Source organism: Rhizobium sophorae (assembly GCF_013087515.1).
GTDB lineage: Bacteria > Pseudomonadota > Alphaproteobacteria > Rhizobiales > Rhizobiaceae > Rhizobium > Rhizobium sophorae.
In genome coordinates, this window is the sequence record NZ_JABFCN010000015.1 from 1 (window position 1) to 56,997 (window position 56,997).

The 56,997-nt window shown below is 61.8% G+C and carries 50 protein-coding genes and 1 pseudogene (1 of these 51 only partly in view); 23 read left to right on the forward strand and 28 right to left on the reverse strand.

The genetic code is table 11. The features are described 5' to 3' along the window. Positions 1–87 precede the first annotated feature (87 nt). Positions 88–1,131, reverse strand: a complete 1,044-nt coding sequence (locus G9X64_RS09180) for an NAD(P)-dependent alcohol dehydrogenase (protein ID WP_171376445.1) — start codon at positions 1,129–1,131, stop codon at positions 88–90. Between the two features lie 490 nt (positions 1,132–1,621). Between G9X64_RS09180 and G9X64_RS09185 the strand changes: the two genes are divergently transcribed. The 7 genes from G9X64_RS09185 to G9X64_RS09215 all read left to right on the forward strand — a co-directional run bounded on the left by G9X64_RS09185 (position 1,622) and on the right by G9X64_RS09215 (position 10,454). Continuing rightward, a complete protein-coding gene (locus G9X64_RS09185) occupies positions 1,622–1,711 on the forward strand; it encodes a K(+)-transporting ATPase subunit F (RefSeq protein WP_003547774.1) in 90 nt (29 codons plus the stop codon). 69 nt (positions 1,712–1,780) lie between these two features. After that, the gene (gene kdpA, locus G9X64_RS09190) at positions 1,781–3,484 is read left to right on the forward strand and encodes a potassium-transporting ATPase subunit KdpA (RefSeq protein ID WP_171376446.1); all 1,704 of its coding nucleotides are present in this window, start codon (positions 1,781–1,783) and stop codon (positions 3,482–3,484) included. Positions 3,485–3,694: 210 nt separating this feature from the next. Beyond that, complete coding sequence (kdpB, locus tag G9X64_RS09195; protein WP_168315067.1) at positions 3,695–5,755, forward strand: potassium-transporting ATPase subunit KdpB; 2,061 nt, start codon at positions 3,695–3,697, stop codon at positions 5,753–5,755. A gap of 24 nt (positions 5,756–5,779) precedes the next feature. Then, positions 5,780–6,349 (forward strand): potassium-transporting ATPase subunit KdpC, encoded by a 570-nt coding sequence (gene kdpC, locus G9X64_RS09200; protein WP_171376447.1) that lies wholly within the window; start codon positions 5,780–5,782, stop codon positions 6,347–6,349. Between the two features lie 194 nt (positions 6,350–6,543). Then, positions 6,544–9,252 (forward strand): DUF4118 domain-containing protein, encoded by a 2,709-nt coding sequence (locus G9X64_RS09205; RefSeq protein WP_171376448.1) that lies wholly within the window; start codon positions 6,544–6,546, stop codon positions 9,250–9,252. Then, complete coding sequence (locus tag G9X64_RS09210) at positions 9,249–9,941, forward strand: response regulator transcription factor (protein ID WP_171376449.1); 693 nt, start codon at positions 9,249–9,251, stop codon at positions 9,939–9,941. Before G9X64_RS09205 ends, G9X64_RS09210 begins: the two co-directional genes overlap by 4 nt. A 57-nt stretch (positions 9,942–9,998) precedes the next feature. Continuing rightward, positions 9,999–10,454 (forward strand): PTS sugar transporter subunit IIA, encoded by a 456-nt coding sequence (locus tag G9X64_RS09215; protein ID WP_168312183.1) that lies wholly within the window; start codon positions 9,999–10,001, stop codon positions 10,452–10,454. Between the two features lie 172 nt (positions 10,455–10,626). Here G9X64_RS09215 and G9X64_RS09220 read toward each other — a convergent pair whose 3' ends face one another. Further along, positions 10,627–11,643, reverse strand: a complete 1,017-nt coding sequence (locus G9X64_RS09220; protein WP_171376450.1) for a porin — start codon at positions 11,641–11,643, stop codon at positions 10,627–10,629. Between the two features lie 360 nt (positions 11,644–12,003). Between G9X64_RS09220 and G9X64_RS09225 the strand changes: the two genes are divergently transcribed. From G9X64_RS09225 to G9X64_RS09245, 5 genes are all read left to right on the forward strand, one after another. Further along, positions 12,004–13,026: a sulfate ABC transporter substrate-binding protein gene (locus tag G9X64_RS09225; RefSeq protein WP_171376451.1), complete on the forward strand. Its 1,023-nt coding sequence runs from the start codon at positions 12,004–12,006 to the stop codon at positions 13,024–13,026. A gap of 8 nt (positions 13,027–13,034) precedes the next feature. After that, the gene (cysT, locus tag G9X64_RS09230; RefSeq protein ID WP_171376452.1) at positions 13,035–13,892 is read left to right on the forward strand and encodes a sulfate ABC transporter permease subunit CysT; all 858 of its coding nucleotides are present in this window, start codon (positions 13,035–13,037) and stop codon (positions 13,890–13,892) included. Continuing rightward, a complete protein-coding gene (gene cysW / locus G9X64_RS09235) occupies positions 13,882–14,754 on the forward strand; it encodes a sulfate ABC transporter permease subunit CysW (protein WP_171376453.1) in 873 nt (290 codons plus the stop codon). The genes cysT and cysW overlap by 11 nt, the downstream gene beginning before the upstream one ends. A gap of 10 nt (positions 14,755–14,764) precedes the next feature. Beyond that, on the forward strand, positions 14,765–15,805 hold the full coding sequence (locus tag G9X64_RS09240; RefSeq protein ID WP_168312178.1) for a sulfate/molybdate ABC transporter ATP-binding protein: 1,041 nt from the start codon (positions 14,765–14,767) through the stop codon (positions 15,803–15,805). 264 nt (positions 15,806–16,069) lie between these two features. Then, a complete protein-coding gene (locus G9X64_RS09245; protein ID WP_168312177.1) occupies positions 16,070–16,906 on the forward strand; it encodes a cell wall hydrolase in 837 nt (278 codons plus the stop codon). Positions 16,907–16,943: 37 nt separating this feature from the next. Here G9X64_RS09245 and pepT read toward each other — a convergent pair whose 3' ends face one another. The 8 genes from pepT to G9X64_RS09285 all read right to left on the reverse strand — a co-directional run bounded on the left by pepT (position 16,944) and on the right by G9X64_RS09285 (position 25,220). Next, positions 16,944–18,176 (reverse strand): peptidase T, encoded by a 1,233-nt coding sequence (gene pepT / locus G9X64_RS09250; protein ID WP_168312176.1) that lies wholly within the window; start codon positions 18,174–18,176, stop codon positions 16,944–16,946. A 104-nt stretch (positions 18,177–18,280) separates the two neighbouring features. Next, on the reverse strand, positions 18,281–19,033 hold the full coding sequence (locus G9X64_RS09255) for a metallophosphoesterase (protein WP_171376454.1): 753 nt from the start codon (positions 19,031–19,033) through the stop codon (positions 18,281–18,283). 70 nt (positions 19,034–19,103) lie between these two features. Then, complete coding sequence (locus G9X64_RS09260) at positions 19,104–20,162, reverse strand: ABC transporter ATP-binding protein (RefSeq protein ID WP_171376455.1); 1,059 nt, start codon at positions 20,160–20,162, stop codon at positions 19,104–19,106. 4 nt (positions 20,163–20,166) lie between these two features. Beyond that, positions 20,167–20,997: a carbohydrate ABC transporter permease gene (locus tag G9X64_RS09265; RefSeq protein ID WP_168312679.1), complete on the reverse strand. Its 831-nt coding sequence runs from the start codon at positions 20,995–20,997 to the stop codon at positions 20,167–20,169. Positions 20,998–21,001: 4 nt separating this feature from the next. Beyond that, positions 21,002–21,937: a carbohydrate ABC transporter permease gene (locus G9X64_RS09270; protein WP_168312680.1), complete on the reverse strand. Its 936-nt coding sequence runs from the start codon at positions 21,935–21,937 to the stop codon at positions 21,002–21,004. A gap of 96 nt (positions 21,938–22,033) precedes the next feature. Continuing rightward, positions 22,034–23,293: an ABC transporter substrate-binding protein gene (locus G9X64_RS09275; protein ID WP_168312681.1), complete on the reverse strand. Its 1,260-nt coding sequence runs from the start codon at positions 23,291–23,293 to the stop codon at positions 22,034–22,036. Positions 23,294–23,328: 35 nt separating this feature from the next. Further along, positions 23,329–24,501, reverse strand: a complete 1,173-nt coding sequence (locus G9X64_RS09280) for a PLP-dependent transferase (RefSeq protein WP_171376456.1) — start codon at positions 24,499–24,501, stop codon at positions 23,329–23,331. Then, the gene (locus tag G9X64_RS09285) at positions 24,498–25,220 is read right to left on the reverse strand and encodes a FadR/GntR family transcriptional regulator (protein ID WP_171376457.1); all 723 of its coding nucleotides are present in this window, start codon (positions 25,218–25,220) and stop codon (positions 24,498–24,500) included. Before G9X64_RS09285 ends, G9X64_RS09280 begins: the two co-directional genes overlap by 4 nt. Before the next feature lie 305 nt (positions 25,221–25,525). Between G9X64_RS09285 and G9X64_RS09290 the strand changes: the two genes are divergently transcribed. Further along, positions 25,526–25,804 carry a hypothetical protein gene (locus G9X64_RS09290; RefSeq protein WP_168315061.1) on the forward strand — a complete coding sequence of 93 codons (279 nt, stop codon included), beginning with the start codon at positions 25,526–25,528 and terminating at the stop codon, positions 25,802–25,804. A 579-nt stretch (positions 25,805–26,383) separates the two neighbouring features. Continuing rightward, entirely contained in the window at positions 26,384–27,799 is a 1,416-nt protein-coding gene (locus G9X64_RS09295) for a carboxylesterase/lipase family protein (protein ID WP_246270936.1), read from the forward strand. A 75-nt stretch (positions 27,800–27,874) separates the two neighbouring features. On the opposite strand, the gene G9X64_RS09300 is transcribed toward G9X64_RS09295, so the two are convergent. Further along, complete coding sequence (locus G9X64_RS09300; protein ID WP_171376458.1) at positions 27,875–28,705, reverse strand: SDR family oxidoreductase; 831 nt, start codon at positions 28,703–28,705, stop codon at positions 27,875–27,877. A 110-nt stretch (positions 28,706–28,815) separates the two neighbouring features. Between G9X64_RS09300 and G9X64_RS09305 the strand changes: the two genes are divergently transcribed. After that, positions 28,816–29,721, forward strand: a complete 906-nt coding sequence (locus G9X64_RS09305) for a LysR family transcriptional regulator (RefSeq protein WP_171376459.1) — start codon at positions 28,816–28,818, stop codon at positions 29,719–29,721. A 36-nt stretch (positions 29,722–29,757) separates the two neighbouring features. Here G9X64_RS09305 and G9X64_RS09310 read toward each other — a convergent pair whose 3' ends face one another. From G9X64_RS09310 to G9X64_RS09320, 3 genes are all read right to left on the reverse strand, one after another. Then, positions 29,758–30,648, reverse strand: coding sequence for a LysR substrate-binding domain-containing protein (locus G9X64_RS09310; protein ID WP_171376460.1), 891 nt, complete (start codon positions 30,646–30,648; stop codon positions 29,758–29,760). Positions 30,649–30,858: 210 nt separating this feature from the next. Beyond that, positions 30,859–31,674 carry an endonuclease/exonuclease/phosphatase family protein gene (locus tag G9X64_RS09315; protein ID WP_171376461.1) on the reverse strand — a complete coding sequence of 272 codons (816 nt, stop codon included), beginning with the start codon at positions 31,672–31,674 and terminating at the stop codon, positions 30,859–30,861. Between the two features lie 93 nt (positions 31,675–31,767). Further along, complete coding sequence (locus tag G9X64_RS09320; RefSeq protein WP_171376481.1) at positions 31,768–33,231, reverse strand: phospholipase D-like domain-containing protein; 1,464 nt, start codon at positions 33,229–33,231, stop codon at positions 31,768–31,770. 189 nt (positions 33,232–33,420) lie between these two features. Here G9X64_RS09320 and G9X64_RS09325 point away from each other — a divergent pair. From G9X64_RS09325 to G9X64_RS09340, 4 genes and pseudogenes are all read left to right on the forward strand, one after another. Then, positions 33,421–33,928, forward strand: a pseudogene (locus G9X64_RS09325) (uracil-DNA glycosylase family protein). A gap of 142 nt (positions 33,929–34,070) precedes the next feature. Beyond that, positions 34,071–34,325 (forward strand): DUF2934 domain-containing protein, encoded by a 255-nt coding sequence (locus tag G9X64_RS09330; RefSeq protein WP_168312691.1) that lies wholly within the window; start codon positions 34,071–34,073, stop codon positions 34,323–34,325. Between the two features lie 314 nt (positions 34,326–34,639). Beyond that, positions 34,640–34,813 carry a hypothetical protein gene (locus tag G9X64_RS09335; protein ID WP_164986495.1) on the forward strand — a complete coding sequence of 58 codons (174 nt, stop codon included), beginning with the start codon at positions 34,640–34,642 and terminating at the stop codon, positions 34,811–34,813. Between the two features lie 169 nt (positions 34,814–34,982). Continuing rightward, positions 34,983–37,700 (forward strand): response regulator, encoded by a 2,718-nt coding sequence (locus G9X64_RS09340; protein WP_171376462.1) that lies wholly within the window; start codon positions 34,983–34,985, stop codon positions 37,698–37,700. Between the two features lie 30 nt (positions 37,701–37,730). Here the strand turns inward: G9X64_RS09340 and G9X64_RS09345 are convergent, their stop codons facing one another. Further along, the gene (locus G9X64_RS09345) at positions 37,731–38,090 is read right to left on the reverse strand and encodes a hypothetical protein (protein WP_171376463.1); all 360 of its coding nucleotides are present in this window, start codon (positions 38,088–38,090) and stop codon (positions 37,731–37,733) included. A gap of 152 nt (positions 38,091–38,242) precedes the next feature. On the opposite strand from G9X64_RS09345, the gene G9X64_RS09350 reads away from it, so the two are divergent. The 3 genes from G9X64_RS09350 to G9X64_RS09360 are packed head-to-tail and all read left to right on the forward strand — an operon-like array spanning position 38,243 to position 39,638. After that, positions 38,243–38,557, forward strand: coding sequence for a plasmid stabilization protein (locus tag G9X64_RS09350; RefSeq protein WP_171376464.1), 315 nt, complete (start codon positions 38,243–38,245; stop codon positions 38,555–38,557). A 52-nt stretch (positions 38,558–38,609) separates the two neighbouring features. Then, the gene (locus G9X64_RS09355; protein WP_171376465.1) at positions 38,610–38,900 is read left to right on the forward strand and encodes a DUF3175 domain-containing protein; all 291 of its coding nucleotides are present in this window, start codon (positions 38,610–38,612) and stop codon (positions 38,898–38,900) included. Between the two features lie 6 nt (positions 38,901–38,906). Next, positions 38,907–39,638 (forward strand): glutathione S-transferase, encoded by a 732-nt coding sequence (locus G9X64_RS09360; protein ID WP_171376466.1) that lies wholly within the window; start codon positions 38,907–38,909, stop codon positions 39,636–39,638. Between the two features lie 85 nt (positions 39,639–39,723). On the opposite strand, the gene ligD is transcribed toward G9X64_RS09360, so the two are convergent. The 12 genes from ligD to G9X64_RS09420 all read right to left on the reverse strand — a co-directional run bounded on the left by ligD (position 39,724) and on the right by G9X64_RS09420 (position 55,392). Then, positions 39,724–40,602, reverse strand: a complete 879-nt coding sequence (gene ligD, locus G9X64_RS09365; protein WP_171376467.1) for a non-homologous end-joining DNA ligase — start codon at positions 40,600–40,602, stop codon at positions 39,724–39,726. Continuing rightward, positions 40,599–41,606, reverse strand: a complete 1,008-nt coding sequence (locus tag G9X64_RS09370) for a DNA topoisomerase IB (RefSeq protein WP_168312698.1) — start codon at positions 41,604–41,606, stop codon at positions 40,599–40,601. Before G9X64_RS09370 ends, ligD begins: the two co-directional genes overlap by 4 nt. Before the next feature lie 15 nt (positions 41,607–41,621). Continuing rightward, positions 41,622–43,778: a glycogen debranching protein GlgX gene (glgX, locus tag G9X64_RS09375; protein WP_168315050.1), complete on the reverse strand. Its 2,157-nt coding sequence runs from the start codon at positions 43,776–43,778 to the stop codon at positions 41,622–41,624. Positions 43,779–43,873: 95 nt separating this feature from the next. Beyond that, the gene (locus tag G9X64_RS09380; RefSeq protein WP_018448491.1) at positions 43,874–44,668 is read right to left on the reverse strand and encodes an SDR family NAD(P)-dependent oxidoreductase; all 795 of its coding nucleotides are present in this window, start codon (positions 44,666–44,668) and stop codon (positions 43,874–43,876) included. Positions 44,669–44,783: 115 nt separating this feature from the next. Then, entirely contained in the window at positions 44,784–45,374 is a 591-nt protein-coding gene (locus G9X64_RS09385; protein WP_171376468.1) for a DUF4760 domain-containing protein, read from the reverse strand. Beyond that, positions 45,371–45,811 carry a hypothetical protein gene (locus G9X64_RS09390; protein WP_168315047.1) on the reverse strand — a complete coding sequence of 147 codons (441 nt, stop codon included), beginning with the start codon at positions 45,809–45,811 and terminating at the stop codon, positions 45,371–45,373. Before G9X64_RS09390 ends, G9X64_RS09385 begins: the two co-directional genes overlap by 4 nt. Continuing rightward, the gene (locus tag G9X64_RS09395) at positions 45,798–50,462 is read right to left on the reverse strand and encodes a caspase family protein (RefSeq protein ID WP_171376469.1); all 4,665 of its coding nucleotides are present in this window, start codon (positions 50,460–50,462) and stop codon (positions 45,798–45,800) included. The genes G9X64_RS09390 and G9X64_RS09395 overlap by 14 nt, the downstream gene beginning before the upstream one ends. Positions 50,463–50,874: 412 nt before the next feature. Beyond that, a complete protein-coding gene (locus G9X64_RS09400; protein WP_171376470.1) occupies positions 50,875–52,089 on the reverse strand; it encodes an MFS transporter in 1,215 nt (404 codons plus the stop codon). Positions 52,090–52,223: 134 nt separating this feature from the next. Next, a complete protein-coding gene (locus G9X64_RS09405) occupies positions 52,224–52,706 on the reverse strand; it encodes a GNAT family N-acetyltransferase (RefSeq protein WP_168315044.1) in 483 nt (160 codons plus the stop codon). Between the two features lie 76 nt (positions 52,707–52,782). Continuing rightward, positions 52,783–53,988: a 3-oxoadipyl-CoA thiolase gene (gene pcaF / locus G9X64_RS09410; protein ID WP_171376471.1), complete on the reverse strand. Its 1,206-nt coding sequence runs from the start codon at positions 53,986–53,988 to the stop codon at positions 52,783–52,785. Positions 53,989–53,998: 10 nt separating this feature from the next. Beyond that, entirely contained in the window at positions 53,999–54,688 is a 690-nt protein-coding gene (locus G9X64_RS09415; RefSeq protein ID WP_171376472.1) for a CoA transferase subunit B, read from the reverse strand. Further along, positions 54,685–55,392 carry a 3-oxoacid CoA-transferase subunit A gene (locus tag G9X64_RS09420; RefSeq protein WP_168312709.1) on the reverse strand — a complete coding sequence of 236 codons (708 nt, stop codon included), beginning with the start codon at positions 55,390–55,392 and terminating at the stop codon, positions 54,685–54,687. The genes G9X64_RS09415 and G9X64_RS09420 overlap by 4 nt, the downstream gene beginning before the upstream one ends. Positions 55,393–55,552: 160 nt before the next feature. Here G9X64_RS09420 and G9X64_RS09425 point away from each other — a divergent pair, with 160 nt between their 5' ends. Next, positions 55,553–56,311: an IclR family transcriptional regulator gene (locus G9X64_RS09425; protein ID WP_171376473.1), complete on the forward strand. Its 759-nt coding sequence runs from the start codon at positions 55,553–55,555 to the stop codon at positions 56,309–56,311. Between the two features lie 103 nt (positions 56,312–56,414). On the opposite strand, the gene G9X64_RS09430 is transcribed toward G9X64_RS09425, so the two are convergent. Then, on the reverse strand, positions 56,415–56,997 hold the end of the coding sequence (locus tag G9X64_RS09430; protein WP_171376474.1) for an acid phosphatase. Its footprint extends 962 nt past the window's final position; 583 of the gene's 1,545 nt are visible here — the last part of the coding sequence; the start codon falls outside the window, past its right edge — the gene reads right to left on this strand; the stop codon is at positions 56,415–56,417.

Genomic DNA, 56,997 nt, shown 5'->3' on the forward strand with positions numbered 1-56,997 from the left:
ATGCTGGCCTCCACTCCAGCCAGCATCTTGAATCACAAAACAGCCAAAAACGGAATCCCTTCCGATTCAACTAAATCCGGATACGCTCTAGTCCATCACGATCTGCAGCTTCACGTCGCTCGGCCGGGCCTCGACGGCGCGATCAAACGCCTTGATCGAATCCTCGAACTTAAAGGTATCGGAAATCAGTGGCTTCAGATCGACGCGACCCGAACCGAGCAGCGCGATCGAGCGCTCATACTGGTGCGCGTAGCGGAACACCGTCTCGATGCGGATTTCCTTGGTGGATGCCGTCGAGACATCGAAACCGATCGGGTTGACCGGCAGGCCGACGACAACGATGACGCCACCCGGGCGCGGCAGCGCCATGATCGTCTCCCAGGCCTTCGGCGAGCCGGAGCATTCGAAGACGACATCGGCGCCCCAGCCGTCGGTCAGCCGGGCAACCTCTTCGGCCAGGTTCTTCTCGCGGATATTGACCGGAATGACCCCCTGGTATTGCGCGGCGATATCGAGCTTCGGCTGGGCGAGATCAGCGACGATGGCGCGGGCGCAGCCGCCGGCGAGGGCCGCGATCGCCACCATCGTGCCGATCGGCCCGGCGCCGAGGACGACGGCAGTGTCGCCCGGCGTAATCTTCGCCTTGGTGGCCGCCTGCATACCAACGGCGAAAGGCTCGACCATGGCGCCTTCGGCGAAACTGACATTGTCAGGCAGCTTGAAGGTGTAGTTGGCGGGATGCACGACCTCGGGCGTCAGCACGCCGTGGATCGGCGGGGTCGCCCAGAAGGTGACGGCCGGGTCGATATTGTACATGCCGAGCCGGCTTGCCTTGGAATTCGGATCGGGAATGCCGGGCTCCATGCAGACCCGGTCGCCGACCTTGAGATGCGTGACGCCGGCGCCGACCTCGACCACCGTACCCGCCGCCTCATGGCCGAGCACCATCGGCGCGTTGACGACGAAGGGGCCGATCTTGCCGTGGGTGTAATAATGCACATCCGAACCGCAGACGCCGACGGTGTGGATCATGATCTTCACCTCGCCGGGGCCGGTTTCGAGCGGCAGATCGATATCGCGGAGCGCAAGCTCATGCTGGCGCTCGAGGACAAGCGCACGGACTTTGGTCATCGTCGGTTTCCTTCCCTAATGGCTTGCCCATGACTCCGTCGGGCAGCGTCGAAGCCGACTATAAGGCCCCAAGCCTTCCCAATTCAACCAGATTGCGAAGGCTATTGCTCAACAAATGAAAAAATGCTCACTCGCATTTGCCGAGGCTCCTTACCGGCAGCGGCTCGTCCGCAAACTGCGCCAGCCGGTCCGATGGCGAGCGGCCTTGGAAAGGCACTTATAAGATTTTTATATAGATGGCCTGTCGTCCGTCTCGAACCTTTATGCGCTTCGGCTCCATATTGATGGCCGAGAGATCGAAAAGATCATCTCCACGCCAGAAAGCATGAAAGGCGGCCTCCCAGCGCCCTTTGTCTTGTCTGACTCCAAGAAGAACAACAGGAGTCACGATCATGATGGATATCATTCTACTTGGCACGGCAATCATATTCTTTGCGCTGTGCTTTGCCTACACCCGAGCCTGTGACAGGCTTTGACAGGAGAAACGACGATGACCCTCGATTATGTGTTGAGCGGTGCCGTGACCGTGTTTCTCACCGTTTACCTCACCTACGCTCTCCTTCGCCCAGAACGCTTTTGAAGAGAACTGGCGCTTCTGAGGTCGCCCCTGCGCGACCGAGAAGCAGCCAGGTATTGAAAGTTACCCCAAATGACCCTCAACGGATGGCTTCAGGTCCTGCTTTACTGCGGGATCGTCCTCGTGCTCGTCAAACCGCTCGGCGGTTACATGACGCGTGTCTACAATGACGAGCGCACATTCCTCTCCCCGGTCCTCGTTCCGATCGAACGGGGGCTTTACCGTATTGCGGGCACCAGCGAGCGCGAGGAGCAGCATTGGACCTCCTATGCCTTTGCGATGCTGATGTTCAACCTGCTCGGCGTCCTCGTCCTTTACGCGCTGCTGCGCCTGCAGGACATCCTGCCCTATAATCCGGCCGGCATGGCCGCCGTCCCGCCGGAGCTTTCGTTCAACACCGCCGTCAGCTTTACGACAAACACCAACTGGCAAAATTACGGCGGCGAAAGCACCATGTCGTATCTGACCCAGATGGCCGGCTTCACCGTGCAGAACTTCCTGTCGGCCGCGACCGGCATGGCGATCGCTGTCGCCTTCATCCGTGCTTTCGCACGGGCGTCGGGCAAGGCGATCGGCAATTTCTGGGTCGATATGATCCGCGGCACGTTCTACATCCTGCTGCCGATCTGCATCGTGCTGACCATCGTCTACGTCTATCTCGGCGTGCCGCAGACGCTTGGGCCCTATGTCAATGCGACCACGCTCGAAGGCGCGCAGCAGACGATTGCCGTCGGACCTGTTGCATCGCAGCTTGCGATCAAGATGCTCGGCACCAATGGCGGCGGCTTCTTCAACGCCAATTCGGCCCATCCGTTCGAAAATCCCGATGCGATCTCCAACCTCATCCAGATGGTCTCGATCTTCGCGATCGGTGCGGCCCTCACCAACGTTTTCGGCCGCATGGTCGGCAACCAGCGCCAGGGCTGGGCGATCCTTGCCACGATGGGCATCCTGTTCATCGTCGGTGTCAGTGTCACCTATTGGGCGGAAGCTGCCGGCAATCCGCTGATGCATGCCTTCGGTCTTGGTGGCGGCAATATGGAAGGCAAGGAAGTCCGCTTCGGCGTCGCCCTGTCCTCGCTCTTTGCCGTCATCACCACGGCCGCCTCCTGCGGCGCCGTCAATGCCATGCACGGCAGCTTCACCGCGCTTGGCGGCCTCATCCCGCTGATTAGCATGCAGCTCGGCGAAGTCATCGTCGGCGGTGTCGGCGCGGGCTTTTACGGCATCCTGCTGTTCATCATCGTCGCCGTGTTCGTCGCCGGCCTGATGGTCGGCCGCACGCCGGAATATCTCGGCAAGAAGATCGAGGCGAAGGAAATGAAGATGGCCGTTCTCGTCATTCTCTGCCTGCCGCTCGCCATGCTGGTCTTCACTGCGATCGCCACGGTGCTGCCTTCCGCCGTCGCCTCGATCGGCACGGCCGGCCCGCACGGCTTCTCCGAAATCCTCTATGCCTATACCTCGGCTGCGGCCAACAACGGCTCGGCTTTCGGCGGCCTGACGGGCAACACGCCCTGGTACAACATCACACTCGGCATCGGCATGCTGATGGGCCGGTTCCTGGTCATCATCCCGGCCCTTGCCATCGCCGGCTCGCTGATCGCCAAGAAGACGGTTCCGGCTTCGGCAGGCACCTTCCCGACGGATGGTCCGCTCTTCGTCGGCCTGCTCGTCGGCACGATCCTGATCGTCGGCGGCCTGACCTTCTTCCCGGCCTTAGCGCTCGGCCCTGTCGTCGAGCATCTGGTCATGATCGCCGGCCAGACCTTTTGAGGTGATGCCATGATCCTTCGTCACAGGCTTCGCAACGCCCTCCATGTACGTCCCGGTGCGCCGGGACGTGGGAATGGCCCGAGGCCCCAAGCCTCCAACATCATCCTGGTGATGATGGCAGGCCTCCTCGTCATCGCCGCCATCTTCAAAATCTTACAGGGCTGACCGGCTTCCGGTTCGCCATCCTCGTTTCAAAAGCTGGAGTCTCTTATGAGCCAGGCAAAATCCGCGAGCGTCTTGGATTCTCGCATCCTCATTCCGGCCGTGGGGGCCGCTTTCAAGAAGCTCAACCCCCGCGCGCTTGCCAGAAACCCGGTCATGTTCGTCGTGGCCACGGTCTCGGTGCTGACCACCGTCCTCTTCCTGCGCGATCTTGTGGCGGGCAACGGCAACCTCGGCTTCTCGTTCCAGATCAATCTCTGGCTCTGGTTCACCGTGCTCTTTGCCAATTTCGCAGAAGCCGTCGCCGAAGGCCGCGGTAAGGCGCAGGCGGATTCGCTGCGCAAGGCGCGCACCGAAACCCAGGCCAAACTGCTCACCGCCAATAATGGCAGCGGCTACCGCATGGTGCCGGGTACCAGCCTCAAGGTCGGCGACCTCGTGCTCGTCGAGGCCGGCGATATCATCCCGTCGGACGGCGAAGTTGTCGAAGGTGTGGCCTCCGTCAACGAAGCGGCGATAACAGGCGAATCCGCCCCCGTCATCCGCGAATCCGGCGGCGACCGCTCGGCCGTCACTGGCGGTACGCAGGTGCTGTCCGACTGGATCCGCGTCCGCATCACCGCCGCTGCCGGCTCGACCTTCATCGACCGGATGATCGCGCTCGTCGAAGGTGCGGAGCGCCAGAAGACGCCGAACGAGATCGCGCTTAACATTCTGCTCGCCGGCATGACGCTGATCTTCGTGCTTGCGACGGCGACGATCCCGAGCTTTGCCATCTATGCCGGCGGCTCGATCCCGATCATCGTGCTCGTCGCCCTCTTCGTCACCCTGATCCCGACGACGATCGGCGCGCTGCTCTCGGCAATCGGCATCGCCGGGATGGACCGCCTCGTCCGCTTCAACGTGCTCGCAATGTCCGGCCGCGCGGTCGAAGCCGCCGGCGACGTTGACACCCTGCTGCTCGACAAGACCGGCACGATCACGCTCGGCAATCGTCAGGCGACGACCTTCCGCCCGGTTCGCGGCGTTTCCGAACAGGATCTTGCCGATGCCGCCCAGCTCGCCTCGCTCGCCGACGAAACCCCGGAAGGCCGCTCCATCGTCGTACTCGCCAAGGAGAAATATGCGATCCGCGGCCGCGACATGGCAAGCCTGAAGGCCACCTTCGTGCCGTTTACCGCCCAGACCCGCATGAGCGGCGTCGATATCGAAGGCGCTTCGATCCGCAAGGGTGCGGTCGATGCCGTGTTGGCCTATGTCAACGGCGACGCATCCTCGAAGAACGGCAGCGAGGTCGTGCGTGAACTGCAGTCGATCGCCGACGAGGTCGCCAAATCGGGCGGCACGCCGCTGGCAGTCGCCCGCGACGGCAAGCTGCTCGGCATCATTCAACTGAAGGACATCGTCAAGGGCGGCATCCGTGAACGCTTCACCGAGCTTCGCCGCATGGGCATCCGCACCGTGATGATCACGGGCGACAACCCGCTGACGGCAGCCGCCATCGCCGCCGAGGCCGGCGTCGACGACTTCCTCGCCCAGGCAACGCCGGAGATGAAGCTGGCGCTGATGCGCGAGGAACAATCGAAGGGCAAGCTCGTCGCCATGTGCGGCGACGGCACCAACGATGCGCCCGCACTTGCCCAGGCCGATGTCGGCGTCGCCATGAACACCGGCACGGTCGCCGCCCGCGAGGCCGGCAACATGGTCGATCTCGACTCGGACCCGACGAAGCTCATCGAGATCGTCGAGATCGGCAAACAGCTCCTGATGACGCGCGGCGCGCTGACGACCTTCTCGATCGCCAACGACATCGCCAAGTATTTCGCCATCATCCCGGCGATGTTCCTGACCTTCTACCCGCAGCTCGGCATCCTGAACATCATGGGGCTTTCGACGCCGCAAAGCGCCATCCTCTCGGCGATCATCTTCAACGCGCTGATCATTATCGCGCTGATTCCGCTGTCGCTGAAGGGTGTCCGCTACCGTCCGATCGGCGCCGGCGCGCTGCTGTCGCGCAACCTGCTGATCTATGGTGCCGGCGGCATCATCGTCCCCTTCATTGGCATCAAGGCGATCGACATGGCTGTCGCAGCCCTCGGCCTTGCCTAACTGAACATTCGAAGGAGTAAGACAATGTTGAAAGAACTTCGTCCGGCGGTCGTCATGATCGTTGCCACCACCGCCATCACCGGCCTTCTCTATCCGCTCGCCATGACCGGTGCCGCCCAGGCCCTCTTCCCGACCCAAGCGAACGGCAGCCTGATCGAGAAGAACGGTCACGTGATCGGCTCGACGCTGATCGGCCAGGCCTTCACCAGCGACAAATATTTCCACGGCCGCCCTTCGGCCGCCGGCGACGGCTACAATGCGGCCGCCTCCAGCGGCTCCAACCTCGGCCCGACCAGCCAGAAGCTGATCGACCGCGTCAGGGGCGACTATGAGGCCGCCAAGGCGGCGAACCCGAACGCGGAGGTGCCCGCCGACCTCGTCACCGCTTCGGGCAGCGGCCTCGATCCCGATATCTCTCCGGAGGCCGCCTATTTCCAGGTGGCGCGTGTCGCCAAGGCGCGAAGCCTTGACGAGGCCAAGGTCAAGGCGCTGGTCGACGGTGCCGTTCAAGACCGCGAAATCGGCATTCTCGGCGAACCCACAGTCAATGTTCTGGCGTTGAACCAGAGCCTTGATGCTTCTATGACTGAGTAAAGGTTGTGGTCGCGACTTCTCCTCCTCCCTCATCCCTGTGCTCGTCACAGGGATCCAGCCGCGTCGCGTCGGCGGCGCAGGAGACTCCTTTCACGCGAAGGACTTCGCGTGGCTGGATTCCTGTGACAAGCACAGGAATGAGGGATACGGAGACGTAATGCGTCCCCCACATCATTTGCAGAAAGACCATACGCATGCCAGACGACAATCGCGACCAGGCCGGCAGGCCCTCGCCCGATGCGCTTCTCGAAAAAGCCCGGGCCGAGACGCGCGGCCGTCTGAAGATCTTTCTGGGTGCCGCCCCCGGTGTCGGCAAGACCTACGAGATGCTTGTCTCCGGCCGCGCCAAGATCGCCGACGGTCTCGATGTCGTCATCGGCGTCGTCGAGACCCATGGCCGCAAGGAAACCGAGGCGCTCGTCGCCGGCTTCGAGATTATCCCCCGTGTCGAAATCAGCTACAAGGGCCGGCCGCTTGCGGAAATGGACCTTGACGGCATCCTTGCCCGCCGACCCGATCTCGTGCTGGTCGACGAACTCGCCCATACCAATGCCGAGGGCAGCCGCCATCCGAAACGCTACCTCGACGTCAAGGAACTGCTCGATCGCGGCATCGACGTCTATACGACGTTGAACATCCAGCATGTCGAAAGCCTGAACGACGTCGTCTCGCAGATCACCCGCATCCGCGTGCGCGAGACGGTGCCGGACTCGATCATCGACCTTGCCGACGACGTCGAGATCATCGATCTGACGCCGGATGATCTGATCAAGCGCCTGCATGACGGCAAGGTCTACATGCCGCGCACCGCTGAGCGGGCGCTGACCAATTATTTCACGCCGGGCAACCTGACGGCGCTGCGCGAGCTCGCACTGCGCAAGACCGCCCAGCGCGTCGACGACCAGTTGCTCACGCATATGCAGGCCCATGCCATATCAGGCCCTTGGGCGGCGGGCGAACGTGTCCTCGTCTCGGTCGACCACCATCAGCGCTCCGCCTCGCTGGTGCGCTACGCCGCCCGCATGGCCTCGCGGCTGCGCGCGCCCTGGGCTGCCGTCTATATCGAGACCAACCGCTCTATCAATCTGACGGAAGCCGAGCGCGATACCGTCGCATCCACGCTGCGCCTTGCCGAGCAGCTCGGCGGCGAGGCGATCACCCTGCCCGGCCGCGAAGTGGCCGAAGAACTCGTCCGCCACGCCGCCGCCAACAACGTCACCCACATCGTCATCGGCGCCCCGAAGAAGCCGACATGGCGTGATTGGTGGCACCGCTCGATCACCGACGAGCTGATCCGCAAGACCGGCGAGATCAGCGTCCATGTCATTTCAGGCAATGAGAAGGACGGCACCACCGCGCGTGGCGTCAGGGCGGCCGCTACTGCGCCGCCACTGGATTTCAGGGCTTATCTGCTGGCGACCGGTTATGTCGCCATCGCGCTCGGCGTCAGCGTCGTGCTCGACCAGGTGCTCGACGTGCGCAACCTCGCCCTCGTTTTCCTGATGGCGGTGCTGACCTCGGCCGTCCTCCACGGCCTGCGGCCAGCGCTCTACAGCTGCATCCTCAGTGCGCTGTCCTTCAACTTCTTTTTCCTGCCGCCGCGCTACACGCTGACGATCAGCGACCCGGAAAGCGTGCTTGCCCTGTTCTTCTTCCTGGGCGTCGCCATCATCGCCAGCAACCTGACCGCGACCGTGCAGCGCCAGGCCGCCGCCGCCCGCCAGCGGGCGCGCACGACGGAGGATCTCTATCTCTTCTCGAAAAAGCTCGCCGGCACCGGCACACTCGACGACGTGCTCTGGGCAACCGCCTTCCAGCTCGCCTCGATGCTGAAGGTCCGCGTCGTGCTGCTGCTGCCGGAAGAGGGCAGCATCGCCGTCAAGGCCGGTTATCCGCCTGATGATACGCTCGACGATGCCGATATCGCCGCCGCCCGCTGGGCCTGGGAGCATAATCATGCCGCCGGCCGCGGCGCCGATACCCTGCCCGGCGCCAAACGCCTCTATGTGCCGCTGAGAACCGGGCGCACTGCCGTCGGCGTCATCGGCCTCGACAGCGACCGCCGCGACGGACCGCTGTTGACGCCCGAGCAACAGCGGCTGCTCGATGCGCTCGCCGACCAGGCGGCCCTTGCCATCGAACGCATCCAGCTTGTTGCCGATGTCGACCGGGCAAGACTTGCGGCCGAAGCGGACCGGTTGCGTTCGGCCCTGCTGACATCGATTTCGCACGACCTGAAGACCCCGCTTGCCGCCATCCTCGGCGCCGCCGGCACGCTGCGCGATTATTTCGCCTCGATGCCGGAGGAGGACCGCAGCGATCTGGTGTCGACCGTCGTCGACGAATCCGAACGCCTCAACCGCTTCATCGCCAACCTGCTCGACATGACCAAGATCGAATCCGGCGCGATGGAGCCGAACCACGCGCTGCATTATGCCGGCGATATCATCGGCAGCGCGCTGCGCCGTGCCGCAAAGATCCTCGATCACCACAAGACCGAGATGAGCATTCCCGCCGACCTGCCGATGGTGCGCGTCGATCCTGTCCTCTTCGAGCAGGTGATCTTCAACCTGCTCGACAATGCCGCGAAATACGCGCCCGAGGGATCGGTGATCCAAATCGGCGGCTGGGCCGATGCCGACAACGTCGTCGTGCAGGTCTCGGACGAAGGCCCGGGCATTCCGCCGGCCGATCTCACCCGCGTCTTCGACACCTTCTACCGCGTGCGCAAGGGCGATCAGGTGCGCGCCGGCACCGGGCTTGGCCTTTCCATCTGCCGCGGCTTCATCGAGGCCATGGGCGGCACGATCACCGCCGGCAACCGGACGGGCCCTCCGGGCGCCGTCTTCACCATCCGCCTGCCGAAACCCACCGACATTCCGAAGCTGGATGAACTCCGATGACCGGTTCAGCCGTCAAAATCCTCGTCGTCGACGACGAGCCTCCGATCCGCAAGCTGCTCCGCGTCGGCCTGACCGCGCAGGGCTACGAGGTGCAGGAAGCGCCGAACGCCAGCGCCGCCCGTCAGTCGGTCTCCGACGTCATGCCCGACCTCATTGTGCTCGACCTTGGCCTGCCCGACAAATCAGGCCACGACCTACTGCAGGAGTGGCGCGACGAAGGGCTTTCCATGCCGGTCGTCATTCTCTCCAGCCGCACCGACGAGGCCGGTATCGTCAAGGCGCTGGAAAGCGGCGCCGACGATTACGTTACCAAGCCTTTCGGCATCAACGAACTCGGCGCCCGCATCCGCGTGGCCCTGCGCCACCGCCTGCAGCAGCAGGGGGAAAAGGCGATCTTCCAGACAGGCGGGCTATCGATCGATCTCGTCAAGCGCATCGTCAAAGTCGACGGCGCAGAAATAAAGCTGTCGCCGAAGGAATACGACATCCTGCGCGTGCTCGCCCAGCATGCCGGCAAGGTGCTGACACACCAGTTTCTTCTAAAGCAGATATGGGGGCCGGCGGCTGATGTGCAGTATCTGCGCGTCTATGTCCGGCAACTGCGGCAAAAAATCGAGCAGATTCCGGACCAGCCGCACTATATCACCACGGAGACCGGCGTCGGCTACCGGCTCAGGGAACCGGACTGACGTCCCTTCCCTCCTGCTGCCCGAACAGTATCGAGCCCGAACAGCATCGAGAATGACATGAACCTTCCCAACATCATCCGGCCGGAACACAGCTTCATCGGCGTGTCGGCGCAGACCAAATGGCGGGCGCTGCAGACCATAGCCGACAAGGCCGCCAAGGCTTTCTCCCTCGACGGCCACACCATCCTGAAGGCACTGGAAGTGCGTGAGAAGCTCGGCTCGACGGGGATCGGCAACGGCATCGCCATCCCGCATGCGGCGATCGACGGCATGGCCAGCCCGCGCGGCCTGCTCATCCGCTTCGCCCAGCAGTTGGATTTCGAGGCAATCGACGATATCCCGACCGACATCGCCTTCGTGCTGCTCTTCGGAGAAAACAATCGCGGCGAATATCTGAACGTGCTGTCCGCCATCGCCAGGCGGCTGCAATCGGACGGCGTGCTTGCCGCCATGCGCAAGGCAAGAACGGTCGACGAATTCTATTCCGATTTCATCGCCGATTCACGGGTGTGACGCCCAAAAACCGCTCACAGGCATTATAAAAAGGGCGCGGCCCGAAGGTCGCGCCCGCTCGTCTGCAATCAGACTAAGTTAGAGCGGTTCAGCTTAACGCTGAACCGCTCTAATCACTTGATTTTACGCAAGTCCGGACGGAAAACCGCTTCGCACTTTTCCTGGAATTGCTTTAGAAATCGCGCTGGAAGCGCAGGAAGCCGAACACTTCGTCGTCGCCTTCGTCCTCATCGTGATATTGCACGCTGAGCTTCGAACGCAGGTCTTCGACGATCTGGTAGTCGATGGTAACACCCGTCGTGTAGGCGCTGCCGCCGGTGAAGCCGTTGCCATCAGCCTCGAGAGCGATGTTTTCGAAGTACTGGAAGCCGGGAGTGACCTTCCACTTGTCGTTGATCTTCAAGGCGTATTCTGCTGCGATCGTCCATTCGGACTCTTCGTAGTAGTAGTTGGCGCCGCTTGCCCATACGCCGGCAATGCCGAGAGTGCCCGGGCCGATGTCGGCATAGACGATACCGCGGACAGCGACTTCGCTGGTGTCGGTGTCATAACCGGCAAGCAGGTAAGCGCTGATGGCGCCGGCCTTGTAGGAGACCTGGCCCGCGACACCAAAGTTATTCGGGCCTTCGCCCGGCTTGGTGGCGTATTCATCTTCCAGTTCGTCGACCGAAATGCCGGCCGCGAAAGCGCCGGACTCGTACTGATAACGGATCGAGTTGTGGGTCGTCTCGTTGCTGGCGAGCGTATCTGTCTCGCCGCTCATGTCGTCATCCCACCAGCTGTACAGTTTACCGGCGCGGAAACCGGCAATGTCGAGATAGCCCTCATCCAGCAGAGCTTCCTGATCGGAGGCATTGTCGACATTGTAACGCAGCGTGATGACGCCGGTGAGCGTACCATACTCGGTGTCGTTCTTGGCCTGGAAGGTGACCTGACCGCGAGTCCAGAAGTTTACGTCGGAATCGCCGGATATCTGCTCACCGAAGCGCACTTCGGTACGGATGTAACCGCCGATCGAAAGGCATGTTTCCGTTCCCGGAATATAAAAATAGCCGGTACCGTAGGCGTCGCAAACGCGAACATATTCCACGGGCTCGGGTTCCGCCGCCACGATGGCGTCGGCTGCGCGGGCTCCGGAGGCCGCGGCAAGGGCGGCAACGGAGGCAAAAAGGATCGTTCTGATATTCATTTTGAATGGCCCTAATAGGTTTAGAATGCGAGGCGCACTTCAAGGGATGCCCCCGCGTAGCGGTCGGTGAATACGACCGCACGGGAGCCATATAGGAATCCGCAAGTGCCATCGCGGCAAAAACTTGGCAAAAATCTGCGGAGCATGGCGCTTTCGTGGAGGAACTGTGGCCAAAAAAACACGGCCTGCGACGGGACGACAGCGGCGGCCGATTGGCCGCGGCCAACTTCGGCACGTCTATTTCAAAATCGATCCTGAAATGGAATGGCATTCTAACGGCAGTGCCGGAACCGGAAGAACCTTTGTTTCATTATACGACTGACTTGATAGAGTTTAGACACAAACACGGAGGGTTCCCCAATGACACAACGGCTCACCCGGCTCATTGCAGCCGCGGTCATGGCAGGCAGCTTCGCAATCGGGAGCATCGCTCCGGCATTCGCGGATCAGACGCTTCTTAACGTTTCCTACGATCCGACTCGCGAATTGTATAAGGATTTCAATGCCGCCTTTGCCGCCAAGTGGCAGAAGGACAGCGGTGAAACCGTGACGATCCAGGCATCGCATGGCGGCTCCGGCGCTCAGGCCCGCTCCGTCATCGACGGTCTCGACGCCGATGTCGTCACGCTGGCTCTCGAAGGAGATATCGACGCCATCGCCAAGAAGACCGGCAAGATCCCTGCCGACTGGAAGACCAAGTTGCCCAACAATTCGACGCCCTACACGTCGACGATCGTCTTCCTGGTCCGCAAGGGCAATCCGAAGGGCATCAAGGATTGGGACGACCTGATCAAGGACGACGTGCAGGTCATCACCCCGAACCCGAAGACCTCGGGCGGTGCCCGCTGGAACTTCCTTGCCGCCTGGGCATGGGCCAAGCAGGCGAATGGCGGCGACGACGCCAAGGCGCAGGAATATGTGACGAAACTGCTGCAGCACGTTCCGGTTCTCGATACCGGCGCCCGCGGCGCTACGACCACCTTCGTCCAGCGCGGCCTCGGCGACGTGCTTTTGGCCTGGGAAAACGAAGCCTATCTTTCGCTTGAAGAGCTCGGTCCCGACCAGTTCGAGATCGTAACGCCGGCCTTCTCCATCCGCGCCGACCCGCCGGTCGCCATCGTCGACGGCAATGTCGACAAGAAGGGCACACGCAAGGTCGCCGAAGCCTATCTCAACTACCTCTATTCGGACGAGGGCCAGAAGATCGCCGCCAAGCACTTCTACCGGCCGATCAAGCCTGAGGCCGCCGATCCGGCCGACATCGCCCGCTTCCAGAAGCTGACGCTGGCGACCATCGATGACTTTGGCGGCTGGAAGGACGCACAGCCGAAATTCTTCGGTGATGGCGGGGTATTTGACCAAATCTACAAGCCGGCCCAATAATAGACTTCATGAAAGCACATAACCCCACGCGGTGGCGGTTCAAGCGGCCGAGTGTCATTCCGGGTTTCGGAATGGCGCTCGGCCTTACCTTGACCTGGCTCACCCTTCTGATCCTCATCCCGCTCTCGGGCCTTGCCGTGCGGTCGAGTGCTCTCGGCTGGGAAACATTCTGGTCGATCGCGCTCGATCCGCGCACGCTGAACGCATTGCGCATCAGCTTCGGCAGCGCCTTCATCGCCGCGATCGTCAACGCCGTCTTCGGCATCATCCTCGCCTGGGTGCTGGTGCGTTACCGCTTTCCGGGCAAGCGCGTCATCGATGCCATGGTCGACCTGCCCTTCGCGCTGCCGACCGCCGTTGCCGGTATCGCGCTGACGACGCTCTATGCACCGAGTGGCTGGATCGGCCAGTTCCTGACGCCGCTCGGCATCAAGATCGCCTTTACGCCGGCCGGTATCGTCGTGGCGCTGATCTTCGTCGGCCTGCCCTTCGTGGTGCGCACGGTGCAGCCGGTCATGGAGGAAATCGACAAGGAAGTGGAGGAGGCTGCGGCAACGCTCGGCGCCAATCGTTTCCAGACGATTTTCCGCGTACTGCTGCCGGGGCTGGCGCCCGCCGTGCTCACCGGCTTTGCGCTCGCCTTTGCCCGCGGCGTTGGCGAATACGGCTCGGTCATTTTCATCGCCGGCAACCTGCCGTTCAAATCGGAGATCGCGCCGCTGCTGATCATCATCAAACTCGAAGAGTATAATTACGCCGCAGCGACCGGAATTGCGGCGATCATGCTGATCATCTCGTTCGCCATGCTGCTCGTCATCAATCTCATCCAGAGCTGGAGCAGGCGGAGGTACGGTTATGGCGCTTGATGCGACCGCTCAACCAATAAAGCTGCGTTCGGTGACCACCGAAAACAGGATCGCGCGCTTCACCCTGATCATCCTCTCGCTCGTCTTCCTGTTGCTGATCCTGCTCCTGCCGCTCGCAGCCGTCTTCGTGGAAGCCTTTCGCAAGGGAGCCGGCCCCTTTCTCGAGGCGCTCGCAGACGCCGAGACCTTCTCGGCGATTCGCCTGACGCTGATCGTCGCTGGCGTCAGCGTGCCGCTCAATCTCATCTTCGGGGTTGCCGCCGCCTGGGCGATCGCCAAGTTCGAGTTCAAGGGCAAGGCCTTCCTGACGACGCTGATCGACCTGCCCTTCTCGGTCTCACCCGTCATATCGGGCCTGGTCTTCGTTCTGCTGTTCGGCTCAAGTACCTGGCTCGGCCAGTGGTTCAGCGCTCACGACATCAAGATCCTGTTTGCGGTGCCGGGGTTGATCCTCGCCACCATGTTCGTCACCTTCCCCTTCGTCGCCCGCGAGTTGATCCCGCTGATGCAGGAACAGGGAACGGCCGACGAGGAGGCAGCCCTTTCGCTCGGCGCCAGCGGCTGGCAGACCTTCTGGCACGTGACGTTGCCGAATATCAAATGGGGCTTGCTTTACGGGGTACTGCTCTGCAACGCTCGCGCCATGGGCGAATTCGGCGCCGTCTCGGTGGTGTCAGGCCACATCCGCGGCCAGACGAACACCATGCCGCTGCAGGTGGAAATTCTCTATAACGAGTATAATTTCACCGGCGCTTTTGCGGTCGCCACGCTTTTGGCCTTGCTCGCGCTCGTAACTCTTGTTTTGAAGACGCTGCTGGAAATGCGCTATAGCGCCGAAATCGCCGCCAGCCGACGGCACTGAAGGATTTGGAATGGAAGTACGCGTTCAAAACATTCGCAAGGAATTCGATCGTTTTCCGGCGCTGCACGATGTCTCGCTCGACATCCGCTCCGGCGAGTTGATTGCACTGCTCGGTCCTTCGGGCTCCGGCAAGACGACGTTGCTGCGGCTGATCGCCGGCCTCGAAAGCCCGACGGAGGGACTGATCTTCTTCGGCGACGAGGATGCCTCGAAGAAATCAGTGCAGCAGCGCAATATCGGCTTCGTCTTCCAGCACTATGCCCTCTTTCGCTATATGACAGTGCTCGAAAACGTCTCCTTCGGCCTGAAGGTCAGAACCAGTGCGCGGCGGCCGCCGAAGGCCGATATCCGCAGGCGGGCGTTGGAACTGCTCGACCTCGTCCAGCTTTCCGGTCTGGAAAAACGCTACCCCGCTCAGCTTTCCGGCGGCCAGCGCCAGCGTGTGGCGCTCGCCCGCGCCATGGCCGTCGAGCCGAACGTGCTGCTGCTCGACGAACCCTTCGGCGCGCTCGACGCCCAGGTGCGCAAGGACTTGCGCAAGTGGCTGCGCGATATCCACGACCGCACTGGCCACACCACCGTCTTCGTCACCCACGACCAGGATGAGGCGCTGGAGCTTGCCGACCGCGTCGTCGTCATGAGTCAGGGCGCGATCGAACAGGTCGGCACGCCGGACCAGGTCTACGACAATCCGAATTCTCCCTTCGTCTTCGGCTTCATCGGCCAGTCGAACTGCCTTGAGGTCGAGGTTGCCGACAGCGACATTCGCTTCGAAGGCCGCTCGCTCGGCCTCAATGCCGAAGGCGAGCCGGATGGTACGGCGCAGCTCTACTTCCGCCCGCATGACGTCAGGCTCTGCGAATCAGCTGAGAACTGTATCGCCGGCCAGCCGGTCTCCAGCCGCCGCGTGGCCGGCACTCGCCATATCGAACTCAATATCGGCAATGATCGCCCGCATATCGAGATCGAATTGCCGCCGAGCGAGGCCGACAGGCTTGACCGCAACCGGGTGGCTTTCAAGCCGACCCGCTGGAAACTGTTCCGCAGTTGATGGAGATAGGGCGGCGACCGACTGCGCCGCGTGTCTTTTCGAGAGCCGCAAAGGAGCTGTAACACTTTGAATTGCTGGATGATTTTATCCTTAAATCGACTCTGATTTAAGGAACATGCGGGAGGTCACCGCCGGAATCGCATTTGGCGAGAGTCCCTTGGGCTTTTTGTGATCTAAGGTTGTTTGTATTTCAGTCATATGACGAGTAAAACGTTTTCACTTAATCACAAAGGGCTGGACTAATCCCATAGGAGGCACCTGGCGTTGAGGGCGGAGATTTCCTTTGGAAAATCCCTGATCGGGATTTTGTTCGTAGGACTGGCAGCTGCAAGCTGCACGACGACATCGAAACCGGCGGCAACGGCGGCGAACACCAAGACGAAGCAGGGTCAATCGGCAAAAGTCACGTTCAATTATACGGCCAAGGATCGCGACTGCCTGCAACGCGCGATGTATTTCGAATCGCAGCATTCGGACAAGGACGGCTACATGGCTGTCGGGACCGTTGTCATGAACAGACTCACCTCCGGCGCCTATCCCCCTTCCATCTGCGGCGTCGTGGCGCAGAAAAAGCAATTTGCGCCCGGCGTGATGACGCGCGAAGTCAAGCCGCAGGCGGAACCCGAGCTTGCGAGCGCGGCCGATGCGATCCTTGTCAAGGGCGCCCGCCACCCTGCGGTGAAGGATGCGATGTTCTTCCACACGAATGGACTGAAATTCCCCTACGACAACATGCACTATGTGACGGTCGCCGGCGGCAACGCCTTCTACGAGAAGCGCGACTCCAACGGCATGCTTCAAACGCCGCCGCCGCTGCCCTCCTACGAGGTGGCGATGAATTATGTGCCCGGCGAAAGCATGCTGCCGCCGCAGTTCGAGGCCCTGATACCCTCGGCGGTTCCCGTTCCTCTGCCTGCTCCAGACCCCATGGCTACGGCAAGCACGGGGCAGATGCGGATCACTGCCCCGGTGACCGCGCCGGAAACATCGCCGGTAACATCGATCGAGCCCGAGCCGGGAATGCCTATCGCGATCCCGACCCCCCGCCCCGCCTATGACAGCGTGATGCTGCGTGAAAGCCTTCCGGCGAACGGCGGTTAAACCGCCCTTTCGGTTTAAGAGTTAGGTGGAAGCGCGCCTAGGCGCGCTCTTCCCAGACCTTCGCCAGTTCCACGATCGTTTTGACGGCCTTTTCCATATCCTGGCGGCTCACCCATTCGAGCGGCGAGTGGAAGGCATGGCCGCCGGCGAAAATGTTCGGGCACGGCAGTCCCATGAAGGAAAGGCGCGAGCCATCCGTGCCGCCGCGGATGCTGCCGCGCACCGGCGTCATGCCGGCCCGGCGCACCGCCTCGATGGCGTTCTCGACGATCTCCGGGTGACGATCAAGCACCACCTTCATGTTGCGATACTGCTCCTTCACCTCAAAATGATAAGTCGAGCCGGGATAGGCAGCCATCACGTCCTTGACGATCGCTTCGAGCATCGTTTCCTTTTCCGTCAGCCCCTTGTCGGTGAAATCACGGATGATGAGGCTCAGCGACGCCTTCTCCATCGAGCCGGTCACGCCCGTCGGATGGATGAAACCCTGCCGGCCTTCCGTGGTCTCGGGGGCAATATCCCTCGGCAGCCGGTCGATGATGGCACCGGCGATCTTGATGGCGTTTTCCATGCGATCCTTGGCGAAACCGGGATGGATCGCCACGCCTGATATGCTGATCTCGACGCCGTCGGCCGAAAAGGTCTCATCCTCGATATGGCCTGCCGTCTCGCCGTCCATCGTATAGGCGAAGTCGGCACCGAGTTTCTTCAGGTCGACCTTGTTGACGCCGCGCCCGACTTCCTCGTCGGGGGTGAACAGGATCTTGATCGTCCCGTGCCTGATATCAGGATTGTCGACGAGCATCGCAGCCGCGGTCATGATTTCGGCCAAACCAGCCTTGTCGTCGGCGCCGAGCAATGTCGTCCCATCGGTCGTGACGATATCGTTGCCGATCTGGTTCTGCAGCTCGGGATGATCGCTGACGCGGATCACTCGGGCCGTGTCGCCGGCAAGCTTGATATCACCGCCGGCATAATTCCTGACGATCTGCGGCTTGACATCAGTGCCGCTGAAATCGGGCGCCGTATCCATGTGCGAGCAGAAACAGATGACCGGCACCGTCTTGTCGCTGTTGGCCGGAATGGTCGCGTAGACATAGCCGTGTTCATCGAGATGCGCGTCCGCCAGACCGATCTTCAGCAGTTCATCAACCAGAACCCGGCCGAGATCCTTCTGCTTGCCCGTGGTCGGCTGCGCAGACGAGGCAGGGTCGGATTGCGTGTCGATAACGACATAACGGAGAAAGCGGTCGAGAACAGTGTCGGTCATGGCATCCAATCCAGCAAGATCACACGGACGATATAGCCCTCCTGGGCGATGCGGCAAAAGATTTTTCCGCTCGCAGCACGTGAGGAATGACCGTTCAATCCACTTCATGCGCTCCGGTCGGATGTTGGAATCGATACCACATGCGAAACCAGCCGGACGTCACTGACCTCATGCACGAGAAAGGATGGAGCGTCGATCACCGGAAGATCGGCCCGGCCTTCCAGCAGAAGTGGATTGGGCGGGGCGAGGGAGCCGCAGGTCTGGACAGGGATCGACCCCAGGCGACCAAATGCGGGTCGGTGAACATGGCCGCAGAGAATCGCCAGCGGCAGCCTGTCCATCGCCTTCAAGGTGCTGAGAAGCGCAGTGCTGTTCCTACATCCGACCTGGTCCAGCACCTCGATGCCGATCCTGAATGGCGGTTGATGCATGAACAGAAGGGCGGGCGCTGTCACGTCGGCAAGCGCGCTCATCAGCCACGGCAGATGCGGCAGGACGTCGCCGTAGCTCTGACCGGCGACGGTCACATCGACACCGAAGAGGGTCAGCCCATCGATGGCTGCCCGGAAATGCATCGGTCCGGTCGCACTGATCCATGGGTCGACGGCGGCAAGTTCGGAGCGCATCAATTGCAGATCATCACCGTTGCCCGGCAACAGGTGGACAGGGCAGTCCAGCGACCGCAGGCTTTCGGCGACCAGGCGATAGCCTTGCCGCCATCCGTCGTCCACCAGATCTCCGGTGACAACAAGCGCATCCGGGCGGAACGTCCTCAGCCAGCCTATCGCCCGTTCCAGCGTCTGGAGCGACGAAAGGGCCGGCCTCGCATGGATATCGGATATCTGTGCAACAAGCATGTTCTGCCTCCCCGCCCCCGCCGAAGACAGTATGCCAAAACCGACAGTAACGGGCCAGCGGCCCAGTGGCTCAGTCGACGCGCTTTCCTTCGCCGTCGAACACGTGCAGATACTGGGGTGGGAAAGCCACATTGACCTTCGGGCCTGCCTTCAGCGCCTCGCAGTTCAGCGTGAAGATCTTGAACGGCAAGCCATGCAGGGCAAGGTGCAGGATGATGCCGAAGCCTGTGGGCTCGACGAGTTCCACATCTGCGGCAAGCCCCGCCCCGCCATCGCTCATCAGCACATGCTCCGGCCGGATGCCGAGCGTCACCTTTGCGGCGTCGACAAGCGGCAAAGGCTTTGCAAGCGGCACGATCGTGCCGTCCTTCAGCTTCACGCCGCCGGCATCGTAGGTGGCCTCGAGGAAATTCATCCCCGGCGAGCCGATGAAACCGGCAACAAAAAGATTGGCGGGGCGGTCGTATAGTTCCAGGGGACTGCCAACCTGCTGGACCACCCCGCCATGCATGGCGACGATCCGGTCCGCCAGCGTCATTGCCTCGATCTGGTCGTGGGTCACGTAGATCGAGGTCGCCTTCAGGTCGCCATGCAGTTTCTTGATTTCGGCGCGCATCTGTTCGCGCAGGCGCGCATCGAGGTTGGACAGCGGTTCGTCGAACAGGAAGGCCTTCGGCTGGCGCACGATGGCGCGGCCCATGGCGACGCGCTGGCGCTGGCCGCCGGAAAGCGCCTTCGGCCTGCGTTCGAGCAGCGGATCGAGGCCGAGCTTGGCGGCAGCCGCGGCGACCGCGCTGGTGATTTTCTCCTTCGCCACCTTCCGCAGCCTGAGGCTGTAGCTCATATTGCCGGCGACGTTCATATGCGGGTAAAGCGCATAGGACTGGAACACCATGGCGATGTCGCGATCCTTGGGATGCAGTTCGTTGACCCTATTGCCGGCAATGCTGATCTCGCCTGATGTGACCTCCTCCAGCCCGGCGATCATTCGCAGCAGCGTGGACTTGCCGCAGCCGGACGGACCAACAAGCACGACGAACTCGCCGTCCTGGATTTCCAGGTTGACGCCGTGCAGCACCTGCACATGGCCATAGGCTTTGCGGATATTCCGGATATCGATCGATGCCATTTGTTTAACCCTTGACCGCGCCGGCCGTCAGGCCCTGGACGAGATAGCGCTGGATGAGCAGGAAGAAGAGGCCGGCCGGAATGAGCGCCATGACGCCCGCCGCCATCATCTGCCCGAAATCCACCGAGAATTTCGAAACGAAGGTGAGAAGGCCGACGGGGAAGGTCGCCGCGTCATTGCCGTTGATCAGCATCAGCGCGAAGAGCAGCTCGCTCCAGGCGGCCGTGAAGACGAAGCCGAGCGTGGCGGCGATCCCCGGCAGCGTCAGCGGCAGGATGATCTGGCGAAACGCCGTGAACTGCGTCGCCCCGTCAATCTTCGCCGCCTCTTCGAGATCTCTCGGAATGCCGTCGAAGAAGGACTGCATTAGGAAGGTGGCGAAAGGCACATTGAAGGCGGTGTAGACGATGACGAGCCCGGTCAGGCTGTTGGTCAGATGTAAGGGTGACAGGATCTTGAAGATCGGCGCCACCAGCATCACCAGCGGAAACATCTGGGTCAGCAGCATCAGGGCGACGATCCAGTATTTTGCCCGGAAATTGAAGCGCGACAGCGCGTAGCCGGAGAGCGAGGCGCAGATGGTCACGGTGACGGCGGTCGAGGCCGAGACGATCAGGCTGTTCTTGAAGAAGGTCGGAAAGGCGCTATGCCGCAGCACGAAAGCATAGTGATCCCATGTCGTGCGCGACGGCCACATGCGTACGCCTTCGGAATATAGCAGGTCGTTCGGCGTCACCGACACCTTGAGCAGCCAGAACAGCGGAAAGAGCGCGAAGGCGATGTAGCAGAGGATCCCCAGGCGGTGTGCGATAGTGGGAATGACGGATCGTCTCATGATCTCAATCCTTGTTCAGCAGCGTCTGCCGGAGCAGGATGATCAGCATCGAATAGGCCAACAGCAGGACGAGCAGCACCAGCGCGATCGCTGAGGCATAACCGAAATCGAGCCGCCTGAAGGCTGTCGTGAAGATATAGCTGGCGACGATCTGCGTCCGGTCCGCCGGCCCGCCATTGGTCATGACGACGATGAGATCGGCGAAATTGGAAATCCAGACGGTGCGCAGCAGCACGGTGATGGCGATCGTTGGCGCAAGAAACGGCAGGGTGATCGAGCGGAAGCGCTGGAACCAGCCGGCGCCGTCGATCGACGCCGCCTCATAGAGATCGCGCGGAATCGCCTGCAACGCGGCAAGCAGCGTGATGGCAAAGAAGGGAATGCCCCACCAGACATTGGCAACGATCGGCCCCCACATCGCATATTTGGGATCGGAGAGGATATTGCCCGGCTCATGCATCAACCCGAGGGCGAAGAGCCAGTGCGGGATTGGCCCGATGACCGGATTGAACAGCCAGGCCCAGTTGAGGCCGGCTAGGAAAGACGGCACGGCCCAGGGCAGGAAGACCAGCGCCTGCGCGATTGCCCTACCCTTGAACGGCTTGTCGAGCAACAGCGCCAGGATGAGGCCGAAAGCGAACTGCAGAACGACGGAGGCGCCGGTCCACCACAGAGTGTTCCTCAGCGCGCCGTAGAAGGCGGCATCGCCGGAAAGCTCGCGGAAGTGATCGAGCCCGATGAAGCCGCCGGAAAACGGATTGAGCAGTTGGATATCGCGGAAGGCGTAGGAAATGCCGACGGTTAGCGGCACCAGCATCACCGCAATGATCAGGATCAGCGACGGCGCGCTATAGAGATAGGGCTCCGAAGCATCGGCAACGCGACGCAGCCATGGCCTGCGGTCGCGACGCATGTCGAGCGTATCGGCGGAAATGGTCATCAGCCAAAATTCCCGTTCGCGGCGTTCATGCGCCGTCTGTGTCATCAATAAAAGCGGCGGCGGCCTGTTCTGAGGCCGCCGCCGTCGATCCGTCGCTTATTTCTTGGCGAGGAACTTCTGCTGCGCCTTGGTCAGATAATCTGCCCACTGGTCGGCCAGATCCTTCGCCGAGATATCGCCGAGCAATGCCTGCTGCGAGGTCTTGATCGCCAGCGAATCCTTGAAGAAGGCGAATTCTTCGAGGTAGGTCGGCATGACTGTCGGTACCGTGTTCGGATCGGCCAGTTCCTCGAACCAGCCCTTGAACTGGTCACCGGCATAGAAGGGATCCTTCTCGGCCGCCGTATAGGCCGGCAGGGCGCCGATGCGCTTGTTCCACTCGATATTGCCTTCCGGCCCTTCGAGAGTGGCGATCAGCTTCCAGGAGAGATCCTTGTTGCCGCTGGTCGAAAACATCGACCAGCCGCCATAGCCGATCGTCGGGAAGGACTTGCCGTCGGGGCCCTTCGGCAGCGGCATGACCCCAAAATCGTCCTTGTTCATGCGTTCGGCGATGGCGATCAACGCATCCGGATCCTGGTCGAGGAATGCGCAGGTGCCGGAATAGAAGCCGGCGACGACTTCGTTGAAGCCCCAGTTGACGCTGTCCTTCGGCGCATAGCCCTTCTTGTAGAGATCAACCATCCATTCGATGCCCTTGGCCCAGCCGGGGCTGTTCATCGTCGAGGTGCCGTCGTCGTTGAAATACTTGTTCGAGCCGGCCATCGTGGCGGCAAAGATCATCCAGCCGTTGAGGCCGCCCGGTCCGCCGCGCATGCAGTAGCCGTATTTGCCGGGCAGTTTGGAAACCTTTTCCGAAGCGGCGGTGAATTCTTCCATCGTCTTCGGCGGCGCGGCGACGCCGGCTTCGGCAAGCAGCTTCTTGTTGTAGAACATCGCCCTGAGATAGAAGCCGTAGGGCAGCATATAGGCGGTGTTCTTGACGTCACGGCCGAGTTCGAGCGCGCGCGGCGTCAACTCCTTGGTGTGCTCCCACTTTTCGAGGTAGGGTTCCAGGCTCTCGAGCATGCCGTTATTGGCATAGAGCGACAGCCAGGTATCGGGCATCTCCATCACATCGGGCACGTCGCCGGCGGACACCATGGTCGCGAACTTCTGGAACGCTTCGTTCCAGGGCAGCGAGATGATGTCGACCTTGGTGCCGGGATTGGCGGCTTCGAACTTGCCGACGATCGATTTCAGCGTTTCGGTGCGCTCCGGGCTGGTGATGACTTCGACAAGCTTGAGCGTGGTATCGGCAAAGGCCGTACCCGCCATCATCGAAGCAAAGAGCGTCGAGATTATTAGTTTTTTCATAGCTCAGTTCCCCCTTATTAGGTTTCTCTCGGGTTTCAGGATTGTGAGGCGGCGGCGAGCGCCTCCTCGATGTCTCTCCACAGAGCCTCGGTTCCTTCGAGGCCGACATGGAGACGTACGGATCGCGCATGGATGCCGAAGGCATGTGCGGAATTCGGCTGTGCCTTCTGCTGAAGCACCACCTCGCCCGGTACGATCAGGCTTTCATGTCCACCCCAGCTTACGCCCAGTTTGAAGAGCTTGAGGTGATCGGCGAAGGTGCGGATATCGACGCCGTCGCGGAAGATGAAGGAAAACAGGCCCGAGGTGCCGTTGAGCCCGGCGGGCAGGCGGTTGGCGAGCCCCGGATGGCAGACCATCTCCACCACCTCGAGTTTCTGCAGGCGCCTGGCGATTTCAAGCGCCGATGCCTCATGAGCCCGCATGCGCAGCGGCAGCGTGCGCAACCCGCGGATCAGCAGCCAGGCGTCGAACGGCGAAAGCTTGCCGCCGAGATAAGGATAGGCCTCGGCCTTGACGCGCGCAATCATCACCTTCGAGCCGGCAATGACGCCCGCCACCACATCGCTGTGGCCACCGAGATATTTCGAGGCCGAATGGATGACCAGATCGACGCCGAGCGTCAGCGGCCGCTGGAAAAACGGGCTCGCCCAGCTGTTGTCGATCATCGAGACGACGCCGTGATGTCTGGCGAGTGCTGCGAGCGCACCGACGTCATGGGCCTCCATCACCCAGCTCGTCGGGCTTTCCATGTAGAAGAGCTTGGCGCCGGGCAGCGCCTTGGCGACCGCTTCCTCGTCGCGCCCGTCGACATAGGTCACCTCGATCTTCATCCGCTTCAGGATGGTGCCAAACAGGCGGAAGGCATCGGGATAGACATGTTTGACGGCGACGATGCGGTCGCCCGGTTCGACGAAGCTTAAGACCGCCGACGAGATCGCCGCCATGCCGCTGGCAAAACCCAGCGCATCCTCGGCACCTTCGAGCTTTGCCAGCATTTCCTCGAAGGCGCGCACCGTCGGGTTCAGGCCACGCGTATAGATCGGCCGCACCTTCTCGCCGCGATAGGAGGCGATCATGTCGTCGTAATCGGAAAAGGTGAAAAGCGAGGTCTGGAAAATCGGCGGCACGACGGCGTCGGCGAAGTTGCCTTCGTCATGCGTGGTAATGAGGGAAGCAAGATCGAACGGTTCGGAGCCGTTGCTCATTTGGACATTTCCTTGATGTCTTCCTCGACGATATCGAGAATTTTCAATGTTTCGGCGCGCGCCGCCTCGGGATCCCCGGCAGCGATCGCGTTAAAAAGGGTGCGATGAAAGGGAAAGGACCGGCGCGCGAAATCCTGCCGGTCGAACGGATGCTCCCAGAAGCGCTCGAAGGTCTCGCGCATCTGCTCGAGAAGCTGGCGAAACAGCGGATTGTGGGTGGCGTCGTAGACGGCGAGATGGAAGGCCAGATCCTCCGGCCCGGAGGTGCCTTTCTCCAGGTGCACCCGCTCCATCGCGTTCAGCCTTTCCTCGATGACGACGAGGTCCTTTTCGGTGCGCCGCCGCGCCGCGACCATGCCCGCCTCGCATTCGATGCCGCGGCGAACCTCCAGCGTCTGCAACAGCGCGTCGCGCAGATGCGCCGCGTCGAACGACAGCGGCATGTGGATCGTCGCCCTGGAAACCGGTTTCAGCAGATAGGTGCCGCTGCCCTTGCGCGTCTCGATGACGCCGAGCGCCTGGAAATGGCGGATCGCCTCGCGAATGGTCGAGCGGCCGACGGCAAGGGCTGCCATCAGCTCGCGCTCGGCCGGCAGCCGATCGCCCGCCTTCAATCGCGCTTCCTCGACGTAATCCGCCAGCGCATCGGTCACCTGACGCGCGCGGTCCATGACGGGAAGCGGCCGGATCACCGGCCTGTCGCTGCTATTTGCCTTCATGGTTCCCCATTTTCTTATCAGGCAGCCGACCTCGAGAATTGGTCTGACATCTTAGCATTTCTCAAAGATGGAAAGGCGTCAAGGGGTGTTTGTTCGTAGGTTGGCCCGCCGCTCCGCAATTCCCTTTGCATCTCCGAAACGGCCTCAAAAATACCTCGACACGCGACGTGGCTGGACGGCGCCGTGGTCGAAGTCTCTTTGATATCCGGAGCCGCGGAGGCGGCTCCTGGTGGCGCTTACCGCAGACACGCAGTGGAACCGGCTCTCTCTTCAGGTGTTCCTTCCGATCAGCAGGGAGCTTTCAAATGACCTACGTCGCATCGCCAAGCTACGACCGTAATGACGCCAGCCGCGCTTCGAACCTCCGTCAGTGTCTCGAGACCGCAAGACGCCACCTCGATGAGACTTCGCACAACTCGGAAACCGAGAAAATCGAAACGCTCGTGGCTTCCGCCATTGAGGCGGGTTGGGAAGAGGATGAAGTGCGCGAGGCACTGAGCGCCGGCGACGAGCAGGGAAGCGAGATACAGGAGCGCAAACCACCCGTCCCAACGATTGGGGTGGTCCCTTCGTCATCTTTCTGACCCGTGGCAGACGCTAACGCGGTCCTGGCAAGCGGCGCCATGTATCTCGCCGCCTAATCACCTGTGCGGATAGTTGGCCAATCGCTACCACTTTGGCGCCGAGTGGTGTCCGTCAAGCATGCTCAAGACGCTCGACGTCCCGCAGGACCAAAGCGCGCAGAAGCGGCCCACGCGGCGTTGGATCTCCTGGCTCATTGGAGGCCGGTCGGCAAGAAGACCCGTCCAAACCCTCCGGCGTGATCCTCTCTCCAGCAAAGCATCTGACTGTGGCCTGACAACCGTCGGCGCCGACCTAGTTAGTCACCGACGGCCGGGGATGCGGCCGTTCGGGCTTTTGAAAACTCGAAATCAACGACAAGAGGATAAGTTGATGAAAAGGACGTTCCTATATTATTGCGCTTTGTTATCCGCGCTGTCGGGGGTGACAGCTTCCGTTGCCGGCGCCCCCGCACTCGCGGAAGAATTTGTTGCTTCGCAGAGCGGGACGGTCGTCGAAACCAAGAAGGGTAGTCTTGTCGGCGCACTCGACGATGGCATCTACAGCTATCTTGGCGTCCCTATGCTCGTGCCGACCGCTTCATGCCAGCCGAAGAGGTCGCGCCTTGGCAGGGCATCCGTCCCGCAGTCACCTATGGCGAGAACTGCTTCATCCCCCGAATGAAGGAGGTGGCCGGCGACGAACTCTTCAATCCGCACCGCTATCTGCCGATGAGCGAAGCCTGCCAGTTCCTGAACATCTGGACGCCTGCGATCAAAGACGGAAAGAAACGGCCTGTCATGGTTTGGATCCATGGGGGCGGCTTCACGAATGGCTCCGGCATCGAGCTGACCTCGTATGACGGCCACAATCTGAGCAAAGACGGCGATGTCGTCGTCGTCACCCTCAACCACCGGCTCAACGTGCTCGGCTTCCTCGATCTTTCCGCCTATGGCGAGAAGTACAAACGGTCGGGCAATGCCAGCGTCACCGATCTCGTCGCTGCGCTGAAATGGGTCCACGACAACGCCGAGGCCTTCGGCGGCGACCCCGGCAACGTGACGATTTTCGGCCAGTCCGGCGGTGGCTACAAGGTGCGCGCCCTGATGGGGACGCCGTCAGCGAAGGGCCTCTTCCAGAAGGCGATCGTCCAGAGCGGCTCGCGGACCGATTCCGTCATCGATCAGGCGTCCTCGCGCAAGGTGGCCGAATTGACGCTCGCCAATCTCGGTCTCAAGGCCAGCGACATCGACAAGCTTGCCGACGCGGACTATTACGATCTCCTTGCGGCGGCCGACAAGGCCGTCAAGGACGCGACCGCCCAGGGCGCGAAGGACGCCCGCTATGCGCCCGTTCAGGACGGCGACTACATTCCGGCTAACCCGGTCGGGATACAGTGGGTCGACCAGGCCAAGAACATTCCGCTGATGGTCGGCAACACCCTCAACGAGTTCGAGACGGTGATCAATCACAAGGCGGGCGAGCTGCTTGCCGACAACAAGAACAACTGGGACGATGCGAAGTCTGAGGCCAAGCTGAAAGAGCGCTTCGCCGACAAGGCCGAGGCGGTCGGCAAGGCATTCATGGCGGCCTACCCCGAGAAAAAGATCGCCGACGCCTATTTCCTGGACCTGCGCTTCCGGCCGGGCGCCATCCGTGATCTCGACCTGAAGGCGAAGCAGAACGGGGCTCCGGTCTACTCCTACATGTTCGCCTATGAGTCACCGGTCCTAGATGGGATTGCCATGGCCTGGCATTGCGCGGAACTGCCCTACGTCTTTGCCAACGCCGCCCTGGTCAAGACGTCGACCGGCGGTGGCAGCGACGCGCTCGCGCTTTCCAGGAAGGTGAGCCAGGCCTGGGTCAACTTCGCGCGCAACGGCAAGCCGAGCGCCGAGGGCTTGCCCGAGTGGCCGGACTACACAACCGACAAGCCAGCGACCATGGTCCTCGATAAAGAATCCCGCGTGGCTGTTGATCTTGATCGCAAACTGCTACGAGCAGCCGGCGCTCTCTAGGCGAAGAGGATTGGACATACGGCGCCGGCCGACATCGGCCCGGCCGGCGCCGGCAGCAACTTTTGCGGGCCGCGGTCACCCATCCACATCGGCTGAAATCGTCACCTCCTTGAAGGCGTCGAGCTCAGCCAACCGCTGGACCAACGCCTTGCGGATCGAGGTATAGCTGCCGGCGCCGAGCGCCAGCCGCTTCGGAGCCGAGTGTTGTTCGGCAGCCTCGATCATCGCCTGCGCCATCTTGACGGGGTCGCCCTTGGCTTCGAACGTGCCATCGGCGATGGCGCGTCGGATTTCGCCGGCCGGCGTCGCGTCATAGGCTTCCATCGGTTGCGGCGCGACCAGGCCGCGCCCAAAATCGGTCCGCGCCGGACCTGGCTCGGCAATGATGAACTCGATGCCGAAGGGAGCGACCTCCTGCGAAACGGCTTCGATGAAGCCTTCGATGCCCCATTTGGTCGCGTGGTAGAGGCTGAAATTCGGATAGGCGATCTGCCCGCCTTCCGAAGACACCTGCAGGATGCGGCCGCCGCCCTGCGCCCGCATATGCGGCAGCGCTGCCCGGATTACCTGGATCGAGCCGATCAGGTTGGTATCGATCTGATGGCGGATCTGTTCGTCGCTCACCTCCTCCGCAGCACCGAACAGGCCATAGCCGGCATTGCTGACGACGACGTCGATCCGGCCCATCGCTGCAAAAGCGGCGTCGACGACCGAGCGCACCGCCCCATCATTGCTGACGTCAAGCGTTGCAATCCAGAGGTTCTCGCCGCAGTGCGACGTCAAATCGTCGAGCGCTTCCGGCCTGCGCACTGTCGCCGCGACGCGATCGCCGCGCGCCAGCAGTTTTTCGGTCATGATGCGCCCGAAACCGGAGGAGGCGCCCGTTATCATCCATGTCTTTGCCATTGTCTTACCCAATCACGCCGCGGATTTGCGGCTGCTCTTGAAGGTAAAGATAGATGAGCCTATTCCTGCTTCCATCCGCCGAATGCTGCATGAGTTGGTGAATTTTAGCCATGAATTACAAGCCGACCCTTGCGGATCTCAGAGCCTTGTCTGCCATCGTCACTCATCGCAGCTTCCGCAAGGCCGCCGACGAGTTGGCCCTGTCGCCTTCGACGCTCAGCCATATGATGCGTTCGCTCGAAGCAAATATGGGCGTTCGGCTTCTCAACCGCACGACCCGCAGCGTCGCGGCGACGGAAGCCGGTGAGCGCCTCGTCACCCGTCTGACGCCACTGTTCAGGGATTTCGATCTGGCGCTCGAGGAGGTCAACGAATTCCGCGGCCATCCCAGCGGCACATTGCGGATCAATACCAGCGAGATCGCCGCGCGGGTGCTGCTCGATGCCGCTGTCCCGATCTTTCTCACCCGCTATCCCGATATGTCGCTCGATCTCGTCACCGACAATCGGCTCGTCGATGTCGTTGCCGACGGTTTCGATGCCGGCATAAGACTTCGCGAGGCGGTGCCGCTCGATATGATCGCGGTGGAATTCGGCGGCGATACCCGCTTTGTCACCGTCGCTTCGCCGGCCTATCTCGCAGCGCATCCGGCGCCGCAGACACCGGACGAATTAAAGACGCAAGCCTGCATCCGCTTCCGGCTGCCAAGCGGCAAGCTCTTCCGCTGGGAGTTCGAAAAACATGGCCACGAGCTTGCCGTCGACGTTCCGGGTGTGCTGACGCTCGACCATGTCGAGCTGATGGCGCAGGCAGCGGCAAAGGGGCTCGGCATCGCCTATGTCTCGGATCGCACTGCCAGGCCCTTTCTCGAAAGCGGCGCGCTCGTCACCGTGCTGGACGACTGGTGCCCCGCCATTCCGGGCCTCTGTCTCTATTATCCCGGCCACCGTCACGTGCCGCAGGGTTTGCGGGCTTTCATCACGGTGCTGACCGAGGTCGAACGTCACGGTCGATAGGCCGCCTTGGCCGAGTTCTGCCGATATCGGCCGCCTTCAGAATGTTTCGATCCGGGAGCTGATCCAGCGAACAAAGAGTGAGGCAGGCGGGGCGAGCCGCTCAAAGCTGCGCGCGACCAGCCAGTAGGCGCCGTGGGCAACGGCAAGGTCGGACAGGCGAAGCAACCGGCCCGCCCTGATCTCTTCCTCGGCAAAGATGTCGTCCATCAGCGCTATGCCCTGCCCGCGCAGGACCGCCTGCATGACCAGCCCGCCATCGGCATAGACCGGCCCCCGCGCGATTTCCGGCATGGCGATGCCTGCCGCCTCGAACCAGCGGAACCAGACGTCGCGGGTCTCCTCATGCAATAGCGTATGACGAAGCATGTCTTCGGGGCGGACGATCGCTTGCCCTGGATTGAGCAGCGTAGGCGCTGCGACCGGCACCATCCGGACATCGGCGAGACGTCCGCTCTCCGTCCTCGGCCAGGCGGTCACGCTGGCGCTATGGCGGATGGCGATCTCGGCCTGCCCGCCCCGGAACTCGATCAGGCGTGAATCGGCGTCGATCGTCACGTCGATCTCAGGATGCCGCTCCCGAAATTCCGGCAGGCGGGGAACGAGCCAGCACGCCGCGAAGGAAGGTTCCACGCTGATCGTCACCGCTGCCGTCGCCGGCCGGCTCTGGATTTCTTCCAGGCATTCGTCGATCCGGTCGAAGGATAACGTCAGGATCGCCAGCAGCTTGCTGCCCGAGTCGGTCAGATGGACGCCGCGATGGCGGCGCTCGAAGAGCGCTTCGCCCAGCAACGTCTCCAGCTCGCGGATCTGCCGGCTGACCGCCGCCTGCGAGATGAACAGTTCCTGCGCAGCCAGCGTAAAGCTTTCGAGGCGGCCGGCGACCTCGAAACTCCGCAAGGCCGTCAATGGCAGGCGTCCGCGTTTCATCCATAACCTCAAGTCATTCGAGGCCGACGATAAGCTCGTTTGAAGGCGCGAGGCAAGGGGCGACATATGACCGCAAAGGAGAGATATCGATGCGCAAGCGGATATTCGAGATCATATTGAACGTCATCCGGCTGGCGACGTTTCAGCCATGGCCAGGTGAAAGCGCGGGCCGAAGTGACAATGGCGACAGCACCCAATGTCGCCATGACATCAACCCGGCACCGGTTCCAGATCGATCAGCGCCTTGATCGGCAGGTGGTCGGAGGCGATGCGCGCCAGTGGCGTATCATGCGCTTCCACCTTCGAGATGATCCCCTTGCGGTTGGCGATGATCCGGTCGAGCGCCAGAAGCGGCAGGCCGGCGGGAAAGCTCGGTACGGCGGGCGGCAGCGGTCCGAAGGCGGATTGGAAGGTGTTGAGGGAAGAGCGGTCGCCGAGCCGCCATTCGTTGAGGTCGCCGAGCAGGATGGTCGGCATCTCGTGCCGGTTGTTGATCAGTTCGACCAGCGTGCGGGCCTGCTGGGCCCTGTTGTGGCGCAGCAGGCCGAAATGCGCGGCGATGATGCGCAGCACCCCGCCCTTCTCGAGTTCGATCTCGGCAACGAGCGCGCCGCGCGGCTCCAGTCCCGGCAGCTTGACCTGATGCACGTCATGCACCAGCCCCTTCTTGAAGAGCACGACATTGCCGTGCCAGCCATGCGCCTTCGCCATGCCGGCAACCGGCACCGCGATCAGTCCCGTCTCCCGCTCCAGCCGCCCGAGATCGAGAATGCCGGTGCGCTCGCCGAAGCGCGTATCGGCCTCCTGCAGCGCGATCACGTCGGCGCCGATTTCATGGATGACCCGGCTGGTGCGCTCCGGATCGAAGCGTCGGTCGGTGCCGATGCATTTGTGCACGTTATAGGAGGCGATCAGCGTTCCGGCGCTGCGCGGCCTTGTCTCCGTATAGGCAGGGTCAAGCCGTTTTTTCCTGCTCCTGATCGAGGCGAGAATGCTGGCGGGAAGGCTGTCTTTTCTGGCGTGCATCGGCAGGCGCACTTGTTCCGTTGATCGAAAAGGCTTCTCTCTCCAGTATAGGCAGGCAAGCCGAACTTGCCACGTCCGATCACAAAAAATCCGTCAGAGATAGGGCGAACCCAGCCATAGCACCTTTTCGAGCAGCCGTACCGCGAAGGGTCGTGCGCGTAAGCTTTCGAGCGTCACCGGCGTTGCCGTTTTCAAGGTTTCCTCGATGTGCTCGTCGATCTCGGCGGCAAAGCCCTCGTTCAGCACTTCGAGATCGACCTCGAAATTCAGCCGCAGCGAACGCGGGTCGAGATTGGAGGAGCCGACATAGGCCCAGGTGCCGTCGATCGTCAGCAGCTTCGAATGACTGAAGCTGCCGGTGGAGCGCCAGATGCGGCAGTAGTTCTTGAGGATCTGATCGAATTGCGCCGTCATCGCCCGGTCGACCAGCACGAGGTTATTGAGCGCCGGCACGACGATATCGACTTCGACGCCGCGCCGCGCCGCCGTCACCAGGGCGCTGATGAGTTCACGGTCCGGCAGGAAATAGGGCGACATGATGCGGATCGATTGGCGCGCCACGGAAAAGGCACCCATCAGCATTTTATGGTTGGTCTCGACGCTGCGGTCCGGGCCGGAGGCGACGACGCGCATCAAGATGGGAGCGCCGGGGCTGCGCTGCGGCGGTTCGATGCGCCAGGGCTCGTCGTTCAACAACTCCTGCGTGGTGAAGCGCCAGTCTTCGGCGGCGAGGTCGAAAAGGTCGGCCACGACAGGGCCGGTGACGCTGAAATGCGTGTCGTGGGCAAAGCTCTCGCCTGTTGCCTCCTCGCTGAAGCCCGCCCTGATGTTCATCCCGCCCGTCAGCGCGATTTTCCCATCGACGATCAGGATTTTGCGGTGGGTGCGCAGATTGGCATAGGGCAGCCGCAAGCCCATGATGACATTGCCGTTGAAGACAGCGACCGTGACGCCGCCTTCCTTCAGATGGCCAAGAATGCTCGGCACGGAATAACGCGCGCCGACCGCGTCGATCAGCACCCGCACCTCGACACCACGGCTGGCCGCCGCAATCAGCGCGTCGGCGATGCGAAGGCCGACAGCATCGCGGTCGAAAATATAGGTTTCGAGCAGGATGCTGCGCGCCGCCTCGTCGATGCTTGATTTCATCGCCGCATAGGCCTCGTCGCCGGTTTCCAGCACATCGATCGTATTGCCTGTCGTCAGCGGATTGCGGGTAACCCGGTCGCCGAGCGTCTGCAACGCCGCAAAACGGCGGCCGAACTGGCTGATCACCGTCTCGGCCTCGGCATCGAATGTCTCCAGTTCGTCGAATTCGGCCGCAAGCAGCAGCGCGTCGCGCCGCACGCTCAACGATTTGCGACGGATGCGATTGATGCCGGCAATTGCATAGAGCACCGCGCCGATGATCGGAGACAGAATGATGACGCCGACCCAGCCGATCGCGGCACGCACCTCCTCCTTGGTCATGGCGGCATGGATCGCCGCGGCCGCCCCCATGGCGACAGAAACGACAAAGAGGATATGCGGCCAGTAGGTCGACAGGAGATAGAACATCGCTGGCGAATATAGCCGCGAAACGCCGGCGTTCAATCGCGCCGCTGTTCTCCCATGACGCAAAATTCTTCACCGTGGTCATTTTGCCGGCCCCGTGACCGATGGCGAAAAGCTTCGCGCCCGCACATTCCCGAACGGGAACAATGCCGGCACAGATCGATTGATCCCGGGGAGATGAGGATCGCCATCATGACCATAGCCGCAAACGTCGGTCCCGCCTTGGCGCTCGAAGTCGCGAACGCGACAAGCATTGCCGAACTCCGGCATCAGGCCGAAGGCTGCACCCGTTGTGATCTCTACATGAATGCCACGCAAATCGTCTTCGGCGAAGGCCCTGTCAAAGCCGAGATCATCCTTATCGGCGAGCAGCCGGGCGATCAGGAGGATGTGAGCGGCAGACCTTTCGTCGGTCCCGCCGGCCGCCTGCTCGATCGCTGCCTGGAAGAAGCCGGTCTCGACCGCCAGCGCTGTTATGTCACCAATGCTCGGCGCAAGCGCGCTCTATGCGCTGCTCGGGCCGAAAGTGAAGCTGACGCCGGAGCGCGGCCGTATCCTCTATCCGGCAAACCGTCCGCCTGTCCTGGTCACCATCCACCCCTCCTATCTCTTGCGCATTCGCGACGAGGCGGATCAGCGCCGGCAGCGCCGGGATTTCGTGTCAGATCTGCACAAGGCGGCGGAGTATCGGTCCCAGTGAAGGCGGATTCTCAACCCTAATATGCTGCGATGCGAAATATTTCCGGTTGCGGCGCGATTTCGCTTGAAAGAGTTCCGCTCCTCTGGAACCATCCGAAGAGTATCGCGTTCGAACGACGGCATCATGTGACTGGAGATCAGCGATGGCAGAAACTCGGGAAGAGTGGATCAAAAAACGTGCATACACCCTCTGGGAAGAAGAGGGTTATCCGACAGGGCGAGATTCCATCCATTGGGAACAGGCACGACACGAGCGCGACGCGCTTGAGGGCTCGGCTGCGTCTTCCGACGGCAAAGAGGTCAAGCTCAAGGCGAAGCGCACTGCGACGGGCGCCAAGACGAATGGCGTGGTTACGCCGGCGCCGAAGCGGACCGCGAGCCGCAAGACCGCGTCCTGAACACTAGAATACTGAGCATCTCGATTAAAGGGCGTCGTCTCGACGCCCTTGGTCCTTTGTTGTCATATGCCTGAATTGGTTGTGCGATATTGAATTGCAGGGGTGGGCTTCCATGCGGGGGTGAACAGAGGCCGGATGACACTGCAAGCTTTGGGGCTTCCAAAAAAAATTGAGCCTTGCCCCGATAACGGGGAACAACAAGATACGATGACTGTTTATGGCCGAACGGGAAAGTTGCCATGAACGACAGTCACACCGAAATCCTCCTTTTTGCGGGCAAACGCGCTTCGACTGCGATCGTGTGAGAGATGGAGATGTCGCTCCTGCTCATCGCCGCGCTGCTCTACCTCGGTCTCGCGCTCGGGTTCATCCTTGTCGTCGACAATCTCGTCGGGCTGGTCTTCCGCGATCCGCGCGCGCCGGTGCAGCTGGTCTCCGTTTACATCGGCCGCGCCTTTGCCGCATCGCAGAAACTCTATCGAAAATAACAGTCCGCAGGCGCTCTCCGCAGACTGCTAAAGTGTGGAACGCCCGGCAGTTAAGGATATTTCGACCGCGCCCTTTCCCTCCTATCGCAAGCCTCTATGTTGACGGTTTGGAAGGGCTGAAGCCCGAGACGACCGATCACACCGGTGCGGCGGAAGGAAGCGATTTTGAATGGGAAGCGTCGGGAACGGCTGGCCGAGAGGCGGCGGCGAAATCGGCGAAATGTTACGGCATCCGGCTTTCCACGCCGTCGGTCTCGGTCCGGTCGAAAGCTGGCCCGCGTCTCTCAAACATATCGCCGAAATGGTGTTGAATTCCCGGCAGCCTAAATTCGTCGCCTGGGGTCCAGATCTCGCTTTTCTCTACAATGACGCCTATGTGCCGGTTTTCCCGGAGCGGCATCCCGATGCCCTCGGAAGACCCTTCCGCGAGGTCTGGGGGGATATTTGGGAACAGTTCTCGCCGATCATCGCCAGCACCCTGGAAGGCAGTTCGCAGCTCTTCAAGGAGCTGCTCATCCCGATGCGCCGCGACGGTCGCACCGAGGACACCTGGTTCACCTTCTCCTACACGCCGCTGCGCGACGATGACGGCAGGGTCGCCGGCATCCTCTGTGCGGCCCTTGATGTCACCGACCAGGTGTCGGCCAAGCGCGGCGAACAGATCGCGCTGGAAGAACTGCGTGCAAAATCGGAGGCGCTTGCGGTCGTCAACCGGGCGGGTGCCGCGGTCACCGCAGAGCCCAGTGTCGAACGCCTCACCCAGATTGTCGTCGATGCCGGCGTGACGCTGACCGGCGCGGAATTCGGCGCCTTCTTTTACAATGTCGATGATGGCGAGGGCGGCAGCTACATGCTCTATGCGCTCTGCGGTGTCGATCGGAAGAACTTCGAGAAATTCCCGATGCCGCGCAATACCAAGGTCTTCGCGCCGACCTTCAACGGCGAAGGTATCGTGCGCTCCGACGACATCCTGCTCGACCCGCGCTACGGGCAGAATGCGCCGCATGCAGGCATGCCGAAGGGGCATCTTCCGGTCAGGAGCTATCTTGCCGTGCCGGTGAAATCACGCGACGGCAGCGTCATCGGCGGCTTGTTCTTCGGTCACTGCCAGCCCGGCCGTTTTTCCAAAGCGGCCGAGGCGAGCCTCGTCAGCCTCGCCGGCCAATCGGCCGTCGCGATCGACAATATCCGGCTCTTCCGTGCCGCCAAAGTCGAAATCGACCAGCGCCGCGACATGGAAGATCAGCTGCGAAAACTCAACGAAATGCTCGAGGTCCGCGTCGCGGCCGAGATTGCCGAACGCCAGCAGGCCGAAGCAGCACTCCAGCAGGCGCAGAAGATGGAATCGATCGGCAAGCTCACCGGCGGCGTTGCCCATGACTTCAACAATCTGCTGCAGGTGATCTCAGGCAATCTGCAGCTTCTCGGCAAGGACGTGGCAGAAAGCGGCCGGGGCAAGGAACGCATTTCCAACGCGCTTGCCGCCGTCGAACGCGGCTCGCGGCTGGCAAGCCAGTTGCTCGCCTTCGGCCGCCGCCAGCCGCTGGAACCGAAGGTCATCAACATCGGCCGTCTCGTCACCGGCATGGACGACATGCTGCGCCGCGCGCTCGGCGAGGAGATCGAAATCGAGACCATGGTCTCCGGCGGTCTCTGGAACACCTTCGCCGATCCGATCCAGATCGAAAACGCACTGCTCAACCTGGCGATCAACTCCCGCGACGCGATGGATGGCGCCGGCAAGCTGACGATCGAGGTCGGCAACGCTTTCCTCGACGATTCCTACAGCCGCACCCATCCTGAAGTCACCGCCGGCCAATATGTCGTGCTCGCCGTGACCGATACCGGCTCCGGCATGACGCAGGAGGTAATGGAGCAGGCCTTCGAGCCCTTCTTCTCGACGAAACCGGAAGGCAAGGGCACCGGTCTCGGCCTGTCGATGGTCTATGGCTTCGTCAAACAATCCGGCGGCCACGTGAAGATCTACAGCGAGATCGGCGAAGGCACGACCGTCAAGCTCTACCTGACCCGCTCGTTCCGAAGCGAGGATCGCGTCACGGCCGCCGACAGCGTACCCGCAGCCGGGGGCACAGAAACCATCCTTGTCGCCGAGGACGATGAGGGCGTGCGCGCCACCGTCGTCGAGATGCTGTCAGATCTCGGCTACTACGTGCTGAAGGCCAAGGATGCGCAAAGCGCGCTCACCGTGATCGAAAGCGGCGCCCATATCGATCTGCTCTTTACCGATGTCGTCATGCCCGGGCCGTTGCGGAGCCCGGAGCTTGCGCGCATGGCGCGCGAGCGTCTGCCGGATATCGCCGTGCTTTATACATCGGGCTATACTGAAAATTCGATCGTCCATGGCGGCAGGCTCGATCCCGGCCTCGAACTGCTCTCCAAGCCCTATACGCGCGAGGAACTCGCCCGCAAGATCCGCCACGTGCTTGCCAACCGCACGCAACGCCGCCAAGGGGCGAGCGATGCCGCAGTGACCCCCGCCAAACACCCCGAGATCGTCCGCGCAAAGCTGAAGCTGCTGCTTGTGGAAGACGACGCCTTCATCCGCATGGATACTGCCGAGATTCTGCAGGATCTTGGCTATGACGTCATCGAAGCTGACAGCGGCGAAAGGGGCGTGGAAATCCTTGGACAAACCATCGTCGACATCATCGTCGTCGATGTCGGCCTGCCGGGCATGTCGGGACAGGTCTTTGCCGCCAAGGCCCGCGAGGCCTTTCCGTCGGTCGGCCTGGTCTTTGCCACCGGCAACAGCAGCCTGCCGGATGCAAACCGTCTCCCCGGTTCGGTGCTGCTGTCGAAACCTTTCAGCAGCAAGGCGCTCGACCAGGCGGTCAAGAACGCCCTCCGGCAGCGGCCTGGCGCCTAGGGCATCTGTTTCTTTGCTGCAACTTCTGCTTTACGCGTCCTCGCCGTCGAACTCGGGATATTTGCGCATCAGATCCACCTCGCTGGTGCAACTGTCGTCGCGCGCCGTCAGTTCGATCGAGAGCGTGTCGGCAGGACGGAGACGGCCGTCATCGTGATGATTGCCATCGTCGTGATAGACGGGAATGCGCGCACCGCTCTGACTGACCAGCACGGCATCCCGCTCGAAGCCTCTCTGCAGCAGCCAGTCACGCGGCGCCGTCAGGCAAATGTCGACCTCGTAGAAACGTCCCTTCCCTTGCTTGAGGCTAACGGTATAGGTGACCGGCGATACCTGGCCGTTCACGTCGATCGCGCCGTTTCCATCGGCTTTGACGATGTGTTTTTCCATGTTCTCGGCTCCTTCTTATGTGCAGGCTTTTCCCATCGGAAACCTGATAAAATCGGCTTTTGTTCCGCATCCAGGCCTTGCAGCTATGATCGTGGCCGGAACTTTTGGGCTGCTGACCGGTTCAGTCCCTTTGCAAACCAGAGGAGGCCGATATGCCGAGAGGTGACAAATCCGACTATACCGACAAGCAGAAGCGCAAGGCCGAACACATCGAGGAGGGCTACGAGGATCGCGGCGTCTCCGAGAAGGAAGCCGAACGGCGTGCCTGGGCGACGGTCAACAAGGAAAGCGGCGGTGGTAACAAATCCGGTTCCGGCCGCGGCAAGAAGGATACGCATGAATCTTCCGAAAAAGGCGGCCGCATCGGCGGCGCGGCATCCGCCGCACGCTCGAAGGAGGAACGGTCCGCTTCCGCGAAGAAGGCCGCTGCGACGCGCAAGCGCAACGAACACCACAGCCAGCATTGACGACGGGCGCGGCAAGCGCAGCTTTCCGCCAGCCGCATAGGGAGTTTGACCCATGGCCAAATCGAAAAAGAAGTGGTCGCAGGACGTCACCGAACACAGCGATGCGATGGACCTGAAGGAAGGCGTGTTCAAATCGGATGATCCGAAGAAGATTGCCCGCTCCGTCAAGCACTCCGCCGAGGAGAGCGATCGCCGCAAGTCGAGCCCTTATCGCGCCGCCATGTCGATGCTGACCTTCTACATCAACCGCGCCGGCGACCAGCTCACGAAAAAGCGGCGCGGAACTCTTGAAAAGGCCAAGGACGAACTGCGAAAAGACTTCGGTCGTCAACCGAAGGATTGAGCAGCCATGACATACGAGCTTTATTATTGGGACGGCATCCAAGGCCGCGGCGAATTCGTGCGGTTGGCGCTGGAAGAAGCCGGCGCCGACTATATCGACATTACCCGCCAGTCTGGCCGCGGGCGCGGCACCGGGGCGATGTTAGAGATCATGGAGAGCAAAAGCGAAGCGCACATTCCCTTCGCTCCACCATTCCTGAAGGATGGCGACCTCATCATCCCGCATGTCGCCAACATCCTATTTTATCTCGGCCCGAAGCTCGGCCTTGCCCCTGAGGAAGAAGGCCTTCGCCATATCGTCAACGGCCTGCAACTGACCGTCACCGATTTCGTCGTCGAAGTGCACGATACGCACCACCCGATCGACATGTCGCTCTACTACGAGGACCAAAAGCCCGAGGCAAAAGCTCGCTCGGCCGCCTTCATCCGCGACCGCATTCCGAAGTTCCTCGGCTATTTCGAACGGGTGCTGCGGCAGAACCCGAAAGGCGCCAATCATATGGTCGGCGATGCGCTCACCTATGTCGACCTCTCGCTCTTCCAGGTGATCGAGGGCCTGACCTACGCCTTTCCGAAAGCCATGGCGAACCGCAAGGCGGAATATCCCGGCCTCTTGGCTCTGCATGATGCGGTGGCTAAGCGGCCGAACATTGCCCGCTATCTCGCCTCCCCCCGCCGCCTCGCCTTCAACCAGGAAGGAATTTTCAGGCATTATCCTGAGCTGGACAGTGCGAGCTGAGACGAGCCAATTCCAGGAAAATTGCGAAGCAAAAGGATGGAGCGGCTGTGCGGTTCCGTTAAAGCCGAACCGCTCTAAAAGCCGTTTATTCGAGCGGCACCGCCGCATCGAAGAAATTCCCCCACGGGTCTCTCGGCTGAGTCTCCAACCGTTGCGGCACGTTTCCGAGCGTGAAAGCGGTGGGACCGCTCACCTCGTTCAATTCCGACCAATCCAACGGCATCGAAACCGGCGCACCCGATCGCGCCCGCGTCGAATAGGCCGCGACTGCCGTGTTGCCGCGGCCGTTGCGGAGATAGTCGATGTAGATATGCCCACCGCGTTTTGCCTTCGTCGCGGTTGCCAGATATTTCTCCGGCGCGTCGGCCGACATGCTTTCGGCCAGTGAATGGGCGAAATCCTTCACCTCCGCCCAGCCGGCCTTCGATGCAAGCGGCGTTACCACATGCAGCCCCTTGCCGCCCGAGGTCTTGACGAAGGCAGCCAGGCCACGGGCTTCCAGCCGCGCCTTCACGTCAAGCGCCGCGGCGATCACCGCGCTCCAGGCGACGTCCTCGCCGGGATCGAGGTCCATGGTGATCATGTCAGGTCTTTCCCAATTGTCGGCCGTCGTACCCCAGGGATGAATTTCGAGCACGGCCGACTGCACCAGCGCCACGAGACCGTTGAAATCGGCGATGCGCAGCAGCTTTTCGCCGTCCGCATCCTGTGGATCGGCGATCTCCTCGATATGCGGATTCATCCCCTTCCAGGCATGTTTCTGGAAAAACCGCTGGTGGCTTTTTATCCCGTCCGGCAGTCGCAGCAATGCCAGCGGCCGATTGACGACATAGGGCGCCATGAATGGCCAGACCGCTGCGTAATAATCCGCCAGCGCCTGCTTGGTCACGCCCTCGTCCGGCCAGTAAAGCCGGTCGGGATGCGTCAAAGATACGTCCGATGTCGGCGGATTTCTGAGGCTCATTCTTCGATCTCGCTTGTGAGGAAATCAAGTAGCCTGTTTTCCTCGGCCCGCAAGCCCCGCAGCGGCTCGTTGCCGCTCTCGATCAGCAGATGATCGTTGCCGGCGAGCGCGATGATCGCGGGATGGATATAGCTCGAACGCGAGATCGCCGGTGTGTTGTGCAGCGCCTCGGCCGCGGCTTCCGACATCTGCTTTACCGTCGGCCGACCGCCGCCGGTAATCGTCTCGCGTGCCGCCCCGAAGGCCGCCAGCGATCCGGCCCAGGTGCGGAAGGTTTTCGCCGAAATGGGAATGCCGGATATCTCGGCGAGATAGGCGTTCAACCGACCGGAATCGATTGGCTTCAGCGCCCCGCTTTCATCCTTCCAGACGAAGAGCTGGCGGCCGGGCAAGTCCGCTATCTCTTCCAGGATCTTTTGCAGCCGGGGATGCTTGAGGCTGCGCTGGACGCGCTTTCCGCCTTTGGCGCGGAATTTCAGCTCTATCTGCCCGTCGACGATCTTCAGATGCCGCTTCAGCAGCGTCGTTGCGCCATAGGTGCCGTTTTCCCTGACATAGGCCTGGTTGCCGACGCGTAAGTGCGCCTCGTCGAGCAGCGTCGTCAAAGCCGCAAGCACGCCGTTGACATCCTCCGCACCGGTGTCGAGGTGGCGCAGAACGGTGCGGCGTATCTTAGGTAATGCCCGGCCGAACTCGATCAGCTGATGGAATTTCCCCGCGCTTCGGAAGGATTGCCATTCCTTATGGTAGCGGTACTGCTTGCGCCCGCGCGCGTCAAAGCCCGTCGCCTGCAGATGGCCGTTGTCGTAGAGGCAGATCCAGACATTCTCATAGGCCGGCGGCAGGCCGAGCGCGCCGATCCGCGCCCGCTGCAATTGGTCGGCAAGCGTTGTGCCGTCAGGCATGACATAGCTGAAACCCTTGCCCTTCCTTCGCCTGCGGATGCCTGGTTCGGTATCGCTGACATAGACAAGGCCAAGTTCGGTGATCGTTTCGGCATTCATGCTGTTGAGGACCTGCTACTTGCTGCGGCGGCCGAACTGGAACCACCGTCGGCGCTCGGCCTTGGTCGCGTCCTTCGGCGGCTCGGTCTGCCCCTTCGGTGCGAAGACCGCCACGCTCTGGGCATAGACGATGACGGGGTTCTCCGGCTCGTGCACCTCGAAGGCACCCGTCTCCGTCCCCGTGTCGAGAATTCTCGACCACTGTTTCAGCCCATTCACGACAGGCAGGTGAACCTCGCAATCGCCGCCGGCATTGAAGATGAGGAAGAGGTCGTCCATCGTCTCGGTGTCTGGTGCATTCACACTCCTCGAGACATAGACCCCTAGCACCTGCAATCCGTCGTCGTTCCAGGCCCCATCGTCCATGAAATTGCCGTCCGGCTTGTACCAGGCGATCTCTATGCGGCCGTCCTCGGCGGTCTCGCCGGTCAGGAACCGCTCCTGCCGCAAGACGGGATGGGCCTTGCGGAAGGCGACGGCCTGCCGGCAGAAATCGAGGAAGGGATCGTCGAGCCCCGCCCAATCCGTCCAGCCGATCTCGTTGTCCTGGCAATAAGCGTTATTGTTGCCGCCCTGGCTGTTGCCCACCTCATCGCCGGCAAGGATCATCGGGACGCCCTGGGAAAGCATCAGCGTCGCCATCATGTTGCGTCGGCGCCGCGCCCGCGCCGCATTGATGTCGGCATTATCGGTGGCGCCCTCGGCGCCCATATTGTCGGAATGATTGTCCGAATGACCGTCCCTGCCATCCTCGCCGTTCGCCTCGTTGTGCTTGCCGTCGAACGAGACCGTATCCATCAGCGTGAAGCCGTCATGGGCCGACAGAAGATTGATCGACGAGGTTGCGCCCCGGTCTGAATGGTTGAACTGAACCGCCGAGCCGGTGATGCGTTGCGAGATCTCCGAGACCATGCCACCATCGCCCTTCCAAAAGCGACGCACGTCGTCACGAAACTTGTCGTTCCATTCACGGAAGGGATGCGGAAAGCCGCCAACCTGATAACCGCCATCGCCGACGTCCCAGGGCTCGGCGATCAGCTTGACACCGGCAAGGATCGGATCCTGGCGGATGGCGCCGAAGAACAGGCCCTGCCGATCGAATTCCATATCCTGGCGGCCGAGCGTGCTGGCAAGGTCGAAACGGAAGCCGTCGATATGCATGACGCCGACCCAGTAGCGCAGGCTGTCGAGCACCATGCGCATCACCATGGGATTGGCGGCATTCAGCGTGTTTCCGGTCCCCGTGGTATCGAACGTGTGTCGCGGATCGTCGGGGGAGAGAATGTAATAGCTGGCATTGTCGAGCCCGCGGAAGGACAGCGTCGGCCCTTTCTCGCTGCCTTCGGCGGTGTGGTTATAAACCACGTCCATGATGACTTCGATGCCGGCGGCATGGAACTTCTTCACCATGGTCTTGATTTCGGTGATCTTGTCGCCGGACATGTAACGAGATTGCGGCGCGAAAAAGCCGAGTGTCTGATAGCCCCAATAATTGCGTAGGTTGTTTTCCAGGAGATAACGATCGTCGAGGAAATACTGGATCGGCAGCAGCTCGATCGCCGAGATGCCGAGCTTGACGAGATGGTCGATGATCGGATCGCTGCACATGCCGAGAAAGGTGCCGCGCAGCCGGTCTGGCACCTTCGGATGGGTCATCGTCAGGCCGCGCACATGCGCCTCGTAGATGATGGTGTCGGGCCAGGGACGGCGGATCGCCTCTTCACCCGCCCAATCGAAGTCCGGATCCTGCACCACGCCCTTGACCATGAATGGCGCGCTGTCGCGCTCGTCGAAGGAAAGGTCGTCTTCGCCGATCTGATAACCGAACAGCGCGTCATCCCATTTGAGCTCGCCCGTCACCTGTTTGGCATAGGGGTCGAGCAGGAGCTTGTTCGGATTGAAGCGATGGCCGGCTTGCGGGTCATAGGGACCGTGGGCGCGATAGCCGTAGACAGTGCCCGGTCCGACGCCGGCAATATAGCCCGACCAGATGTCGCCTTCGCGCTTCGGCAGCGGCAACCGCGCGACCTCCTTCTTGCCGTCCGGCGAGAAGAGGCAGAGCTCAATCTGTTCTGCATGCGCTGAGAATACCGCGAAATGGGTGCCCGAACCCGTATATTCCGCCCCGAGCTCCGGCTTGAGGAAGTCGAGTTCTGAAAATGAATAGCTCATGGCGCCCCGCTCGATAAAAAGACCATGCGGGAAACGAAACGCCGGCGCGAAAGTTCCCTTGCCTTGCAAGGGAAGATCTTTTGAGGAGGCGGAGATTAAGGCATCAACTGGCCGCCATTGACCTCGATAATCTGGCCGGTGATGTAGCCCGACAGCGTCGGCGAGGCGAGAAAGAGATAGGCGCCGACACAATCTTCCGATGTGCCGACAAAGCCCATCGGGATCGACTTGCGCTGCAGCTCCATCTGCTCGTCATTGGTATAACGCTCGTGAAAGGGCGTCGCGATAACACCCGGTGCCACCGCGTTGACGCGAATCCTGTCGGCGACGAATTCCTTGGCGTGACCGCGGGTGATCGTCGAGACGAAGCCCTTGGACGCCGCATAGAGGATCGCACCATTGCCGCCGCCATTGCGCGCGGCGATCGAGGTGGTGTTGATAATGAAGCCACCCTGCTTCTTCAGCCAGGGATGCGCCGCACGCGTGGCGGCCAGCACCGAGCGGGCGTTGAGGTCCATGACCGCGGCATAATGCGCGTCGGTATATTCCGAGGTCGGCTTGCGCCCCAGCATGCCGCCGGCATTGTTGATCAGCCCGTCGAGATGGCCGAAGGTCTTCGCCGTCTCCTCGACGACACGCTCGGTCTCGCCTTCCCTCGAGACGTCGCCCTGGATCAGATGCACCGTGCCGCCGGCAGCCCGGATCTCCTCGGCAAGCTTCTCCGCCGGTTCGCGGCTGGCATTGTAATGCACGCCGACCTTGGCGCCCTGGGCGGCAAAGGCGCGGGCGAGCGCCGCGCCGATCCCGGTCGAGGCGCCGGTGATCAGCACGGCCTTGCCGGACAGGTCCGGCAGCTTGATGGATGCGAGCGATTGCGCAAGTTCGACCATGGCGACGATTGCCTCCCGAAAAACCAAGGACATAGGTAATGAAACGAATAGGAGAAGTCTTATCAGGGGAAATCGACGAAGGGCAATGCACGAAAGCGGGAGATTTGTCTGATGCTCAGTCCCGACCAGCAGGATTGAGTTCCTGAGAGAGGTCGACAAGGGTTGCACCCCGGCCCGGAAAAGTTTCCTTGTTGCTTTCGATGTAAGGCCCATAAACGTCAAGGAAAGACTGTACAGTATCGTTGAAGAAGACTGCCGTTGTTTCCTTGGAGCAGAGCGACGCATTCACGCAGAGACCAAGCCGGTTGAAGAAATAGACGACCTCCCTGACTTGCTCCTGGCGCGCAGGCTCCTGCGCAATCCGACGGTTGAAGGACTGCAGCAGGTTATCCCTGGCGTGTCGGCTCGCGTCAGCCGTCTTCCTGTCGGCGGGCGGGACGGTCTCGATAAACGCCGTGTAGAACTCACGAAGTTCACCATAGGCTTGCCGATAGCCCTGCGTTTCCCAAGTCTCAATGAGAGTGAGCGTATATTTTGTGCGTTCGGTCTCCTGACTCTCGCGGTACTCGAAGACTGCCCAAAAGATACCCCCCACCGCGCCGACGAAGGTCGCCACGGTGACAATGCTGCTCAGAAGCGACCAGCCGGCATCCGAAACGTAGAAGAAAGAGAGCCCGACCCGCCGCTTGGATGATGGCTGGCTCATGGCTTGCAATTCTCGACCAGATCGAACCGCACCGACGGATCGATCGTGCCTTCGTGCCCATCCAGCAACCGCTTGAGGCAAACAAGGCTTGCCTCATCGAAGATGTAGACCGAGCGTAGCTCGCGCTGGTTCCGCGCGCTGGATTCACTTCCGGGTGATAAGAGCCCGGGCATCCGATCCAGACCGCGGCGTTCGCGCCCGTCGTCCCCTGCACAGGCGGAGAGATCGACCTCCGTATTGCTCGTTTCCGCGCTCCGGGCCGTTGAAAGAAACTTTTCATAGTCCTGACGGAAGCAATTTGCCCGCACTCCATCGAGCTCGACGACCTCGTCACAGATGAGGCATGCAGCAACGGAGGCGGCAGGTGCGAGAAGCAGCATGGCAGCGGCTAGGGCCGCAACCGTTCTATAGCCGTTGCGAAATCTAGAAGAGGGCATAGTCTCCCACCAGTCGGCTGTTGATGATCCAGGGTGTCTGCTTGCCGTCGCTCGCCGCGAAAACCAGTGTCTTGACGCCGCGATAGAGCTCGGAGGCCTCGATGCGACCATTGTGGTTGTGGTCATAACGATCGCGGTCCTTTCCGAGGACGGTAACGATCGCGTTTGTAAACAAGCCGCCGACCTCCCGCCGTCCGAGCGACTCCTGCCGCCCTTTCGCAGCGGCGAGAACGGTAAGATTGGATCTGAGGGCAGCGAGGCTGTTGGCGAGATCGTCGTTGGTGGTGAAAGACCCGGTCCCCGCGGCGCCGGAGTGGCAGGCGTCAAGAAGGATCGTGATGCGCGCCTCGGTCCTTTCGAACAGCGCGGCCAGCCGGTCGAACGGCAAGGCTGTGTGTTCGAGATCCGTTGGATCGGTGGCCGACGTCGCGAAATAGAAGCGCCCATTGCGATCCTGCATGCCGTGGCCGGCTAGAAACAGGACCGCGTGGTCACCACGCGCCAGCCCGTCCAGCAGTCGTGCCGTCGCCTCCAGTATGGCCTCGGGTGTGGCACGCCTGTCCTTCGGCCCTACCTCGCCGCGGAATGGTGGCTCTTTGCCAAGCGGCTCGGTCAGCGTTTCGAGCACCGTGCCTGCATCGCGCAGAGGGTAATTGAGCGAACGGAGGCGCTCATCCTCGTAAGTGTTCACGCCGATGACGAGCGCGCGGGTGACCGCACGGCGCGCAAGAGGCTCGCCGAGATCAGCGGATACCGGGAGGCTCGCCAGGCCCTCAGAACTGAATCCGATGACGGACACCCAACGCGCGTCCTTAAGCCTCTCGAACGACACTGCATTTCCGATGCTGGCAGCATCAACCGTTTCGGTCAGCACACCGTCCTGAAAAACGGACATATGCACCGTCTCGGCCGGATCGAAGTGCAATACGGCCCTTACGCGACTGCCGTTTTCCTCGAGCGCGATCTCGCCTGTCAACGACGGCGGTACGCCCACCTCGGCGACAGCCTGGGGCGTCTGTCCGCGATCAAGAACGGCGCGCGCCAGATCTGGGACCAGGCGCGCTGTGCCAAACCGGTCGAGACTATACTGTCCAACCCTACCGGGAAACTTCAGATCGATGAGGGCGGCGGCCTCGGCTGTCGCGTCGTAATAGTAATCCTTGGTCCAGACCGCGATCTCGTCGTCGGCAATGCGCCCGGACAGGAGCGATTGCCTGTCGTCCAGAATGGCGTGAATGTAGAAGTTGCCGTCAGAATTAAGTTGAACCACATGGCGACGGTCTTTCGTCAACCAGGCATCGACGAGAAGGTCGCCATTCGGAAGATTCTCGCCGATCCAGAGGAACTTCTGTGTTGCGCGGTCGCGCACAGTAATGACGCCATTGCCGGGCGCATAGGTCAGCAGAAGGTCGTCATTGGCTTTGATACGAAAAGGGTGCTCGTACCACAGACGATGGGCATTGTTTTCGAAGAAAAATGCGCCTTCCGCCTGAAGCGCCGCACTCGCCGCCGGCGCGGGGCGCGCGATATCCATGACGTAAAAAGCAGCATAGGGCCTGAGGCTCCCGAACGTCGCGCCCGCGACACATTCCGCACGCGCCACCCATACTGCCCCGCGAGACGTGCGGACCGTCGAGACCTCGACAACATCGCGAGGCGCTAACAGCGCGCCCGTGCCCCCCGTGTTTGAGGATTCTCCGAGCAGAAGATGTTCGCAATCGGAGATCGGACCCTCGTCCCCGACGGGCAGAGCCCAGTCGAAGCGCCAGCCCGCATGCTTCGCCTCGCGGCGGAAGCGCCCCATCGCCTCTGCGGATCGTTTCAGCCGCTTGTCACGATCAAGCGCGTGAAGGTCGTTATTCTCACCTGCCGCGTAGGACGCGACGAGGCGTTCACCGTCGACCATTGGATCGAGCGCGACGCCGAGGCGCAAGAGTTGTTCGGGCAAGGCAGCGGCGAGAGGTGTGTCGTTGCCGGCTCTGGCGGAGCCTTGGTCGTTCGATGCCACGGCCGTATCGATCCTGACTGCCTGAAGCTCAATTTTGCCCAACGTGCGCGACAGGCTCTCCGTAAAATCGCGGGGGCGGCGGCTGTCGGCGTCCGCGACCTCCCAGTCTTCCCAGGCACTGGTCGTCTTGAAGCCGCCGGCAACATCGAATTCCCGAGCGACACTGACGGGCGACACCATGCCAAGCGACCAGAACATATGAAAATGAAGGGGAATTGTCTCGCCACCTGCGGAACTGTAAGCGCCGGAAGAATTCGCGATCGAGGCGTAACCCGGGTTTTGAAGCGCACCAACGCGGTAGCCGGCGCCACCCCAGATGGCGTAGGCAGCATTCTCCAGATCGATCGCCACGCGCGTTTGACCGCGTTCCGCGGTGCAACAAGACGGCCCGGTAATCTGTTCCCGTATGCGCAAATGATCGCCGAAGGTGGAGGAAAAATTCACCTCCGCCCAAGGTGCGAGTGTGGTGAAGACGACACTGTCGCCGAGCGCCCAGCGAAGGTCGCCGGCATCGGCCGTCGCAGCCGTACGCCCGTCGACCATGTCGACGATGTCGAGCCGGCCATTATGCTCGACGCCGATGAAGCGGTGGGTCGGCGAGATCTGCAGGTGTGTGCCTGCCCGTTCGACAATTTCCGTCCCGCTTGCCGCATCCAGCAGAAGAAAGCGGGTATCGTTGAGGAGGATGCGGCGGGAGAATTTAGGGATATCGATGCTATGTGTGAACGCCGCGCGGCCCTCGGCGGTGTTGAGGACGATCTCAGCACGCGCCGGTGCGATTTCGAGCTGCTCTGACTCTTCCTTCAGAACGATCTCCTCCTCGCAGGCGCGCAGATAGCCCACCAATGAAACGGATAGGTTCAAAGGCCCCGCTTGCAGCGGAATGGTTGAAACGGAACCACTCGCCGCGGCGCCACGCGTGGCCAGAGCGACCATGGCGCGTGTCTTGCCGAGACCGGTTTTTATCGCAAACGGATTGGGCGCGGCAGGACCCAATGCTACATGCCCCTTGCCTTTAAAACGGACGGGCTGTTCTGCTTTGACCATGAACCAAACCGGTATGCGATCTTCGAGCGTGTTGCCCGACCACTCGACTTCAAAACTGTTCCCTGCGCGGAGCGGTCCCTGATGCGGCAGTGTCCATTGGAATTTTTCGGCCAGACGCCGGAGCGTCTCCTTCTCCTCGTCGCATGACCCGCCGAGCCTGCGAGCAGCTTGTTTCACGCGAGCTTGGAAGCCCTCCAGTGTCTCGCCCTCGTGCCACCCGACCGCTCCGTCGACGATCGGTCCCGGTCCTCGGGTTGGTGGAGGTGCTAAACCCTTTTTCCGGCCATCGAAAACGCCGCTCTTTGCGGCTGCGTAGGGTTTGGGTGAGCCCTTTCCGGATTTGAGGAAACATGCCCCACCGCTCGGGTTGAACGTATAGGCCCGGCACATGTCGGTTTCCGAGCAGATCGCGATACATTCGCCTTCCGTCAGGCCACGCAGAAGCGGATCGGCCAGCCCATGTCGAATGTCATCGCCGCCAAGATCCGTATTCGGCTGCGAGGTCCACGTTCCTTCGGACACGGTGACCTCGGCCAGTTCGTCGGCAAGGCGGGCGAACCGCCCAGGGAAGGGATCCTCGCCACTACGGAGCCTGGCGAGGAGGGTAGCACATGCCTTTCCAACCCGATCGTACTCGGGGCCGAATTGGGCGAGACCGAAGGATATCGACCATGTCCCCAACTTGAGGTTCAGCGACTGCCCGGAGGAAAGGCGGGCGATGAGCGCCGCATCGCGACCGGCATCGAGGACCGGTCTCTTGCGGATGCCATCGAGAGGAAGCATTGCCTCAGGGCCCCGATCCACCGTCAGTCCCGCGCTCGAGACCGACGGTGTCGAGTAGCCCGCCGCCTCTTCGAAATCAAGGACCACTCCGGCTTCGGCATCGCAGGCAAGACGAAGGCAGACTTTGCTGTAGCCGGTGGAGGCGCAGACTTTGCTGCCGATCCCCGTGTCGTCCGGCTGCCACGCTGGCAAGGCCGCATCGCCGACAACCGGGCCTGTCCTATGGGAGAGTTCCTCCTCCATGTTGACGGCATGTGCCTCGCGGATCGATGCCGGCGCCTCCCAGTTCCGATCCGCCGCCCAGGCCGCCATCGCAGCCATGGTCGCTTGGTCTGTCTGCCCATTCACGGGCCCCGAATAGTAGCCGAGCCGTGAGAGGGCCGATTGAACGCGACGAACAGTCCCATCTTCTGGACCAGAGCTTGGACGATCCTGTTCTGTAACCTGTCCCTGCGCGCGTTCAGCTTCCAGAGAATTGAGATGCGCCACACGGAGGGTTGTTGGAGCCTCCCATCCTCGATCGCGTGCCCACGCTACCACCGAACTCCACGTCTCGACCCCGGCATTTCCGTCGATCGGACCATGATAGTAACCGAGCGCTTCCAGGGCACGCTGCAGGCGTTGCACTTGCGATCTTGTCAGCTGCGACCGAAGAGTCTGTATCGGTTTAGACGGTCGGCGATCAGCATCTGGCGGCGCGGCATCACGTGTGACGCCGTCGGTCAAGCTCCTGAAGATGTCGAGTGGAGACTGCGCCAGAGCCGGCTGCGACAGCAACATGATACATGCCAGAGCAACCCCTATTACCCTCATTGCTGCAGCATGGCCCCCAGCCAAAAGTTAATAAAGAGTATACTGCCGAAGAACTGAGGGTTCCTCAAGTGAATATTTAAGGATTGGTGCGTCTTACCCGTTACCGCCCTAGCAGAGGGCGTCGCCGCATCGTCCGCTACTACACCAATACGAACTCTACTTTTGCGGGAATCAAGTATATTACTTGCCTTGCAACGCTTTGTTCTTTCGCCATCCAGAATGGCACACAAGTCAGCGGATGTGAATGATCGTGGTCCGGCTGGTCCTCGTCCATTTGTTACGATGGAGGCGAGTGTGCCGCCTGCGGTGTTGGCGATTTGGCGGCAAGAGTTGCGACGATGCGAAAACCTTGAGTGGGCGTCGTCACCGACGTCCACTCTCGATACTGCTCATCAGGACTGTGAGGCGCCTGTTACGGCACCATGCCGAAGGCCGGCTGTGGTTTCTGGCGGGCGAGAGGCGGAAATGCCAACGCTATTGCCGCAGCCCCCAGCCCGACCATTGCGGAGCCGATGAACAGCCAGGAATAATTGGCGAAAGTGTCGAAGATCCAGCCGCCGATCAGTGGGCCGAAGGCCATGCCGAGGCTGGAAAGCATCGTCGCTGCGCCCAAGACGGTACCAATGATGCGCTGGCCGAAATATTCCCGCGCCAGCACCGCATAAAGCGGCATCACGCCGCCATAGGCGCTACCGAAGACGATGGCGAGCGCGTAGAATTCGCCGAGCTGGCTCACGAAGAGATAGGCCACGAGCGCTGCCGCCTGCACCAGCAGGCCGGCGACCAGCACCGGCTTTACGCCGATCCTGTCGGCGAGGCTGCCATAGAGCAGTCGGCCGCCGAGGCCCGCCAGACCCTCAACGCTGTAGATGCTGACCGCCGCCATCGGTGCGATGCCGCAGATCGTCGCATAGTTCACCATGTGGAAGATTGGGCCTGAATGGGCCGCACAGCAGGCAAAGAAGGTCAGGCCGAGCACGATGAATTGCGGCGACCGGAAGACTTTCGACAGCTGCGGCCTGGCGCCTTCCGCGGCAAATCCGGTGTCGGCATCTGCGGTCTCGGCAGGCGGACGCCTGACCAGCAGCGCAGCTGGCACCAGCAGCACCCAGGAAGCAATGCCGATGATCAACATGGCCGGCCGCCAGTCATAGGCGGAGATCAGCCAGCGCGCGAAGGGCGAGATCGTCATCGGCGCGACCCCCATGCCGGCGGAGACCAGCGACACGGCAAGGCCGCGGTGCTCGTCGAACCAGGCGGTCGTCGCCGCGATCATCGGCGCGAAGAAGGCGCTGGCGGCCAGTCCAACCAAGACACCGTACGTCAGTTGGAATTGCAGCAGGGTCTCTGCCCGGCTCGCCAGCACCAGCGCCAGGCCGAGCAGCACCGAGCCTATCAGCACGACCGCGCGCGGGCCGAAGCGGTCGCTTGCCGCCCCCCAGAGGAAGCCGCCGAAGCCCATGACGATGAAATTCAGCGTCATCGCGCTCGCTATGCCGACATGCGACCAGCCGGTCGCGGTTGCGATCGGCTCCTGAAAAATCGCCAGCGAGAACATCGCGCCGATTGCCACGCATGACATCAGAGCGCCGACGGCAACGATGACCCAACGATAGGAAACTCCCATGGCTTCATAACCTCCATGCCGACAGAGTGATCGCGACGCATGCGGCAAGCATCCGCGCCCGCGATCTTAAGACGTTTGAACCGCCGCGAATTCGACAGCGCATTCACATCTTTTTTCGCCGCACGATGCGGTCGCTAAAGCGTGCGAAACATCACCAATGCGTCGACGTAACCCTGCGTCGGATGAAGGAAGACACCAGGAAGCCGGCCGACGATCTCGAAGCCGAGAGATTGCCACAGCAAAACCGCGCGTTCATTGCTGCTGACGACGAAATTGAACTGCATCGCCCGAAAGCCGCGCAAGCGGGCGTGCTCCAGGGAATGCTCATGCATCAGCCGCGCGACGCCGCGGCCGCTCGCTGCGGCGTCGGTCATGTAGCCGCAATTGCAGACATGCCGGCCACCGCCTGCCTGATTGGCCTTGATGTAATATGTGCCGAGGATGACGCCGTCCTCTTCGGCGACGAAGGTCTCGCGGTCCGCTCCCATCCAGTAGGCGAGCGCATCGGCTTCGGTCAGATCGCGATCGAGCGCATAGGTTTCGCCGGCGCGGATCGTCGGACCGATGATCCTCCAGATAGCGCTTTGATCGTTCTTGTCTGCGGGTCGGATCAGCATGCCCGATCTCTAACGAAACCGGGCGCTCCGCGCAACGGGACGGTAGCCTCCGGCAAAAGCTGGAAGCGTCGCGACCTCAGACCCTTTCAAGCGCGACCGCAATCCCCTGCCCGACGCCGATGCACATGGTCGACAGCGAGTATTGTCCGCCGGTCTCCAGAAGCTCGAGGGCCGCCGTGCCGGTGATGCGTGCGCCCGACATGCCAAGCGGATGGCCGAGTGCGATCGCGCCGCCATTGCGGTTCACCCGCGCGTCATCATCGGCAATGCCGAGCGCGCGCAGCACCGCCAGCCCCTGGCTGGCAAAGGCCTCGTTGAGTTCGATCACGTCGAACTGCTCGGCAGTCATGCCGAGCCGTGCCATCAGCTTGCGCGAGGCCGGGATCGGCCCGACACCCATCACCCTTGGCGGAACGGCGGCAGCCGCGCCGCCGAGAATACGGGCGATCGGCGTCAGGCCATATTTTCGCGCCGCCGCTTCGGAAGCGACGATCAACGCCGCCGCTCCGTCATTGACGCCGGAGGCATTGCCGGCCGTCACCGTGCCGCCTTCCTTCTTGAAAGGGGTCGCGAGTTTGGCCAGCGTTTCGATCGTCGTCGCGCGCGGATGCTCGTCCTTGTCGACGACAACAGCATCGCCCTTGCGCTGCGGGATCACCACCGGGGTGATCTCCTTCGCCAACCGTCCGTTTGCCTGGGCGGCGGCGGCCTTCGCCTGGCTTCGCACCGCGAAGGCATCCTGGTCTTCGCGGCTGACATGATAGTCTTCGGCGACATTCTCGCCGGTCTCCGGCATGGAATCGACGCCGTACTGCTTCTTCATCAGCGGGTTGACGAAGCGCCAGCCGATTGTCGTGTCGTGGATTTCGGCCGCCCGTGAAAAGGCCGTCTCGGCCTTCGGCATGACGAAGGGCGCGCGCGACATGCTCTCGACGCCGCCAGCGATCATCAGCTCGGCCTCGCCGGAACGGATGGCGCGCGCCGCCGTGATTACCGCATCCATGCCGGAGCCGCAGAGCCGGTTGATCGTCGTGCCGGGAACCGCGATCGGCAGGCCGGCCAGCAGGGCCGACATGCGCGCGACATTGCGGTTGTCTTCACCCGCCTGGTTGGCGCAGCCGAAGATCACATCGTCGACGGCTTCCCAATCAACGGCGGCATTTCGTTCCATCAGCGCCTTCAGCGGGATCGCACCGAGATCGTCGGCCCGCACCTGGGACAGCAAGCCGGCGAAGCGGCCGATCGGCGTTCTGACATAGTCGCAGATAAAGGCTTCGGTCATGGCTTTTTCCTCAGAGTTGCGGGACGACGAGGTCGCCAACCGGCCCCTCGACGTGCAGCGGAGCACCGGTCATCGCCTGCAATTCCTCTTGCGACATCGCAGCCAGCTTCTCGCGCAGGACGAAGCGTCCCTTGACGATGTCGATGACGGCATGGCTGGTATAGACACGGGTGATGCAGGCGACGCCGGTCAGCGGGAAGGTGCATTTTTCCACCAGCTTCGGCTCGCCTTTTTTGGTGACATGCTCGGTGATGACGCAGACCTGCTTGGCGCCGTGGACAAGGTCCATGGCGCCGCCGACGGCCGGCACGCCTTTGCTGCCCACCCGCCAGTTGGCAAGGTCGCCATTCTGGGCGACCTGATAGGCGCCGAGGATCGCGACGTCGAGATGGCCGCCGCGCACCATGGCGAAGCTGTCGGCGTGATGGAAGAAGGCAGCACCCGGCTTCAGCGTCACCGCTTTCTTGCCGGCGTTGATCAGGTCCCAGTCCTCCTCGCCGGCCGCCGGCGGCTCGCCGAAATTCAGGATGCCGTTTTCCGTGTGGAAGATCGCCTGCCGGCCGGGTGGCTGATAGCGGGCGACCATTTCGGGAAAGCCGATGCCGAGGTTCACATAGGCGCCGTCGGCGATGTCCTGCGCGGCGCGCCAGGCGATCTGCGCATTGGAGAGCTTGATGTCTTCGCGAGTATCGATGGTCATACGTAGGCCACTCCGGCTCGAATGAGCTCTTCTTCCTGCTGGGGACGGGGGACGGCGACGACGCGGTCGACGAAGATGCCTGGTGTCACCACCTGCTCAGGATCGATGCCGCCGGCCGGCACGATGGATGAGACCTGGACGATCGTCTTTACCGCCGCCATGCACATCAGCGGATTGAAGTTGCGACCGGCCTTGTTGTAGGTGAGGTTGCCCTGGATGTCGCCGATCGCAGCCTTGACGATCGCGAAGTCGGCCTTCAGCCAGCGCTCCTGCACGTAATGGCGGCCATCGAATTCGGCGATGACCTTGCCGTTGGCAAGTTCGGTGCCGTAGGCCGTTGGTGTATAAAAGGCCGGGATGCCGGCCCCGCCGGCGCGGATGCGCTCGGCAAGCGTGCCCTGCGGCACCAGCTCGAGCTCGATTTCGCCGGCCAGATATTTATCCGTGAAGGCGCGCGGATCCGACGACCGCGGGAAAGAGCAGATCATCTTCCGCACCATGCCGGCATCGATCATCGCGGCGATGCCGATGCGCCCGTTGCCGGCATTGTTGTTGATCACGGTGAGGTTTTTGGAGCCCTTGTCGATCAAGGCATGGATGAGCTCGATCGGCGCGCCCGAGCCACCAAAACCACCGATCATGACGGTCGCGCCATCACCGATCTCAGAGACGGCTTCCGCCGTGCTCCCGACTGTCTTGTCCATGCGGGATCTCTCCTTGGCTTATATCGTGGGGAAACTGGTCATCCCGTTCTCCAGCGTCAGGCATAAGGCGCAGCGAGCTCGGCGGCAAGAAATTTGTGCGTTATTTGACATTTGTTCATATATCGCACAAAATTGATGGATCGATCGGAGAATCGGACTCATGCGCGAAACGGATTTCGTCAGCGGCTTTGCCCGCGGCCTGAAGGTCATCGAAGCTTTCGGCGAAACGCGGCAGCGGCTTTCGATCGCCGAGGCCTCGAAGCTGACGGAGCTCGACCGCGCCACCGTGCGGCGCTCGCTGCTGACGCTCGCCGAGCTCGGTTATGCCGATTATGACGGTAAATTCTTCACGCTGACGCCGAAGATCCTGCGGCTTGGCCACGCCTATCTCGCGGCGACGCCATTGCCGGCGTTGCTGCAGCCGCATCTCGATCATCTCTCGGAAAAGGCCGGCCAGAGCGCTTCGGCTTCGGTGCTCGACGGCACCGACATCGTCTATATCGCCCGCGCCTCGCAACGCCGCGTCATGTCGATCAACCTCACCCCCGGCAGCCGCCTGCCCGCCTATTGCGCCTCGATGGGTCGCGTGCTGCTTGCAGCCCTTGGCGAGCGCGAGGCCCGCGAGATCCTGATCCGCAGCGAGCTGAAGCAAAACACGCCGAATACGAAGACGGATCCGGACGAACTGATCGCCGAATTCCGCCGCGTGCGCGCCGAGGGTTACGCCATCATCGATCAGGAGCTGGAGATCGGCCTCTGCTCCATTGCCGTACCCATCGACAACGACCGCGGCGAAACGGTTGCGGCGATCAACATCGGCGCGCCGGCCGCTCTCGTGCCGGCCGCGGAGATGAAGGAGCGATATCTGCCGCTGCTGAAGGAAACGCAGGCCGCATTACGGCCGCTGCTGCGGCGGTGACGGTAAGCAGTTCCAGCAAAACTGCGCAGCGCTTTTGCGTCCGGAATGCGTAAAGGAAAGAGACAGAGCGGCCCCGGTCAGCGCCGGGGCCGCTCATCATCGGTCAATGCGTCAGGTCGAGCGCAGCTGTGAGGTCGCCCATCGGCGGCTGGTCGTTGTTGCGCAGCGCCTTGTCGCGGGCGATGACGCCGGGCAGCACCGGCAGATTGTAGCGCGCGGTGATGAAGCGGATGATCGACGTCGTGTCGTACTGGGTATGATCGACCATGCCGCCCTTGGCGAAGGGCGAGATGATGAAAGCCGGAATGCGGTTGCCCGGGCCCCAGCGATCGGCCTTCGGCGGCGCGACGTGATCCCAGAAACCGCCATTCTCGTCATAGGTGACGATGACGAGCATATGGCCCCATTGCGGGCTCTTTTCGAGATGGGAGACGACATCGGCAAGATGCTGGTCGCCGCTCGACACATCGGCGTAACCGCCATGTTCGTTGAGGTTGCCCTGCGGTTTGTAGAAGGAAACCGCCGGCAGCTTGCCATCGTCGATATCCCTGAGGAAGGCTTCGCCGCCAAGGCCGCCGTCTTTCAGATGCTCGGCGCGCGCCGGCGTGCCGGGCGCGAAATTGGCGAAATAGTTGAACGGCTGGTGATGGAACTGGAAGTTCGGCACCGGGGTGGCATTCTTGCCG

What these genes read in the sequence shown, in the direction of transcription:
- G9X64_RS09180 (WP_171376445.1), bottom strand. Translation starts at nt 1,131, where the DNA reads ATGACCAAAGTCCGTGCGCTTGTCCTCGAGCGCCAGCATGAGCTTGCG.
- G9X64_RS09185 (WP_003547774.1), top strand. Translation starts at nt 1,622, where the DNA reads ATGACCCTCGATTATGTGTTGAGCGGTGCCGTGACCGTGTTTCTCACC.
- kdpA (WP_171376446.1), top strand. Translation starts at nt 1,781, where the DNA reads ATGACCCTCAACGGATGGCTTCAGGTCCTGCTTTACTGCGGGATCGTC.
- kdpB (WP_168315067.1), top strand. Translation starts at nt 3,695, where the DNA reads ATGAGCCAGGCAAAATCCGCGAGCGTCTTGGATTCTCGCATCCTCATT.
- kdpC (WP_171376447.1), top strand. Translation starts at nt 5,780, where the DNA reads ATGTTGAAAGAACTTCGTCCGGCGGTCGTCATGATCGTTGCCACCACC.
- G9X64_RS09205 (WP_171376448.1), top strand. Translation starts at nt 6,544, where the DNA reads ATGCCAGACGACAATCGCGACCAGGCCGGCAGGCCCTCGCCCGATGCG.
- G9X64_RS09210 (WP_171376449.1), top strand. Translation starts at nt 9,249, where the DNA reads ATGACCGGTTCAGCCGTCAAAATCCTCGTCGTCGACGACGAGCCTCCG.
- G9X64_RS09215 (WP_168312183.1), top strand. Translation starts at nt 9,999, where the DNA reads ATGAACCTTCCCAACATCATCCGGCCGGAACACAGCTTCATCGGCGTG.
- G9X64_RS09220 (WP_171376450.1), bottom strand. Translation starts at nt 11,643, where the DNA reads ATGAATATCAGAACGATCCTTTTTGCCTCCGTTGCCGCCCTTGCCGCG.
- G9X64_RS09225 (WP_171376451.1), top strand. Translation starts at nt 12,004, where the DNA reads ATGACACAACGGCTCACCCGGCTCATTGCAGCCGCGGTCATGGCAGGC.
- cysT (WP_171376452.1), top strand. Translation starts at nt 13,035, where the DNA reads ATGAAAGCACATAACCCCACGCGGTGGCGGTTCAAGCGGCCGAGTGTC.
- cysW (WP_171376453.1), top strand. Translation starts at nt 13,882, where the DNA reads ATGGCGCTTGATGCGACCGCTCAACCAATAAAGCTGCGTTCGGTGACC.
- G9X64_RS09240 (WP_168312178.1), top strand. Translation starts at nt 14,765, where the DNA reads ATGGAAGTACGCGTTCAAAACATTCGCAAGGAATTCGATCGTTTTCCG.
- pepT (WP_168312176.1), bottom strand. Translation starts at nt 18,176, where the DNA reads ATGACCGACACTGTTCTCGACCGCTTTCTCCGTTATGTCGTTATCGAC.
- G9X64_RS09255 (WP_171376454.1), bottom strand. Translation starts at nt 19,033, where the DNA reads ATGCTTGTTGCACAGATATCCGATATCCATGCGAGGCCGGCCCTTTCG.
- G9X64_RS09260 (WP_171376455.1), bottom strand. Translation starts at nt 20,162, where the DNA reads ATGGCATCGATCGATATCCGGAATATCCGCAAAGCCTATGGCCATGTG.
- G9X64_RS09265 (WP_168312679.1), bottom strand. Translation starts at nt 20,997, where the DNA reads ATGAGACGATCCGTCATTCCCACTATCGCACACCGCCTGGGGATCCTC.
- G9X64_RS09270 (WP_168312680.1), bottom strand. Translation starts at nt 21,937, where the DNA reads ATGACCATTTCCGCCGATACGCTCGACATGCGTCGCGACCGCAGGCCA.
- G9X64_RS09275 (WP_168312681.1), bottom strand. Translation starts at nt 23,293, where the DNA reads ATGAAAAAACTAATAATCTCGACGCTCTTTGCTTCGATGATGGCGGGT.
- G9X64_RS09280 (WP_171376456.1), bottom strand. Translation starts at nt 24,501, where the DNA reads ATGAGCAACGGCTCCGAACCGTTCGATCTTGCTTCCCTCATTACCACG.
- G9X64_RS09285 (WP_171376457.1), bottom strand. Translation starts at nt 25,220, where the DNA reads ATGAAGGCAAATAGCAGCGACAGGCCGGTGATCCGGCCGCTTCCCGTC.
- G9X64_RS09290 (WP_168315061.1), top strand. Translation starts at nt 25,526, where the DNA reads ATGACCTACGTCGCATCGCCAAGCTACGACCGTAATGACGCCAGCCGC.
- G9X64_RS09295 (WP_246270936.1), top strand. Translation starts at nt 26,384, where the DNA reads ATGCCAGCCGAAGAGGTCGCGCCTTGGCAGGGCATCCGTCCCGCAGTC.
- G9X64_RS09300 (WP_171376458.1), bottom strand. Translation starts at nt 28,705, where the DNA reads ATGGCAAAGACATGGATGATAACGGGCGCCTCCTCCGGTTTCGGGCGC.
- G9X64_RS09305 (WP_171376459.1), top strand. Translation starts at nt 28,816, where the DNA reads ATGAATTACAAGCCGACCCTTGCGGATCTCAGAGCCTTGTCTGCCATC.
- G9X64_RS09310 (WP_171376460.1), bottom strand. Translation starts at nt 30,648, where the DNA reads ATGAAACGCGGACGCCTGCCATTGACGGCCTTGCGGAGTTTCGAGGTC.
- G9X64_RS09315 (WP_171376461.1), bottom strand. Translation starts at nt 31,674, where the DNA reads ATGCACGCCAGAAAAGACAGCCTTCCCGCCAGCATTCTCGCCTCGATC.
- G9X64_RS09320 (WP_171376481.1), bottom strand. Translation starts at nt 33,231, where the DNA reads ATGTTCTATCTCCTGTCGACCTACTGGCCGCATATCCTCTTTGTCGTT.
- G9X64_RS09330 (WP_168312691.1), top strand. Translation starts at nt 34,071, where the DNA reads ATGGCAGAAACTCGGGAAGAGTGGATCAAAAAACGTGCATACACCCTC.
- G9X64_RS09335 (WP_164986495.1), top strand. Translation starts at nt 34,640, where the DNA reads ATGTCGCTCCTGCTCATCGCCGCGCTGCTCTACCTCGGTCTCGCGCTC.
- G9X64_RS09340 (WP_171376462.1), top strand. Translation starts at nt 34,983, where the DNA reads ATGGGAAGCGTCGGGAACGGCTGGCCGAGAGGCGGCGGCGAAATCGGC.
- G9X64_RS09345 (WP_171376463.1), bottom strand. Translation starts at nt 38,090, where the DNA reads ATGGAAAAACACATCGTCAAAGCCGATGGAAACGGCGCGATCGACGTG.
- G9X64_RS09350 (WP_171376464.1), top strand. Translation starts at nt 38,243, where the DNA reads ATGCCGAGAGGTGACAAATCCGACTATACCGACAAGCAGAAGCGCAAG.
- G9X64_RS09355 (WP_171376465.1), top strand. Translation starts at nt 38,610, where the DNA reads ATGGCCAAATCGAAAAAGAAGTGGTCGCAGGACGTCACCGAACACAGC.
- G9X64_RS09360 (WP_171376466.1), top strand. Translation starts at nt 38,907, where the DNA reads ATGACATACGAGCTTTATTATTGGGACGGCATCCAAGGCCGCGGCGAA.
- ligD (WP_171376467.1), bottom strand. Translation starts at nt 40,602, where the DNA reads ATGAGCCTCAGAAATCCGCCGACATCGGACGTATCTTTGACGCATCCC.
- G9X64_RS09370 (WP_168312698.1), bottom strand. Translation starts at nt 41,606, where the DNA reads ATGAATGCCGAAACGATCACCGAACTTGGCCTTGTCTATGTCAGCGAT.
- glgX (WP_168315050.1), bottom strand. Translation starts at nt 43,778, where the DNA reads ATGAGCTATTCATTTTCAGAACTCGACTTCCTCAAGCCGGAGCTCGGG.
- G9X64_RS09380 (WP_018448491.1), bottom strand. Translation starts at nt 44,668, where the DNA reads ATGGTCGAACTTGCGCAATCGCTCGCATCCATCAAGCTGCCGGACCTG.
- G9X64_RS09385 (WP_171376468.1), bottom strand. Translation starts at nt 45,374, where the DNA reads ATGAGCCAGCCATCATCCAAGCGGCGGGTCGGGCTCTCTTTCTTCTAC.
- G9X64_RS09390 (WP_168315047.1), bottom strand. Translation starts at nt 45,811, where the DNA reads ATGCCCTCTTCTAGATTTCGCAACGGCTATAGAACGGTTGCGGCCCTA.
- G9X64_RS09395 (WP_171376469.1), bottom strand. Translation starts at nt 50,462, where the DNA reads ATGAGGGTAATAGGGGTTGCTCTGGCATGTATCATGTTGCTGTCGCAG.
- G9X64_RS09400 (WP_171376470.1), bottom strand. Translation starts at nt 52,089, where the DNA reads ATGGGAGTTTCCTATCGTTGGGTCATCGTTGCCGTCGGCGCTCTGATG.
- G9X64_RS09405 (WP_168315044.1), bottom strand. Translation starts at nt 52,706, where the DNA reads ATGCTGATCCGACCCGCAGACAAGAACGATCAAAGCGCTATCTGGAGG.
- pcaF (WP_171376471.1), bottom strand. Translation starts at nt 53,988, where the DNA reads ATGACCGAAGCCTTTATCTGCGACTATGTCAGAACGCCGATCGGCCGC.
- G9X64_RS09415 (WP_171376472.1), bottom strand. Translation starts at nt 54,688, where the DNA reads ATGACCATCGATACTCGCGAAGACATCAAGCTCTCCAATGCGCAGATC.
- G9X64_RS09420 (WP_168312709.1), bottom strand. Translation starts at nt 55,392, where the DNA reads ATGGACAAGACAGTCGGGAGCACGGCGGAAGCCGTCTCTGAGATCGGT.
- G9X64_RS09425 (WP_171376473.1), top strand. Translation starts at nt 55,553, where the DNA reads ATGCGCGAAACGGATTTCGTCAGCGGCTTTGCCCGCGGCCTGAAGGTC.